General features: G+C 70.1%; 34 protein-coding genes and 7 pseudogenes (1 of these 41 running past the window's edge). 17 read left to right on the top strand and 24 right to left on the bottom strand.

Annotation, left to right across the window (positions count from 1 at the left end):
* Nucleotides 1-219, top strand: a pseudogene (locus ACIBN2_RS43805) (hypothetical protein); the annotation flags it as partial.
* Nucleotides 220-252: 33 nt separating this feature from the next.
* Here ACIBN2_RS43805 and ACIBN2_RS43810 read toward each other — a convergent pair.
* Complete coding sequence (locus tag ACIBN2_RS43810) at nucleotides 253-507, bottom strand: hypothetical protein (RefSeq protein ID WP_399143378.1); 255 nt, start codon at nucleotides 505-507, stop codon at nucleotides 253-255.
* A gap of 196 nt (nucleotides 508-703) precedes the next feature.
* Between ACIBN2_RS43810 and ACIBN2_RS43815 the strand changes: the two are divergent.
* From ACIBN2_RS43815 to ACIBN2_RS43825, 3 genes and pseudogenes are all read left to right on the top strand, one after another.
* Nucleotides 704-1,823: pseudogene (locus ACIBN2_RS43815) on the top strand (IS630 family transposase).
* Nucleotides 1,824-1,872: 49 nt separating this feature from the next.
* A pseudogene (locus tag ACIBN2_RS43820) lies at nucleotides 1,873-2,097 on the top strand (S1 RNA-binding domain-containing protein); the annotation flags it as partial.
* Between the two features lie 32 nt (nucleotides 2,098-2,129).
* Nucleotides 2,130-2,441 (top strand): S1 RNA-binding domain-containing protein, encoded by a 312-nt coding sequence (locus ACIBN2_RS43825; RefSeq protein ID WP_399143433.1) that lies wholly within the window; start codon nucleotides 2,130-2,132, stop codon nucleotides 2,439-2,441.
* A gap of 216 nt (nucleotides 2,442-2,657) precedes the next feature.
* On the opposite strand, the gene ACIBN2_RS43830 is transcribed toward ACIBN2_RS43825, so the two are convergent.
* Nucleotides 2,658-3,545: an IS3 family transposase gene (locus ACIBN2_RS43830; protein ID WP_399143379.1), complete on the bottom strand. Its 888-nt coding sequence runs from the start codon at nucleotides 3,543-3,545 to the stop codon at nucleotides 2,658-2,660.
* Between the two features lie 112 nt (nucleotides 3,546-3,657).
* Nucleotides 3,658-3,840 carry a transposase gene (locus tag ACIBN2_RS43835; RefSeq protein WP_399143380.1) on the bottom strand — a complete coding sequence of 61 codons (183 nt, stop codon included), beginning with the start codon at nucleotides 3,838-3,840 and terminating at the stop codon, nucleotides 3,658-3,660.
* Between the two features lie 41 nt (nucleotides 3,841-3,881).
* On the opposite strand from ACIBN2_RS43835, the gene ACIBN2_RS43840 reads away from it, so the two are divergent.
* Complete coding sequence (locus ACIBN2_RS43840) at nucleotides 3,882-4,217, top strand: helix-turn-helix domain-containing protein (protein WP_399143381.1); 336 nt, start codon at nucleotides 3,882-3,884, stop codon at nucleotides 4,215-4,217.
* A gap of 216 nt (nucleotides 4,218-4,433) precedes the next feature.
* Here ACIBN2_RS43840 and ACIBN2_RS43845 read toward each other — a convergent pair whose 3' ends face one another.
* Nucleotides 4,434-7,238, bottom strand: a complete 2,805-nt coding sequence (locus ACIBN2_RS43845) for a SpoIIE family protein phosphatase (protein ID WP_399143382.1) — start codon at nucleotides 7,236-7,238, stop codon at nucleotides 4,434-4,436.
* A 347-nt stretch (nucleotides 7,239-7,585) separates the two neighbouring features.
* On the opposite strand from ACIBN2_RS43845, the gene ACIBN2_RS43850 reads away from it, so the two are divergent.
* Both ACIBN2_RS43850 and ACIBN2_RS43855 read left to right on the top strand, forming a co-directional pair.
* Nucleotides 7,586-8,629: a PP2C family protein-serine/threonine phosphatase gene (locus ACIBN2_RS43850; protein WP_399143383.1), complete on the top strand. Its 1,044-nt coding sequence runs from the start codon at nucleotides 7,586-7,588 to the stop codon at nucleotides 8,627-8,629.
* 43 nt (nucleotides 8,630-8,672) lie between these two features.
* Complete coding sequence (locus ACIBN2_RS43855) at nucleotides 8,673-9,623, top strand: NADPH:quinone reductase (protein ID WP_399143384.1); 951 nt, start codon at nucleotides 8,673-8,675, stop codon at nucleotides 9,621-9,623.
* Nucleotides 9,624-9,708: 85 nt separating this feature from the next.
* Here ACIBN2_RS43855 and ACIBN2_RS43860 read toward each other — a convergent pair.
* Nucleotides 9,709-10,119, bottom strand: a pseudogene (locus tag ACIBN2_RS43860) (transposase); the annotation flags it as partial.
* 86 nt (nucleotides 10,120-10,205) lie between these two features.
* On the bottom strand, nucleotides 10,206-10,421 hold the full coding sequence (locus ACIBN2_RS43865; RefSeq protein WP_399143434.1) for a DUF6233 domain-containing protein: 216 nt from the start codon (nucleotides 10,419-10,421) through the stop codon (nucleotides 10,206-10,208).
* A gap of 283 nt (nucleotides 10,422-10,704) precedes the next feature.
* On the opposite strand from ACIBN2_RS43865, the gene ACIBN2_RS43870 reads away from it, so the two are divergent.
* From ACIBN2_RS43870 to ACIBN2_RS43890, 5 genes and pseudogenes are all read left to right on the top strand, one after another.
* Entirely contained in the window at nucleotides 10,705-12,429 is a 1,725-nt protein-coding gene (locus tag ACIBN2_RS43870) for a fatty acyl-AMP ligase (protein ID WP_399143385.1), read from the top strand.
* A 157-nt stretch (nucleotides 12,430-12,586) separates the two neighbouring features.
* The gene (locus tag ACIBN2_RS43875) at nucleotides 12,587-26,299 is read left to right on the top strand and encodes an SDR family NAD(P)-dependent oxidoreductase (RefSeq protein ID WP_399143386.1); all 13,713 of its coding nucleotides are present in this window, start codon (nucleotides 12,587-12,589) and stop codon (nucleotides 26,297-26,299) included.
* A 33-nt stretch (nucleotides 26,300-26,332) separates the two neighbouring features.
* Complete coding sequence (locus tag ACIBN2_RS43880) at nucleotides 26,333-28,723, top strand: thioester reductase domain-containing protein (RefSeq protein ID WP_399143387.1); 2,391 nt, start codon at nucleotides 26,333-26,335, stop codon at nucleotides 28,721-28,723.
* Nucleotides 28,724-28,779: 56 nt separating this feature from the next.
* Nucleotides 28,780-29,859: an alpha/beta hydrolase gene (locus ACIBN2_RS43885; RefSeq protein ID WP_399143388.1), complete on the top strand. Its 1,080-nt coding sequence runs from the start codon at nucleotides 28,780-28,782 to the stop codon at nucleotides 29,857-29,859.
* A gap of 62 nt (nucleotides 29,860-29,921) precedes the next feature.
* A pseudogene (locus tag ACIBN2_RS43890) lies at nucleotides 29,922-30,149 on the top strand (alpha/beta fold hydrolase); the annotation flags it as partial.
* A 23-nt stretch (nucleotides 30,150-30,172) separates the two neighbouring features.
* On the opposite strand, the gene ACIBN2_RS43895 reads toward ACIBN2_RS43890, so the two are convergent.
* The 15 genes from ACIBN2_RS43895 to ACIBN2_RS43965 all read right to left on the bottom strand — a co-directional run bounded on the left by ACIBN2_RS43895 (nucleotide 30,173) and on the right by ACIBN2_RS43965 (nucleotide 45,886).
* Nucleotides 30,173-30,676: a hypothetical protein gene (locus tag ACIBN2_RS43895; RefSeq protein WP_399143389.1), complete on the bottom strand. Its 504-nt coding sequence runs from the start codon at nucleotides 30,674-30,676 to the stop codon at nucleotides 30,173-30,175.
* The gene (locus tag ACIBN2_RS43900; RefSeq protein WP_399143390.1) at nucleotides 30,677-32,443 is read right to left on the bottom strand and encodes a sialidase family protein; all 1,767 of its coding nucleotides are present in this window, start codon (nucleotides 32,441-32,443) and stop codon (nucleotides 30,677-30,679) included.
* Nucleotides 32,444-32,729: 286 nt separating this feature from the next.
* A complete protein-coding gene (locus tag ACIBN2_RS43905) occupies nucleotides 32,730-33,488 on the bottom strand; it encodes a hypothetical protein (protein ID WP_399143391.1) in 759 nt (252 codons plus the stop codon).
* Between the two features lie 34 nt (nucleotides 33,489-33,522).
* Nucleotides 33,523-33,996, bottom strand: a complete 474-nt coding sequence (locus ACIBN2_RS43910) for a hypothetical protein (protein WP_399143392.1) — start codon at nucleotides 33,994-33,996, stop codon at nucleotides 33,523-33,525.
* A gap of 11 nt (nucleotides 33,997-34,007) precedes the next feature.
* On the bottom strand, nucleotides 34,008-35,282 hold the full coding sequence (locus tag ACIBN2_RS43915) for an MCE family protein (protein WP_399143393.1): 1,275 nt from the start codon (nucleotides 35,280-35,282) through the stop codon (nucleotides 34,008-34,010).
* Nucleotides 35,279-36,568: an MCE family protein gene (locus ACIBN2_RS43920; RefSeq protein WP_399143394.1), complete on the bottom strand. Its 1,290-nt coding sequence runs from the start codon at nucleotides 36,566-36,568 to the stop codon at nucleotides 35,279-35,281. Before ACIBN2_RS43920 ends, ACIBN2_RS43915 begins: the two co-directional genes overlap by 4 nt.
* Nucleotides 36,565-37,674, bottom strand: coding sequence for an MCE family protein (locus ACIBN2_RS43925; RefSeq protein WP_399143395.1), 1,110 nt, complete (start codon nucleotides 37,672-37,674; stop codon nucleotides 36,565-36,567). The genes ACIBN2_RS43920 and ACIBN2_RS43925 overlap by 4 nt, the downstream gene beginning before the upstream one ends.
* Complete coding sequence (locus tag ACIBN2_RS43930) at nucleotides 37,671-38,870, bottom strand: MCE family protein (RefSeq protein ID WP_399143396.1); 1,200 nt, start codon at nucleotides 38,868-38,870, stop codon at nucleotides 37,671-37,673. Before ACIBN2_RS43930 ends, ACIBN2_RS43925 begins: the two co-directional genes overlap by 4 nt.
* Nucleotides 38,867-39,907: an MCE family protein gene (locus ACIBN2_RS43935; protein WP_399143397.1), complete on the bottom strand. Its 1,041-nt coding sequence runs from the start codon at nucleotides 39,905-39,907 to the stop codon at nucleotides 38,867-38,869. The genes ACIBN2_RS43930 and ACIBN2_RS43935 overlap by 4 nt, the downstream gene beginning before the upstream one ends.
* A complete protein-coding gene (locus ACIBN2_RS43940; RefSeq protein ID WP_399143435.1) occupies nucleotides 39,904-41,160 on the bottom strand; it encodes an MCE family protein in 1,257 nt (418 codons plus the stop codon). Before ACIBN2_RS43940 ends, ACIBN2_RS43935 begins: the two co-directional genes overlap by 4 nt.
* Before the next feature lie 11 nt (nucleotides 41,161-41,171).
* Complete coding sequence (locus ACIBN2_RS43945) at nucleotides 41,172-41,996, bottom strand: MlaE family ABC transporter permease (RefSeq protein ID WP_399143398.1); 825 nt, start codon at nucleotides 41,994-41,996, stop codon at nucleotides 41,172-41,174.
* Nucleotides 41,997-41,999: 3 nt separating this feature from the next.
* Complete coding sequence (locus tag ACIBN2_RS43950) at nucleotides 42,000-42,770, bottom strand: MlaE family ABC transporter permease (protein ID WP_399143399.1); 771 nt, start codon at nucleotides 42,768-42,770, stop codon at nucleotides 42,000-42,002.
* Entirely contained in the window at nucleotides 42,767-43,696 is a 930-nt protein-coding gene (locus tag ACIBN2_RS43955; protein WP_399143400.1) for an ABC transporter ATP-binding protein, read from the bottom strand. The genes ACIBN2_RS43950 and ACIBN2_RS43955 overlap by 4 nt, the downstream gene beginning before the upstream one ends.
* Nucleotides 43,697-43,805: 109 nt before the next feature.
* Nucleotides 43,806-44,891 carry a sigma-70 family RNA polymerase sigma factor gene (locus ACIBN2_RS43960; protein WP_399143401.1) on the bottom strand — a complete coding sequence of 362 codons (1,086 nt, stop codon included), beginning with the start codon at nucleotides 44,889-44,891 and terminating at the stop codon, nucleotides 43,806-43,808.
* Between the two features lie 101 nt (nucleotides 44,892-44,992).
* On the bottom strand, nucleotides 44,993-45,886 hold the full coding sequence (locus ACIBN2_RS43965; protein WP_399143402.1) for a lytic murein transglycosylase: 894 nt from the start codon (nucleotides 45,884-45,886) through the stop codon (nucleotides 44,993-44,995).
* Nucleotides 45,887-46,891: 1,005 nt separating this feature from the next.
* Here ACIBN2_RS43965 and ACIBN2_RS43970 point away from each other — a divergent pair.
* Nucleotides 46,892-48,086, top strand: a pseudogene (locus ACIBN2_RS43970) (IS3 family transposase); the annotation flags it as partial.
* Between the two features lie 625 nt (nucleotides 48,087-48,711).
* On the opposite strand, the gene ACIBN2_RS43975 reads toward ACIBN2_RS43970, so the two are convergent.
* Nucleotides 48,712-49,104: a hypothetical protein gene (locus tag ACIBN2_RS43975; RefSeq protein ID WP_399143403.1), complete on the bottom strand. Its 393-nt coding sequence runs from the start codon at nucleotides 49,102-49,104 to the stop codon at nucleotides 48,712-48,714.
* 3,043 nt (nucleotides 49,105-52,147) lie between these two features.
* Nucleotides 52,148-52,915 carry a transposase gene (locus tag ACIBN2_RS43980; RefSeq protein ID WP_399143404.1) on the bottom strand — a complete coding sequence of 256 codons (768 nt, stop codon included), beginning with the start codon at nucleotides 52,913-52,915 and terminating at the stop codon, nucleotides 52,148-52,150.
* A gap of 81 nt (nucleotides 52,916-52,996) precedes the next feature.
* Here ACIBN2_RS43980 and ACIBN2_RS43985 point away from each other — a divergent pair, with 81 nt between their 5' ends.
* From ACIBN2_RS43985 to ACIBN2_RS43995, 3 genes and pseudogenes are all read left to right on the top strand, one after another.
* Complete coding sequence (locus ACIBN2_RS43985) at nucleotides 52,997-53,371, top strand: hypothetical protein (RefSeq protein WP_399143436.1); 375 nt, start codon at nucleotides 52,997-52,999, stop codon at nucleotides 53,369-53,371.
* Between the two features lie 108 nt (nucleotides 53,372-53,479).
* Nucleotides 53,480-54,339 (top strand): annotated as a pseudogene (locus ACIBN2_RS43990) (IS5 family transposase).
* Nucleotides 54,340-54,405: 66 nt separating this feature from the next.
* Entirely contained in the window at nucleotides 54,406-55,218 is an 813-nt protein-coding gene (locus ACIBN2_RS43995; RefSeq protein ID WP_399143405.1) for a serine hydrolase, read from the top strand.
* 149 nt (nucleotides 55,219-55,367) lie between these two features.
* Here the strand turns inward: ACIBN2_RS43995 and ACIBN2_RS44000 are convergent, their stop codons facing one another.
* The gene (locus ACIBN2_RS44000; RefSeq protein WP_399143406.1) at nucleotides 55,368-56,612 is read right to left on the bottom strand and encodes an IS256 family transposase; all 1,245 of its coding nucleotides are present in this window, start codon (nucleotides 56,610-56,612) and stop codon (nucleotides 55,368-55,370) included.
* Between the two features lie 750 nt (nucleotides 56,613-57,362).
* On the opposite strand from ACIBN2_RS44000, the gene ACIBN2_RS44005 reads away from it, so the two are divergent.
* Nucleotides 57,363-57,671 carry the 5' portion of a tetratricopeptide repeat protein gene (locus ACIBN2_RS44005; RefSeq protein WP_399143407.1) on the top strand. It continues 546 nt past the right edge of the window, so the window shows 309 of its 855 coding nt (coding positions 1-309); the start codon lies at nucleotides 57,363-57,365; its stop codon lies beyond the right edge, outside the window.

The raw sequence follows: 57,671 nt of genomic DNA on the forward strand, positions 1-57,671 counted from the left end.
CAGCAGCAGACTCACGGTTTCCACCTCATCACCGCACTGGAAACGGTGCACATTCCTCCGTACGAGGTGGCGCACGATCACTTGTACGCCGACAAGGGCTATGCATCCCAGTGGGGACGTCCCTTCCCCCGTGCCGAGCTTGAAGCGCTACGGGCCGCTCTCCACACCATCCGGGACGGGCACCGTCCTCACCCGATGGACGGTACCCCGCGGGCTTGACTCGGTCATTAAGACGCCGCCGACCTTCGGGAGCTATCGCACCCGGAATAGTGGGATTTTGCCGGGAGGGCAGACAATCACTGAGTCGGGCCCACGAAGTACAAGCGCCCGCTCATTGTTCTCTTCCAAGTAGGCCCTCAGCTTCTCCGCCAGCTCTTTACGGATCTCGTCTTCACTGGTCCCCTCTGCGGGTTCCAGTGTGATCCATTCCTCCTGCCATACCGTGATGGCAGTTACTTGAATGGTTTGGCCGTCGGCCATCAAGGCCGTCACGCGAAGCTGTGTCATGGCGTCCACCATGAGGTCCGGCAAGGGATGAACGCCAGTAACCGGCCCAAATGGACTAAGCCTCAGCCCGCCGCCCCCCTCGTCGCGCGTGGAGCGCATGCTGCCCCGTCTAGTGCTCTGACCGCATAGGTCCGCCGGGGTGGTGGTCGCGGCGGTTGGATGTGGGGTGACATCCGATCCGACTGCTGGAGGTGCGGTGGCCGAGCCTGTCCGTGTGCGCAGACTGACCGACCAGGAGGGGAAGATGCTGCAGCAGATCGTGCGCCGCGGCAGCACGAGCTCGGTGCGCTACCGGCGCGCGATGATGCTGCTGGCTTCGGCCGGCGGGAACCGGGTGCCGGTGATCGCCCAGCTGGTCCAGGCCGACGAGGACACCGTCCGGGATGTGATCCACCGCTTCAACGAGATCGGCCTGGCCTGTCTGGACCCTCAGTGGGCGGGAGGCCGTCCCCGCCTGCTCAGCCGTGACGACGAGGATTTCGTCGTAATGACGGCCACCACCCGCCCGACCAAGCTGGGCCAGCCGTTCACACGCTGGTCCCTGCGCAAGCTCGTCGCCTACCTGCGCAAGGTCCATGGCCGGGTGATCCGCATCAGCCGCGAGGCGTTACGCGGCCTGCTCGCCCGCCGCGGTGTCACCTTCCAGCGCACCAAGACATGGAAGGAATCCCCCGACCCTGACCGCGAGGCGAAGCTGGACCGGATCGAGGAAGTCCTGGACTACTTCCCGGACAGGGTTCGCGTTCGACGAGTTCGGCCCGCTCGGGATCAGGCCCGCCCCAGGCTCGTGCTGGGCGGCACGCAAACATCCCGACCGGCTGCCTGCCACCTACCACCGCACCCACCGGGTGCGGTACTTCCACGGCTGCTACTCGGTCGGCGACGACCGCCTGTGGGGCGTCAACCACCGAAAGAAGGGTGCCGCGAACACACTGGCCGCGCTGAAGTCGATCCGCGCCGCCCGGCCCGACGGCGCACCGATCTACGTCATCCTGGACAACCTGTCCGCCCACAAGGGCACGGACATCCGCCGCTGGGCGAAGAAGAACAAGGTCGAGTGGTGCTTCACCCCGACCTACGCCTCGTGGGCGAACCCCATCGAGGCCCACTTCGGACCGCTGAGGCAGTTCACCATCGCCAACTCGAACTATCCCAACCACACCGTGCGGACCCGGGCCCTGCACGCCTACCTACGCTGGCGCAATGACAACGCCCGTCATCGCGACGTCCTGGCCGCCGAACGCAAGGAACGCGCGCGCATCCGCAGCGATAAAGGCATCCGCTGGGGCGGACGTCCCCTCAAGACTGCAGCGTGACCGCCCTTCCCGCCGACTGCGCAGCTCCTTGTGAAAGGCTGGGAGCATGATGGGCGGACCGTCCGAGAACCCAGAACTCTGGGCGTTCCTGGAATCACTGCACTGCGGCGACATCCTTTCCGGCACCGTCACAGCGATTGAACGGTCCGGCGTGTTCGTGGCGCTGGACGATGGCCCTGACCACCCGGTCTTCCCCGGAGTCGGGTTCATCACGATCCCCGAACTGTCCTGGCGGCGCATCGAAGCAGCCTTCGACGTTGTGCAGGTCGGACAGCGCGTCTCAGCCGAGTTCCTTCAGTTCGACACATGGAACCTGGAGGCCAGACTGTCCTTGCGGGCGACACAGCCGGACCCCTTCCAAACATTCGCCGACCGCACTGCGGTGGGGCAGAAACTGCACGGACGGGTCACAAACTGGTCCCGTTCGGCGTCTTCGTCCAGGTCGCCGACGGGATCGAGGGACTGGTCCACCTGCGAGAGCTCACGTCGACGCCCGTGGAAACTCCGTCAGATGTCGTCCAGGCCGGCGACGAGGTCACGGTCGTCGTCACTGAGATCGACCGGGAGCGACGCAGGCTGGTTCTCTCTCGACGACAAAGCTCATCCGACCACCGGTGACTCCTTCACGCTCCCGCGACGGTTCCTCGCACGAGCGTTCCTGAGCGTCTGAGCGCCCGCTCGGCGCAAGGAAGCACCGCTCCAACCCGGTGAACCTAGGCGGTCACAGCACTAGCCAGAGGCCTAAGATCAGGCCACCAGCACGAAGGGGGCGGGCGATGAACAGCCGAGCATGGACGTGGGTGACGTTTCCCCGTGATCTTGGACACTCGTCGGTTATGCCGCAAGGGCGTGTTGATGCCGCTGCCTGGTCTCGACCGGGGTGAGGTAGCCGAAGGTCTTGTGCTTGCGCAGGCGGCGGCGGTTGTAGAAGGTCTCGATGAAGGTGAAGACCTCGGCGCGGGCGGTCGCCCGGTCGGGCCAGATGCGGGTGCCGATCTCTTCCTTGAGCAGGGCCCAGAAACTCTCCGCGGCTGCGTTGTCGAAGCATGATCCGGTGCGTCCGCAGCTGTTCCGCAGTCCCAACTCCCTTATTCGGTCGCAGAATTGGGTCGAGGTGTATTCGCTGCCGCGGTCACTGTGGATCACGCAGCCGGGCTCCAGGTTCCCTCGGCCGTAGGCCATGTCGAGGGCGTCCACGACGAGTTCTGCGCGGTGGTGATCAGCCATGGCATAACCGACGACCTCGCGGGTGGCCAGGTCCAGCCAGCAGGCGAGGTAGAGCCAGCCCTCGGCAGTGGGCAGGTAGGTGATGTCGCCGACCAGCTTGATCCCGGGCCGCTCGGCGTCAAAGTCGCGGCCGATCAGGTCAGGGGCCGGCTTCGCCTTCTTGTCGGGCCGGGTCAATGAGCGGCGCTTGCGCCGGGTGACGCCTCGGATGTCGCGCTCGCGCATCACGCGGGCGATGCGCTTGCGGTTCACCCGCCGCCCCAGACGCCGCAGTTCGGCGTGGATGCGCGGGACACCGTGGGTGCGGCGGGAGGCGACGTGCAGCACCGTGATCTCGTGCGCGAGCACGTCGTCGGCGGCCTGCCGGGCATGGCGGGCGGCCTCGCCCTCGCGCCACGCGTAGTAGGAGGAGCGGGCGACGTGCAGCACCCGGCACAACAGAACGATCGGGCAGTTCGCCTTCTCCGCATAGATGAACCGGCACAACTCGCTCACCGGTCGTTCTCCTTCACGAAGAAGGCGGTCGCTTTTTTCAGGATCGCGCTCGTCTGCTGCTGCTCCCGGTTCTCCCGCCGCAGCCGCTTGAACTCCTCGCGCTCGGCACTGCTCAATTCGCCGGGGTGCTCTCGCCCCGCTCCGCCTTCGCTTTGCGGTACCAGCCGCGCAGGGACTCGGAGCTGATGCCGAGTTCCCGGGCGACCGCCGTGACCGTCTTGCCCGAGGAGTCGACGAGCACGATCGCGTCCCGCTTGAACTCTTCGGTGCACCGCTTTGTGTACTTGCTTCCCACCTGGTGCCACTTCCCCTGGAACCTCAGATCCCAGTCTCCAGGTGTCCACGATCAAGGGGAAGGTTCACGACGGCGCTGCCCCGCGTGTCTCCGCACGTACCCTTCAGCGCCGCTTTGTCGCGGCGACGGGCCTCACCCGGGGTGCTATACGGCAGATCCATCGCGCCCGTGAGGCGGCGGTACTGATCCAGGAGGGTCTGTCGGCCCAGGAGGTCGTGCACCGGCTGGGGTACTTCGACCAGCCGCACATGGCGCGGTCCTTGACCCGGTACATCGGCCGGACCGCCACCGGGCTGTGCTCTTCGTACGAGGCGGAGCCCCCTGTCGCTTCTGTACAAGACCTCGGCCTCGATGCCCGCTTAGCTTTCCTCGGGTAGCCGACGGGGTCGGCTCGTAGCGGCCACAGGACCGTCCCGGGCGCGATGGCGGCCGACCCCGAACTCATCACGGAGGAATCATGCGCAAGGTCGTTTCGGGTCTGTTCGTCTCGCTCGAGATCTGCCAGCGGATGTGCACTCGATCCGCCCAGGAGGCACCGGCCGTCGTCAATCGGGAAGCGTCCCGTGGCACCGACACCGACACGGGCACCGGCCTCACATCAGGGGATCCCCGAACTGTTCGAGGAGAACGTCGACCGGCGTGTCGTCCGCGGGATCGGATGCGCCGTCGTGCAGGATTTGCTCCGCCCAGATGACCTTGCCGTGAGACGTGTACCGCGTCCCCCACCGCTGGGCGAACTGCGCCACGAGGAACAACCCCCGCCCGCCCTCGTCCGTGGTCGCCGCCCGCCGCAGTCGCGGAGAGGTGCTGGAGCCATCCGACACCTCACAGATCAGACTGCGTCCGTGCAGCAGGCGTACCTTCACGGGTGGCGCTCCGTACCGGATCGCGTTCGTGACCAGCTCGCTGAGGATCAGCTCCGTGGTGAACGCGGTCTCCTGCAGCCCCCACCCGCTCAGAATCGTCCTGCACTCGGCCCGCACCGAGGGCACTACGGCCGTGTCCGAGGGGACATTCCATTCGGCCACCGACGAGGACGGAACTTGCCGGGTCCGCGCCGCCAGCAGTGCGATGTCGTCCGAGAGCCGGTCCGGCTTCAATGCCTCGATCACCGCACGGCAGGTCTCCTCCGGAGTGCGCTGCCCGGCCCCTGCTCCGCCCAGCGCCCGGCGCAGTCCGTCGAGGCCGGCGTCGATGTCGTGGGCGGAGTTCTTGACCAGCCCGTCGGTGTACAGAATGAGCTGGGAGCCCTCCGCCAGGTGCACGTCGGCGGTTTCGAAGGGGTAGCTTCCGAGGCCGAACGGGGGCGAGGCCGGTACCTCCGGGCAGAGGACCGTCCCGTCCGGGTTCACCACCACGGGTCCGGGATGCCCCGCACGGGCCATCGTGCAGATCCCCGCCACCGGGTCGTAGATCGCATACAGGCAGGTCGCTCCGGTAAGCCCCGCCCCCTCTTGGTCGTCGGGGGCGGCGCCGGAGTCATCCTCGTCATCCAAGCGGACGACCAGATCGTCCAGCTTCCCGAGGACCTCGTCGACGGGGAGGTCCAGTGTGGCGAAGTTGTGCACAGCGATGCGCAGCCGCCCCATCGTCGCCGAGGCGTGCAGTCCGTGGCCGACGACATCGCCCATTACCAGCGCCACCCGTCCGCCCGGCAGCGGAATGACGTCGAACCAGTCCCCGCCCACTCCCGCCTCCGACGGCAGGTATCGCCAGGCCACTTCCAGGGCGTCCTGCTCCGGCTGGCCCCGGGGCAGCAAACTGCGCTGCAGTGTCACCGTCATCGCGTGCTCGCGGGTATACCTCCGGGCGTTGTCGATGGCCACCGCCGCCCGCGCGCCCAGCTCTTCCGCGAAGGCCACGTCCTCCGGCCCGAACGCGGGCGAGCCCTCCGTCCGGTAGAAGTGCGCGAGGCCCAGGGGCACACCCCGTGCCCGCAGCGGCATGGTCACCAGGGAGTGCAACCCGAGCTCCAGCGCCCTTCGAGTGCGTTCCGGATCCTGTTCCTGCCAGCCGTGGGCCTGCCGCAGGTCCGCCTCCAGGACACCGCGGCTCTGTTCCAGGGCCAGCATCTGCGGAGTCTCCGGCGAGAACGTGATCACTTCACCCAGCCGGTACACCGGCAGCATCCGCTGATCTCCGCTGATCGCGGACCGCAGCAGGTGGCGCCAGCCTTCCGTGGTCGGCTCAGAGCCGCGCACCACCGAGTCCAGCAGGTCCACCGCGACGACGTCGGCGAACCGGGGCACCGCCACGTCGGCCAGCTCCTGGGCGGTGCGCTCCACATCCAGCGTCGTCCCGATCCGCATTCCCGCCTCGTACAGCAGCTTCAGCTGCCCCAGCGCCACCTCGGCCCGCCCCGAGACCACCGCCAGCTCCGTGGTGTCCCGCAACGTCACCACGCTGCCCGCGTGGTCGGCCTCCGGGAACGTGGGCCGCTTGTTCACCGCCAGCAACCGGTCGTTGGCGAGGTACACCTCGTCGGTGACCTTCTGCGGGGACGCGAGCACGCGCTCCATCTGCTCGGGAAGCCCCAGCTCCCGCACGTGCCGCCCCTCCATGTCCGCCGGCAGGCCCAGCAGCCGCTTGGCCTCCTCGTTGACCAGCAGCAGCCGTCGGTCCTCGCCGATGATCAGAACTCCCTCCCGCACCGCGTGCAGCACCGCCTGGTGGTGCTCGTACAAACGCGCCAGCTCCGTCGGGGCCAGCCCATGGGTCTGCCGCAGCAGTCGCCGGGACACCGCAGTCGTCCCCGCCGCGGCCAGCACCAGCAGGAACGCGCCGACGCCCAGGACGATCGGCAGCTGCGGCATCCACAGCCGCGCCACGTTCTTGACGGTGATCCCCGCGGAGACCAGGCCGACGATCCGGCCGCGCGCATCGGTCACCGGGACGACCGCCTGGATGGCCGTCCCCTTGCCCGCCGGCAGAGGGGGACCGCCCGCCTGTTCGACGACGGTACGGCCTTCGAGCGCCGGCTCGATGGTGCCGACGAACTTCTTCCCGATCTCGGCGGGGTAGGGATACGTGTACCGGATTCCGTCCGTGCTCATGACGACGATGAAGTCCATGCCCGCCCGCTTGCGCGCCTCCTCGGCTCGCGGTTGCAGCACGGCGGTCGGGTCCGGGCTGCGCAGCGCCAGGCTCACACCGGGGGCGCTGGCGAACGACTGGGCTGCCACCACCGACTCCCGACGCCCCTGCCGCACTGCGTCGCGCGCCGCCTGCAGCATGATGCCCGCCACCGCGGCCACCACCAGCAGCACCACGATCACGCTCTGGACGAGGAACACCTGCCCCGCCGCGCTGCGCGGGATCAGTACGGACAGGCGCCGAGTCCGCCGGCCATCGGCGGGCGGAGGACGTGAGGTCCGCAATCGGCTGAGATATCCCTGCATATACCCTTGATAACACCGCATCGTGGACCTGGATGACTCAAGACGCCTGTCCGGAGAGGGTGAACCCACGGCGTGACGAGCAGACCGATGGGCCGTGATGGGGGGCAGCTCTCGCGGCGCACCGAGTGAGGGGTCCCAGCGAGGGCGCGCCGGGCCCGGCGCGCCCTCGTCGGCCGGATGGCGCCGCATCCTGCCGCGTGTCTGATCATCAGCACTGAGCCGCGTCTGCCATCCGAGCCCGATGTCTGGTTCCTATCGTTATGATGCACTTTGTGATCGGGACTGGGCGGCGGTGGCGTCGGCATCCTCTCCGCGGCGGCCGGTGGGAAGCGGCCACGCTGTCACCCGTGATCCTCACCGCCCTCATCGCTGCTTTGGCGTTCTCCACCCCAAGGCAGATCGCCTTCAGCCGCCTCCTTCCCACCGCTCCCGCCCTTGCCGCAGCCATGTGGCCCGTGCTTCCCACGCTCCTGCTCGGACTGTTCTGCCTCCTGGTCATGATCGGTCTCGGCTTCGTCTACACCGACCTGGGAACGCCCTACACGTCGGCAGCCATCGTCGCGGTCACCCTGGCGGCCGCCTACGCCAGCCATGTCCGGCTGCAGCGCGAGGAGATGCTGTTCCACGTCCGACTTGTCGCCGAGGCCGCCCAGGAGGTGCTGCTGCGTCCCCTGCCGCGCCGCATGAAGAACATAGAGATCGAGGCCCTGTACCTGGCGGCCCAGGAGGAGGCCCGGATCGGTGGCGACTTCTACGAGGCGGCCGACACGCCGTACGGGGTCCGGCTGCTCATCGGCGACGTGCGCGGCAAGGGCCTGTCCGCGGTCGGAGCGGCCTCCGCGCTGATCAGCTGCTTCAGAGAGGCCGCGTACGACGAGCCCGATCTCAGCGGCATCGTGCATCGCCTGGAGGTCACCATCACTCGTCACAGTGCCGCGTTCCCCCTCCTGGACCGGCCGGAGCACTTCGCCACCGCCCTCATCACCGAGATCCCCCAGGACGCCGGCCAAGTCAGACTCCTCAGCTGCGGGCACCCCCCAGCCCTGCTCATCCACCAGGGCAAAACCCGGCTGCTTGAAGCCACCACCCCCTCGCCGCCTCTCAATCTGACGACGCTCATCGGCGAGCACCACCGCGTGGACACCTTCGACTTCACCCCCGGCGACCAGCTGCTCCTCTACACCGACGGGGTGACGGAGGCCCGGAACCGCACCGGCACGTTCTTCCCCCTGCCGGACTGGACGCAGCAGCAGGGCCAGATGCCGCCCCGCGAACTGCTCGACCGGCTTCACGCGGCCCTGCTCCACTACAGCGGCGGAGAGCTCGACGACGACGTCGCCGCCCTTGTCGTGCGCTGCCCGGACACCTGGGCCAGGGAGTACCGCCTGTAAGCGTGGCCGAGGCGGTGGACCAGCCTGCGGGGGCGAGCACTTCTTGGAGGTCACCCCGCACCTCGAGGGCGCCGGCACGATCGACGTCGTCGGTGAGAGTGTCGACCAGAGCCGGGTCGGTCAGCGGGTCTGGCTGTTCATGGCCGCCGCCGGACGGCCCACCGGCACCGCCGCCGAGTTCACCGTCGTGCCTGCCGGGCAGGCCGTGCCGCTGCCCGATGAGGCTGGCTTCGACGTCGGCGCCGCACTCGGCGTCCCCGCGTCGACCGCGCCGCACCGCGCGCTCACCGTCGCCGAGGACGGGCCCCGTCGGCTGCGGCCCGGGGCATTCGACGGAAAGGTGGTGCTCGCCGCGGGCGGGGCCGGAGAGGTCGGGCACGCGGTGATTCAGCTCGCCCGATGGGCCGGCGCCACCGTGATCAGCACGATCAGCAGCCCGGAGAAAGGCCGGCTGGCCATCGCCGCCGGAGCCAACCACGTGATCAACTACCGCGAGGGCGACCCGACCGCCGACATCCGCAAGATCGCCCCGGACGGCGTCGACATCGTCGCAGAGGTGGCGCTGGGCACGAACCTCTCACTGGACCTGGCCGTGCTGCGAACCAGCGGCACGATCTCGACCTACGCCAACGACGGTGGCAAGCCAGTCGAACTGAACGTGCTGCAGAACATGGTGCTGAACACACGCCTCCAGTTGGTTGTGCTCTACACGGCCGGTCCGGAGGCCCGAGCCGCGGCCGTTGAGGACGTCTCCGCCGCGCTCCGTAGCGGCGCGCTGCCGGTCGGTGCGGAGTACGGCCTGCCGCTGGTCCGGTTTCCGCTCAACCGGACCGCAGACGCGCCCCGCGCGGGTCTCGGTCTGCGCAGGAGCCGAAATGCTCGCGTGCTGCAAGAGATCACCGCGTGGTGGGCTCGTATCACAAATGCCAACGAACATGCGGAAGTTGAGGTTCGATGGGCGGCGCCGGAGGTGCAGATCTACGTTTGGACCTGACCGGCCGGTGACTCAAAAGGCATACCTCCGACTCCAGGGACAGCCGGACCATCGTGCGGATCCTGGCCGCCTTAGCAACGGATTAGTCCGTGATCGTGGTGATGGTCTGCTTGGACACCTCCGCCCCGTGCACCTCGGCCAGATGAGCCGATATCTCCCGGTGCGTGAGGCCCTTCGCGGACAGGGAAAGCACCATCTCGTCCACGCCGGTCAGCCGGCGCTGCCGCTTGCGGACGATCTGCGGCTCGAAGGTGCCGGCGGTGTCGCGGGGCACCTTCACCTGGACCGGGCCGACGTCGGTCAGCACCGTCTTGGCCCGGGTGCCGTTACGGCTGTTGCCGCTGTTCCCGCCGGCCATGTCGTGCTTGTCGTAGCCGACGTGCTCGGTGATCTCGCCCTCCAGGGCGGACTCCAGCACCCGCTTGGTCAGCTGCTGCAGCAGCCCGCCCTGCCCGGTCAGCTGCAGCCCCTCCGACCGGGCACGCTCCACCGGCATCGCGACGAGCTGCTCGTCGGACACGGGCACACTGACCAGGCTGGGCACTCTCGGCAGGCTCCACGGTCTCCAACTCCACGGCGGTATCAGTCACTTGGCGTCTCTTCCATGATCGTCGGATTCGCCGTTAGATTTACACTCCCGGTCTCGGGTCGGCGGTGGGTGCAGGCGCGCAGCCCGTCGGCGAGCAGCCGGCGGGCCTCGTCGCGGCCGGTGGTGCGGCGCCGCTTGCCCGCCATGTAGCAGTCACCGGCGTGCACCTGGACGGGCGGCCGTCCGGTGCCGATGCCGAGTTCGACGATCCAGTCCGGCGGCCGCGGCCGGTTGCGCCGGCCGTTTGGACACGCAGCGTTTACATGCCTCCAGCCCGGTGACCCACGGGACTTGTTATGGTGCTACTCGTTGGTAGCAATCAAGTGGGGGGCGGGGATTCTGTGGCGGCATCGCCACAGCTTTCCGGCGGGGAGACGAGAAGGGTGACCTGGCAAGGGGGCCGGGTCGACCCAGGGCTTCCGCGTGTACGTATCACGCGGACATCGAACTCCAGTTCCCTCGCCCGCTGATCCGAACGGGTGAGACTGTCACATGGTTCGTACTCTGGTCGATTTATTGACCGCGCACGCTTCGCAACAGCCCGACCGCACCGCGTACCGGTACCTCGTCACGGGTGACTGTGACGGTGAGATCCAGGACATCTCCTACGGGCAACTGGCCCGCCGCTCCCATGCCATCGCCGCCTGGCTCCAGGAGCGCGGTCTGGCCGGCTCCCGCGCCATGCTGTTGTATCCGCCCGGCCTCGAATTCGTCCCTGCGTTCCTGGGCTGCCTCGCCGCCGGTGTCATCGCCGTGCCGGGGGTGCCCCCGCGGGGGCGGTCGCAGAACCACCGGGCCCTGATCCGGATGAAGCGGCTGATCGCCGACGCGAACACCAAGGTGATCCTCGGCGGACGTGAAGTCATGGGCGCCCTGGGCGAGTTGGCGCAACACCTGCCCGAGATGGACGGGATCACCTGCGTCACCACCGAGGACATCCCCGACGATGCGGCCGGCTCCTGGCGCGAACCCGGCCTCACCGCCGACTCGGTCGCCTTCCTGCAGTACACCTCCGGCTCCACCTCCGCCCCGCGCGGGGTGATGGTGACGCACGGCAATCTGGTGGACAACGAACGGGTCGTCACGGAGCGGATGGGGCACACCCCGGACACGATCGCGGAGTACGGCCACGAGATGTACGTCAGCTGGCTGCCCGTGTACCACGACATGGGCCTCATCGGCCCGGTCCTCAACACGGTCCACCTCGGTGTGACCGCCACCCTCTTCTCGCCGCTGCACTTCCTGCAGCAGCCCCAGCGCTGGCTCAGCGCGGTCACCTGCTACCGCCCGCACACCAGTGGCGGCCCCAACTTCGCGTACGAGCTGTGTCTGAAGCACGCCACTCCCGGGCTCCTCGGGGAGCTCGACCTGAGCAGCTGGAGGGTCGCCTTCAACGGCGCCGAACCGGTTCGGGCCGCCACCCTGCGACGGTTCAGCGAGACCTTCGGCGCGGCCGGCTTCCGCCGCGAGGCCCTCTACCCGTGCTACGGCCTCGCCGAGGCCACCCTGATGGTCACCGGCGGCTCGGTGGACGCCGCGCCGACGCTGCTCGACGCCGGGGGGAGTGGCCCGCACGCGGGCGCTGCGGACGCGGCGGCGGTCGGCTGCGGTCGTCCCGGCCCCGGCCTGAGCGTGGTGATCGCCGACCCCGAGGGGCAGGAGGAGTTGCCCGAGGGCGAGGTCGGCGAGATCTGGGTCGGCGGCGCGAGCGTCGCCAAGGGGTACTGGCGCAACGCCCTCGCCACCCGCGAGACCTTCCGGGCCACGCTGACCGGCCGTGAGGGCCGCTTTCTGCGCACCGGCGACCTCGGGTTCCTGCGGAACGGCGAACTGTTCGTCACCGGCCGTCTCAAGGACCTGATCGTCATCGACGGCCGCAACCACTACCCGCAGGACCTGGAGTTGGCGGCGGAGCTGTCGCATCCGGCGCTGCGGCCAGGTTGCACGGCCGCGTTCTCCGTGGACGGCGCCGCGGAGGGCGAGCAGCCCGTCGTCGTCGCAGAGGTGGCCCCGGAAACGGCGGGCGAGGCGGAGAAGATCGCCGACCAGGTCCGCAGCGCGATCGCCGAGGCCCACGGCCTGTCGGCGCGCGACGTCGTGCTGGTCCACCCCGGCACCATTCCGAAGACGTCCAGCGGAAAGATCCAGCGCCGGGCCACCCGGGCCGCATACCTCGACGGCACCTTGTCCGTGCTCGGCGTGCCCGTACAGAGGTGACGTCGCCCGTCACCGGTGGGGCGCCCGCACCGGTGACGGCCCGCCCGAGGTACCCGCTGCACGGGACCCGCATCCGTCCGACGCGGCGGGCCGTACCGGTCCCGTTCCGCGCGTACGGAAATCGCCTGAACCACCGTTCCTGAGGACACCCTGACCAATGCCTGCGAACGAGTTCCCGAAGCAGTCCGCCGAGACGTCCGTCAACACATCCGAGGAACTGCGCGCCTGGCTGGTGTCGGCCGTCGCCGAGGCCGCCGGGCTCGACCCGCCGGCCGTCGACCCCGACCGGCCGATCGCCGAACTCGGCCTGGGGTCACGCCAATTGGTGACCATGGCCGCGGAGCTTGCCGCGCGGACCGGCCGGCCGGTGGAGCCGTCCCTTGTCTTCAACCACCCCACGATCACCGAGCTCGCCGACGCGATCCTCGGCGAACGACCCAAGGCGGACGACGACGTGGCGCCGGGCGACGCCCCCGTGCGGGCGACGGGCGGTGACATCGCGATCGTCTCAATGGCCTGCCGCTTCCCCGGTGGCGCCGACGACCCCGAGGCGCTGTGGCGGCTGCTGGCCGCGGGCGAGGACGTCATCTCCGAGGTACCGAAGGGCCGTTGGGGATCCCAGGGGCTTTTCGACCCCGACCCGGAGGCTGTCGGCAAGGCGTACAGCCTGCGGGGCGGCTTCCTCGACGAAATCGACCACTTCGACGCCCCCTTCTTCGGCATCTCGTCGCGAGAGGCCGCGGCCATGGACCCGCAGCAGCGGCTGCTGCTGCAGACGAGCTGGGAGGCGATCGAACGGGCCGGGATCGTCCCCAAGGCGCTGCACGGCAGCTCCACGGGCGTCTACATCGGCCTGTACGACAGCGGATACCTCGCTTCGGCCTCGCTTGCCCAGCTCGACGGGCACATCGGCACGGGCTCGGCGCCCAGCGTGGCCTCCGGGCGCATCGCCTACACCCTCGGTCTGCAGGGCCCGGCGGTCACCGTCGACACAGCCTGCTCGTCGTCCCTCGTCGCCCTGCACCTCGCGGCCCGGGCGCTGGCGGGCGGCGAGTGCGACCTCGCGCTGGCGGGCGGCGCGACGCTGCTGGTGACCCCGCGCGGGCACGTCGAGTTCAGCAGGCTGCGCGGGCTGTCGCCGTCCGGACGGTGCAGCCCGTTCTCGGCCGGCGCGGACGGCGTGGTGTGGGCCGAAGGCTGCGGTGTGGTCCTGCTGAAGCGGCTCGCGGACGCCCGCCAGGACGGCGACCGGGTCCTCGCCGTCATCAAGGGCTCGGCAATCAACCAGGACGGACGCAGCCAGGGACTGAGCGCCCCGAACGGACCTGCCCAGGAACGGGTGTTGCGCGCGGCCCTGGACGCCGCCGGTATCGAGCCGGACGACCTGGACTACGTGGAGGCACACGGCACGGGTACCCCGCTCGGCGATCCCATCGAGGGCCGGGCACTGGCCGCCGTGTTCGGACCGGGCCGCCCGGCCGCCCGGCCGCTGGGCGTCGGCTCCCTGAAGTCCAACATCGGTCACACGCAGGCCGCGGCGGGCATCGGCGGCGTCATCAAGACGGTGCTGGCCCTCGGGCACGAGCAGATACCGGCGTCCCTGCACGCCGAGGCGCTCACCGAGCACATCGACTGGGCGGGCAGCGGCCTGCGCGTGCCGGGCGGCGCCCAGGCGTGGCCGCGCAGCGGCGACCGGCTGCGCCGAGCGGGAGTGAGCGCGTTCGGGATCAGCGGCACCAATGCGCACGTGGTGCTGGAGGAGGCACCACAGGATGTCGTACGGCCAGGAGCGGAAGGGGAGCCGTCGGGTACCGCGACTCTCTTCCCGCTCTCAGCCGGTACTCTTCCCGCCCTTGAGAGGCAGGCCCGGCGCCTGCATGAATTCCTGGCCGGACAGCCGCAGTTACCGGTGCGGGCGGTGGCCGCGACGCTGGCCCACCACCGTACCCACTTCGAGCACCGGGCCGTCGTCCGGGCAGGCAACCGCGACGACCTGCTGACGGCCCTGGACGGACTGGCCGGGGGACGGCCGGAGACGGACCTGACCGTCGGTCCCCAGCAGACGGCCCCGGCAGGCAAGTTGGCGTTCGTCTTTCCGGGCCAAGGCGCCCAGTGGGCCGGCATGGCCCGCGACCTGCTTGCGCACGACCCGGTGTTCGCCGACGAACTCGACCGCTGCGACGGCGCCCTGCGCCCGTTCACCGAGTGGTCGGTGGCGGCCGTCCTGCGCGGCGACGCGGGCGCGCCGTCCCTGGACCGCGTGGATGTCGTCCAGCCGGTGCTCTTCGCCGTGATGGTGTCCCTGGCCGCAGTATGGCGGGCCCGTGGCGTACGGCCCGACGGCGTGATCGGGCACAGCCAGGGCGAGGTCGCCGCGGCCTGCGTCGCCGGGACTCTGAGTCTCAACGACGCGGCGGCGGTCGTCGCCCTGCGCAGCCAGGCCCTGACCGGGCTGTCCGGCACCGGCACCATGGCCGTCGTGGCCCTTCCGCACACCGACGTCGAGGCCCGCCTCGAAGGTCTGGACGGACGGGTTTCGGTCGCCGCCGTGAACAGCGGCCGTTCGACGGTGATCGCCGGTGCCGTGGAGCCGCTGGCGGCGCTCCTTGCCGACCTCGACCGGGAGCAGGTGTTCGTCCGTCGCCTCGACGTCGACTACGCCTCCCACAGCACTCAGGTCGAGCAGGTCCACGGACTGATCGTGGACGAACTCGACGGCGTCACCACCTGTCCGACGTCGGTCGCCTGGTATTCGACGGTGACCGGTGAGCCGGTCACCGAGGAACAGGAGGCCGACTACTGGTACACCAACCTTCGCGAACCCGTCCGCTTCGCACCCACCGTCGAGCGCATGGCGGCCGACGGCTACCGCTACTTCGTCGAACTCAGCCCCCACCCGTCCCTGCTCACCGCGCTGCACACGATCGGCGAGGACTGCGGCCGCGAACTGGTCGCCGTCGGCTCGCTCCGCCGAGACGAGGACGGGCCCGCGTGTCTGGACCGCGCCGCCGCCGAACTCCACGTCCACGGACGGAAGATCGACTGGCGTCGTCTGGTTGCGGACACGGTGCCCGCGGACCTGCCGACCTACGCATGGGACGCGCAGCGCCACTGGATCGAGCCCGAGTCCGCCGCCGGCGCCCCCGGCCTGTTCGACCGCTCCGCGCACCCGTTGCTCGGGATTCAGCTGCAGTCGGCGGACGAAACCCGCTGGACCTTCCGCAACGAGTGGTCCCCGTCGACCACCGACTGGCTGCCCGATCACACCGTCTTCGGCAGGACCGTGGTGTCGGGTACGACCCTGATGGAGCTGTGTCGCGCCGCCCTCGCCGTGGCCCGCCCGGACGAACCGGCCGACGTCACAGACCTGCTCCTGCTCACGCCCCTCGTGCTCTCCGTCTCCGGCACGGTCGAAGTGTCCGTCGAGGTCGTCACGGCCGGCCCCGTTCCGGAGATCACTGTGCACAGCCGCCCGCGGGGCCAGGGGGCCACGGGCTGGACCCTGCACGCAACCGCCTCCGCTGACGAGGCGGCGCCGGTGACGGCGGGGCAGCCTCCGGACCGGCCGGAGACGGCCGAACCCGGGTGGAGCCCGGAGACGTACGAGCGGCTGACCGGGCTCGGCCTCGGCTACGGACCCGCTTTCCAGGGCGTACGGGAGGCGGTGGTGACCGGCGGCGGCGAGCTGCTGGCCCGGCTGTCGCTCCCGGACGCTGCCCGTGACCTGAGTGACCCCTACCCGGTCCACCCGGCGCTGCTGGACGCCGCGCTCCACGTGGCCGCCGCGTTCGACGCCTCCGACGGCCGGGTGCTGCTGCCGGTCGCGGTGGGCCGCTGCGCCCTGCATCACGGTGGCGCGAACGAGCTCATCGCGTCCGTACGGCGGACCGGCGGCTCCGGCACGGACCTCACGCTGGATGTGACCCTGTGGGACACCGACAGTATCCCGGCCGGCAGGCTGGAGGGCGTGCGGCTGCGGGCCGCGAATCCGGCGGACCTCATCAGCGGCTCGGAGAACGGCCGGCACCTGTACGAGCCGACGTGGACGGCGGTGACCGAAGAGCCCTCTGAAGGACCGGACAGCGAGTGGGCCGTCGTCGGCGACCCGTCCGACCCGCAGGCCGCTGCGGCGCTCAGCGGACTCGAGGCGGCCGGGATCCGGCTCCGCGAGACCGGCGGTGACGTCCTGGTGCGGTTCTGGCCTCTCCCGGCCGAAGACGGCGAAATCGCCCTTGCAGCACACGAGTTGGCGGCAACAGCCCTGGCCGAACTGCAAGCCCTCATCACGCACGACGTAGCGCCCACGCGGACCGTATGGGTGACCCGCGGTGCGGTCGCCGCCGGTGACGTGGACACGGTGTCCGGACTGGCACAGTCGGTCCTGTGGGGCCTGGCCCGCAGCGCCCGCATCGAGCGCCCGGACCTCGGACTGACCCTGCTCGACCTCGACGGCTGCGACGATCCCGCGGACGCCCTGCGGGCCGCAGTGGCGCACCGCGGTGAGCCCGAACTCGCTCTACGTTCGGGCACGCTGCTCGCCCCTCGGCTGGTTCGCGCCCGCGCCGCCGGCCCGGCCGTACCCGGCTCGGTGCCCACGGACGGCACGGTATTGATCACTGGAGGCCTGGGTGCCGTCGGTCGCCACATCGCCCGCCTCCTGGCCGAACGCGGCGTCCCCCGCCTGCTGCTGGCGTCACGACAGGGCACCGCCGATCCGCGCACCGCCGAGGTCATCGAGGAACTCGCCGCGCTCGGAGCCGAGGTCGAGGTGGCGGCGTGCGACGTCGCGGACGCGACGGCCGTGGCCGACGTGCTCGGCAGTGTCGGTGACGAGCTGCCGCTGAGGGGCATCGTGCACTGCGCCGGCGTCCTGGACGACGGGGTGGTCGCCGAGCTGACGCACGAACGCCTCGCTCGGGTGCTGCGCCCCAAGGTCGACGGCGCCGCCCATCTGCACCGGGTCACCGCCGACATGCCGCTCGAGATGTTCGTGCTGGTCTCCTCGGCTGCCGGTGTCGCAGGCAACGCGGGCCAGGCCAACTACGCGGCCGCCAACGTCTTTCTCGACCAACTGGCCCACCACCGGCGGGCCTTGGGCCTGCCTGCCGTGGCGGTCTCGTTCGGCGCGTGGGCGGGCGAGGGCCTTGCCGCCGAACACGCCGACCTCGCGGGGATGTCCCGTCTCGGCCACCGTGCCCTCACCCCCGACCAGGGCCGCGACCTGGTGGAACTCTCCCTGCGCCGGAGTACCCCGCACCTGGTCGCCTGGGCCCTGGACCTCACTCGCCTGCGCGAGACCATGGCCGCCGCGGGTGGCCCCGCGGCTGCGTTGTGGCGCTCGCTGCTGCCCGCGCCGCGCACCGGCCGGGACGGCAGCGACGCCCTGGCGGACCGCCTGGCCCGGCTGCCGGAAGCCGAACGCGCCGAACGTGTCTTGGCGCTGGTTCGCGAAGAGGCGTCCCGCACCCTCGGTCTGCGCTCGGCGGAGTCCGTCCGCCCCGACCAGCCACTGCGCGAGCTCGGCATGGACTCCGTGACCGCGGTCGAACTCCGCAACCGCCTCGCCGCCGGCCTCGGCGCCCGGCTCCCCGCGACCCTGCTGTTCGACCACCCCACCCCGGCTCGTCTCGCCGAGTACTTGCTGACCAACGTCCTTGCGGCGAGTGGACGTACGACCCGCCGCAGCGATCTGCGCCCCACCCGCAGCACGACCGCGCCGACCGACGAGCCGGTGGCCGTCGTCGCCATGGCCTGCCGACTGCCGGGCGGAGTGAGCGACCCGGAGGAACTGTGGCGGCTGGTCGCGGAGGGCCGCGACGCGGTCGGCCCGTTCCCGGCCGGACGCTGGGACGTGGAGTCGCTGTACGACCCCGACCCGGACGCCCCGGGCAAGTCGTACGCCCGGGAAGGCGGCTTCCTGGACGACATCGCCTCCTTCGACGCGGGCTTCTTCGGCATCACCCCGAAGGAGGCGGCGGCCATGGACCCGCAGCAGCGGCTGCTCCTGGAGACGGCGTGGGAGGCACTCGAGCGCGCCGGGATCGTGCCCGCCCGACTTGCGGGCAGCACCACCGGCGTGTACGTCGGCATGTTCGGCAGCGACTACCTGTCGGGCTCCCGGCTCGACCAGCTCGACGGCTACGTCGGCACGGGCTCGGCGCTCAGCGTGGCCTCCGGCCGGCTCAGCTATGCGCTCGGGCTGCACGGTCCGGCGTTGACGGTGGACACGGCGTGCTCGTCGTCGCTGGTGGCGGTGCACCTGGCGACGCAGGCGCTCCGGTCGGGCGAGTGCGACCTGGCACTCGCCGGAGGTGTGACGCTCATGGTGACGCCGGGGACCTTCGTGGAATTCAGCCGACTGCGGGGCCTGTCCGCGACCGGACGCTGCCGTTCCTTCTCCGACGACGCCGACGGCGCCATATGGGCCGAGGGCGTCGGCATGATCGTACTGAAGCGGCTGAGTGACGCCCAGCGCGACGGTGACCAGGTGCTGGCCGTGGTGCGCGGCACGGCCGTCAACCAGGACGGCCGCAGTCAGGGGTTGTCCGCGCCCAACGGTCCGGCTCAGGAGCAGGTGATCCGCCGAGCCCTGGAGCTGTCCCGGCTTCAGCCCGCCGACATCGACTACGTCGAAGCGCACGGGACGGGCACGACGCTGGGCGACCCGATCGAGGCGAACGCCCTGTCGCAGGTCTTCGGCGACTCGCGCCCCCACGACCGCCCGCTGTACCTCGGCTCGCTCAAGTCCAACCTCGGGCACACGCAGGCCGCTTCGGGCGTGGCCGGGCTGATCAAGGTGGTCCAGTCGCTGCGCCACCAGACCCTTCCGGCCACCCTGCACGCGGGCACGCCCAGCCGGCACGTCGACTGGGACGGCAGCGGGCTGCAGCTGCTGCAGCAGGCGGCGGCCTGGCCGTCGGCGGGGGAGCGGGCCCGGCGTGCCGGGGTCAGCGCCTTCGGGATCAGCGGAACCAACGCGCATGTGATCCTCGAAGAGGCTCCGCCGGTCGAGGCCGAGCAGGTGAGCGAAGTCCCGCCCGGAAAACGGTTGTTCGTGGTGTCCGGGCGGAGCGAGGCTGCATTGCGAGGCCAGGCCGCGCGGCTGGCCAGGCACCTGACCGAGGACGTCGCGCTGCCGGATGTCGCTCACACCCTGGCGCGGCACCGCAGCCACTTGGAGTGGCGGGCGGCGATCGCGGCGGACGACCGGGACGAACTGAGGGCGCGTCTCGACGCGTTGGGAGCCGGACGTGCGCCGCTCGCACCGCCCCGCGAGGAGCAGTCGGGCAAGGTGGCCTTCGTCTTCGCCGGACACGGCGGCCAATGGCCGGGCATGGGCGTGGAGTTGATGGCCGGGTCGGAGGCGTTCCGCAAGGAACTGACCCGGATCGACGAGACGGTGCAGCGGCATGTGGGTTGGTCGGTGCTCAATGTCCTGCGGGCCCCCGAGGAATTCTCCCCGCTCGACCGGACCGAGTACCTGCAGCCGGTGCTCTTTGCGGTCAACGCGGCGCTGGCAGCCGCCTGGCGGCGGCTCGGGGTCGCCCCGGACGCCGTGATCGGGCACAGCCTGGGCGAGATCGCCGCCGCCTACAGCGCGGGCGCCCTCACCCTCGACGACGCGGTGACCGTGGTGACCGGGCGCGCCCACGCCGTCGTACCGCTGGTCGGACAGGGCGGCATGGTGTCCGTGGAGCTGGCCCGCACGGAAGTCGAGGAGCTGCTCGCGCCGTACGAGGGCCGGCTCTTCGTCGCCGCCGTCAACAGCGGCACCTCCACGGCGGTCGCAGGCGACGCCGATGCGCTGGCCGAGCTGCGCCGGGCCCTCGACGAGCAGCAGATCCCCGTACGACGGCTGTCGACGCCGTTCGCCTCGCACACTCCGCTGATGGAACCCGTGCGCGAGGAAATGCTCGACCGGTTCTCCGGCATCCGGGCCGGACAGGCGTCGACCCCTCTGTACTCGACGGTGCTGGCCGAACCCGTCCCCGGTGACCGGCTGGACGCCGGCTACTGGTACGCCAACCTCAGGCAGCCCGTCCGTTTCGCGGACACGGTCCGACGGATGCTGGACGACGGCTACCGCTACTTCGTCGAGCTCAGCCCGCACCCCTCGCTGCTCTCCTCCATCGAGGCGGTGGCTGCGGAGGCCGGGATCGACGCGGTCGGCGTCGGCTCGCTGCGTCGGGAGCAGGGCGGACACGACGTGCTGCTGCGCAGGGTGGGCGAGTTGTACGCCGCCGGGCACACGCCCGACTGGCCGGTACTGTTCCCGCACGGCCGCCGCGTCGACCTGCCCACATACGCCTTCGCCCGCGAGCGGCACTGGCTCGCGCCCGCCCCGGCCACAGCGGCAGGCTCCTCGCCGATCCTCGGTACGCACATCGAGTCCAGTGACGAGCCCGACCGGCACACCTTCCAGAGTGAGATCGACCTGGGGGACATCCGCTTCGCCTATCTGACCGACCACCAAGTCGGCGGCGAGGTCTGGCTGCCCGGCGCCGCCTTCCTGGACATGGCACTGGAGGCCGCGTCCGCCGTGACGGACGGCCGGGAAGTACGCCTGGCCGACGTCAAGTTCCTCCAGCCGCTGCGCCTGGGCGAAGACCGGCCCGTACGGCTGCAACTCGTCCTGCGGCCCGCCGAAGGCGGCTCCCGGGACTTCACCATCGCATCGGCGGCTGCGGGTGAGCGCGGCACGCGGTGGGAGCAGCACGTCATCGGACGCGTTGCGCCGGTCCGCGACGAGCCGACCGCCGACGTTGCGCTTTCCGGCGTGCGCGAGCAGTGCCTCGAAGCAGTCGACCTGCCGGCCGTCTACGCCGGGTTGACCGCCCTCGGCATCGACTACGGCCCCGCCTTCCGAGGGCTCGAGGAGGGCCACCGCACGCACGACCAGTCCCTCGGCCGACTGGCCGCCAGGCCCGCAGCGGGTCACCTCCTGCACCCAGCGGCTCTCGACGCCGCTTTCCACACGGCCGCCCTGCCCGGCGACGCACCCGGGGACCGCGCGTTCGTGCCCGCGGGGGTCGGACGCCTGCGGTTCACCGGGCTGCGCGGCACGCCCGCGTGGGTGACCTGCCGGCTGCGCTCCACGGCCCAGGACACCGCCGTCCTGGACCTCAGGATCTGGGACGAGGACGAGCAACTCCTCCTTGAGGCGGAGGAGTTCGAGCTGGCGGCGCTCTCGCCGCTGAACGGGGCGCTCTTCGAGACCCGCTGGCAACCGCGGCCGGTGGCGCAGGAGCCGCCCACCGAGGGCAGTTGGCTGATCCTGGCCGACGAGAGCGGGGCGGCCGCGGAACTCGGCAAGCGGCTCGGTTCCTCCGTGCCGCATGTCATCGCCCGCAGGGGGACCGCGTTCGGCGTCGAGGGGCCCGGCCGGTACGTGCTCGACCCGGCCGATCCGCAGCACCTGGCCCGGCTCCTGGACGAGGCGTTCCCGGGCGGAGCGCCCGAGCGGGTGATTCAGCTGTCCGCGCTGGATGCTCCACCCGTCGGCGATGTCGGTACGGCCAAGGAGGCGGCACGACTGTGCTGCCTGAGCACTCTGCACCTGGTGCGCACCCTCGCCGACCGTCCGCACGGCCGGCCACCGCGCCTGTTCGTGGTCGTGCGGGGCAGCCAGGCTGCCGGTGACAGCACCCAGGTGACCAACCCGCAGCAGGCACTCGCCTGGGGCTTCGGGCTCGCGGTGGCGCAGGAGCACCCGGAGCTGTCGACCACGCTGATCGACCTGCCGCCCACCGGCGGTGTCGGCGACCTTTGGACACAGCTGAGGCACGCGGACGACGAACGGCTCGTCGCCCTGCGCGGGGCGGGCCGACTGGTGCCGCGCCTGGCGCGCACCCACCCGGACGACGGCGGCCACGGCCAGACCAGCGCGGACGGCGTGCACCTGATCACCGGCGGTCTCGGCGGCCTCGGCCGGGTCGTCGCCGAGCGACTGGTCCGCCGCGGGGCCCGCCGTCTGGCGCTGATGAGCCGGGGCACACCCGACGCGGAGACCGCGACCTGGATCAAGGGCCTTGAAGAGCGAGGCGTCACCGTGCACTTGGCGCGCGCCGACGTCGCCGACCGGGACGGCCTGGCAGCGGCTCTGGACGCCGTACGACGGACAGCGGGCCCCATCGCGGCGGTTGTGCACGCGGCCGGTGTACTCGACGACGCCACCGTGGCGAACCTGACCGACGAACGCGTCCTGCGCGTGCTCGCCCCCAAGGTCCTGGGCACCGCCCTGCTCACCGAACTGGCCCCGGAAGCGGGAACATTGGTGTTGTTCGCCTCGGCGGCCGGACTCCTCGGCTCGGCCGGTCAGAGCCCGTACTCGGCGGCGAACGCCTTCCTCGACGCCTGGGCGCACCACCTCTCCCACAGCGACCGCCGGGCGCTGAGCCTGGACTGGGGTGCCTGGGCCGGCGTCGGCATGGTGTCCGAGTCGGGCACCCGAGCCGCCGAGACCAGCCGCTCCGGCCTGATCGCCTTCTCACCGCAGAAGGGCGGCGAGCTGTTCCAGCGCGTGCTGGCCACCTCCCGCCGCCAGCTCGCGCCCCTGGCCCTGGACTGGGAGATGCTGACGCTCGTTCCTGACGTGGCACGCACCCGCCCGATCCTGGGCGACCTGGTGACCACCCCGACGGGCACGGCCGTCCCGGACGACCTCGTCAAGAAAGTGTTCGCGGCTACCAACGACCGGGACCGCGCCACCGTGCTGGAGGCGTACGTACGGGCCAGGGCCGGCGAGGTCTGCGGGGGAACGGTGGACGTGTCCGCGACCACCGCCCTGAAGGAACTCGGCCTGGACTCCCTGATGCTGGTGCGGCTGCGCAACGCCTTCGCCCGCGAACTGGGCGTCGAGCTCCCGGCCGCCGCCGTGTTCGCGGCGTCCGACATCCGCGGCCTCGCCCGGGCCCTGGGCGAGGCCCTGCCGGAGCGGGAGACCATGGCGCAGGAGCAGCCCGACCACCTCGGCCAGGACGTGCCGGAGACCGAACTGCGGCCCGCGACCCGCGATGTCGTACGCCTGCTGCGCAGCGCCCAGCCGGGCATGCCGGACGCGGCGCACGGCATCGGCCTGGCCGTACGCCTCACCGCACCGACGACCCGCGAGACGCTCACCGCCATCCTCGACCGGCTCGTCGCCCGGCACGCTGCCCTGCGCACCGCGATCGTCACCGGCAGCGAAGGCGGGTGGCAACTGCGCGTGGACCGCGAGGCGGCCGAGCCGCTCCTGCGCTGGACGAGCGCCGAGGGCGAAGTCGACGCCGCCGACCGGCTGCGCCGACTGCTGGAGCCTGCCTTCGATCTGGCCGGCGCGCCATTGTGGCGGTTCGAGCTCGTGGACGGCGGTGCGCGGGGACAGATCCTCGTCTTCGGCGCCCACCACGCCGTGAGCGACCTGCAGTCGCTGCTGCTCGTGGCCGGGGAGATCGACGCGGAACTGTCCGGCACCCCGCTCGGGGATGCCGTCACCAACCGCGACATCGCCCTGCTCGTCGAAGCCCAGCAGAGCGGTGAGGGGGCGGGTGCCGAGTGGCGCGAGGCCTTCAACGGCAGCGAGCGGCTCGACCTGACACTCGCCCGGCCGCGCCCCGCGACACGGTCCTACCGGGCCGGAAGCGTGACGGTGACCATTCCCGACGGCCTGATGGAGCGGGTGTCGGCAGCCGCGAGCAGCCTGGCGATCACTCCCGCCGCCTTCTGCCTCGGCACGCTGACGGTGCTGCTTGCCAGGAAGCGGGAGCGGGAGCGGTTCGTGCTCGCCGTGCCCGTTGACACCCGCGTCCACGCCGACGCCTACGACGCGGTGGGCTTCTTCGGCGTACCGGTACCGTTCCCGGCCGAGGCCCGGGCGGACGAGGCGGTCGGCGAGGTGCTGCGCCGCACGGACGGCCGCCTGCAGCAGGTACTGGCCAAGGGCGCCATGTTCTCGGACGTCCTGGCCACGCTGGCCAGGCAGGGGCTGCACCGGCAGAACGCGCCACTGGTCGAGGTCTACTTCAACTATGTGCGCTCCTCGCGCCGCCTCACCCGCATGGAGGTGCTGCCCGCAGGCACCGGCTACTCCGATCTCGACCTGATGATCACCATGACCCCGGACGCGGCGCGCATCCGGCTCGACCACAACCTGGACATCCTGGATGCAGCGGCCACGGCCGAACTGGGGAAGGAGTTCCTGCGGCTGCTTGGTGAGACGGCCGAGGACCCGACGGCACTGGTACGGGCCGCCAAGGCTCCTGCGGCCAAGGCCCCTGCTACCGAGGTTGCTGCCACGCCCGCGCCGCGCCGGTCCCTGGCCATCGCCGCGACCTTCGCCCTCGGCAATCTGCCGCTGATGTGTGAGACGGCGGTCAACGACGGGGCCACGGACGGCGGTCTGACGATCGCCGAAGCGCCGTACCACCAAGTGCTCGCAAGCCTCCAGGACCCTTCCGGCGTCTTCGCCGACCCCACGACCGCCGTGGGCGTCGTGCTGCTGCGGGCAGCGGATCTCGAACGCTTCGGGCCCGTCGACGACGCAGTGCTCACCGAGCTGCGCACCGCCTACCCGGCTGCACTGAAGGCGCTGTCCCAACGCACCCGCACGCCACTCGTCGTCGGCTTCCTCCCCACCGCACGGGGCGAGGACCGCCTGACGCAGTGGGAGCTCGGGATTGCCGCCGACCTGGCCGAGCTGGCGGGCATCGCGGTTATCGGCGCCGACGACTGGACCCGGCACCACGCCGTCGAGGAACACTTCGACGAGCGGACCGAGCGGCTGGCCCATCTGCCTTTCACCCCGCCCTTCCAGGCGGCCGTGGCCCTACGTCTGGCGGAGGTCGTACGGGCGGTGCTGCGCCCCGTGCCGAAGGTGATCGCGGTGGACGGCGACGAGACCCTGTGGGGCGGGGTGGCCGGCGAGACGGGCCCCGAGGCGGTCGACCTGACCGGTCCTCGTGCCCGCCTCGCGCGCAGGCTGCTGCAGTGGCGGGAGGCGGGCGCTGTGCTGGCGCTGGTCAGCAACAACGACGAGGCCACGGTCCGCGCCGTCCTGGACCGCCCCGGCAGCCTGTTGAAGCCGGAGCACTTCACCGTGCTCTCCGCCGGCTGGGGCCCGAAGCCGGGCCGCCTGGCCGAGGCGGCGCGCACGCTCAACCTCGGCCTGAACAGCTTCCTGTTCCTGGACGACAACCCGGCCGAGATCGCCAAGATGCGGTCGGTGCTGCCGCAGGTGCTGTCGGTGACCTGCCCGCAGTCGACGGAACTGGACGAGTTCCTGGACCGGTTGTGGCCGCTCGTCCCGGCCGCGGCGACCGCCGAGGACGCGCTGCGCGCCCGGTTCTACGAGCAGGAACAGGAGCGGGAGGCCGTCCGCGAACAGGCCGGTTTCGAGGAGTTCCTCGCCCGGCTTGAGCTCGAGGTCGGCATCCGAGCCCTGTCCGACGCCGACGTCCAGCGGGCCGAACAACTTGTGCGCCGCACCAACCAGTTCACCCTGCGCGCCCGGTCGGCCGACGGCGGCGATGTCGCCCGGTGGCGGGAGCGGGGCGAGGTGTGGACGGCCGCGGCGCGCGACCGCTTCGGTGACTACGGCCAGATCGGCCTGCTCGCGCTGCGCGCCGAGGGCGACCAACTCGACGTACCCGCCTGGCTGATGAGCTGCCGGGCGCTCGGCCGGGGCGTCGAGGAGCGCCTGTTGCAGTGGCTGGCCGACCGCGCCGAGGAACTGGGCTGCACAAAGGTCCGCCTGACGGCGGAGCGCACCCCGCGCAACGTACCCGCCCGGCGGCTGCTTGCCGCGCTCGGCGGCGGTGACCAGGAGGACGAGCGCCTGGAGGCCGTGACCACGCCGGACCAGCTGCGGGCATTCCGCTCCTGGGAGCAGCAGTGAGGGAAGGGACCGTGCACATCATGAAGGGCTCTCATGCGTGAGTTGAACGAGGACGCGGCGGCGTACACCGGACAGCGGACGGCCGCCGAGTCGATCGAGCGGGGCGGCGGTGGGCTCGGCGTGAGCGACCTGCTGGCCAGGGTGACGGCGGCGGCCACCGCTGCCGGGAACGGTGCCGCGGCCACCCCCACCCGGGACGTGGACGGCGTGGCGGCGACCATCGCCGCCGCGGCGGGCCGCTATCTGCCCGGCGGGAACCTGCCGCCCGACACCGACTTCTTCGACGCCGGAGGAACCTCCGTCCACGCCGTGGAACTCGTCGCGGAGCTGGAAGACAAGCTGGGCATCGAGTTCGACCTGGACGAGGTGTTCGCCGACGCCCGGCCGAGCAGCCTTGCCCGACGCTGGATGTCGGCAACGGGCGATTCAGGGACCCCGGCGAGCACCTCGTCGACCCGGAGCACCGACCCGCGCTCCGCGGCGGGCACCCTTCCGGCCCTCGCCCCGGGCACCCTCCCCGTCCCGTCACCTCCCACCCAACCGGCTGTGAGGGCGCGCCACCCGGCCGGCACTGGCGACGACGCCTGCCCCCGGGCCCGCCGCGAGGACCTCGACCAGATCCTGGCCGACCTCGCGCTCGCAGACCGCCTGCCGTTCACCGACGTGCCCGAGCCGCTGCCGCCGCGCCGGATCCTGCTGACCGGCGCCACCGGCTTCCTCGGCAGCCACATGCTGCTCGACCTGCTGCGGCACAGCGACGCCCACGTGTACTGCCTGGTCCGTGCAGTGGATGAGGAGGCGGCGGTCGCCCGGCTCGGCGCGGCGCTGACGAGCTACTCGCTTCCCTGGTCGTCGGAGGTCCGCCGACGGGTGACCGTGCTCCGCGGCGACATCCGGCAGCCGCGCCTCGGCCTGTCCGACGAGCTGTGGCACACTCTGGCCCGCGAACTGGACAGCATCGTCGGCGTGGCGGCGGCCGTGGACTTTCTGCGCGGCTACCAGTCGCTGCGCGCGAGCAACGTCCTGGGCACGCTGACCCTGGCCGAACTCGCGGTCACCGGCCGGCCCAAGCCGCTCCACCACATCTCCTCGATCGCGGTCTTCAACGAGGTCGGCATCACCTCCATGGGCGAGGACGATCCGCTCGCCCACGTCGACCGCCTCATCTCGGGGTACGACCAGTCCAAGTGGGCCGCCGAGGTCGCCCTGCGCCGGGCCCGCGACCACGGCCTGGTGGTCACGGCACTACGGCCCGGCGGCATCGGCGGCCACAGCAAGACCGGCGCCTACAACCCGCAGGATCTCAGCAGCGGCCTGATCTCGGCCTTCGCCCGCTTCCGCACTGTGCCCGCCTTCCGGTACCTGAACGCGGCCCCCGTCGACTGGGTCAGCCGCGCCGCGGTCGCCGCGATCTGCGAACCCGACGCCTGGGGCTACGACTACAACCTCACCGGTGTGCCCAACACCCTCGACGACGTCGTACGCGACATGGCGCTCGGCGGCATGCACGTCCGCGTCGAGGACTGGGACGAATGGCGCGCGGACGCACTGGCCCGCCTGGAATCCGACCCGGTTCCCGAACTCGCCTTCCTGACCAGGGTGTTGCAGAGCCCCACAGCGCAGAAGCTGTGCGAGGCGACCCTGAAGGGTCCGGCGGCAGGCGGCGAACGCACCACCGCGCTGGTCGAGGCGCTCGGGCTGCCGCCCGCGGTCCGCTACGACGCACAGGCCCAGCTCAAGACGTTCGAGCGGCTCGCCCAGGACGGCCTCGCCCGCTTGCCGCACAAGGACGACCAGCCCTACCTGTGGTTCGCGGAGACGACCGAGGGCGGCGTGGGCCCGGTCGGCGCCCCCGCCGACACCCCTTGCTCCATGGCGCTGACCCTCTCCATCGCGAGCATGTACCAGTTGGTGAAGGAACGCCGGGTGGACGTCACCGGCGAGGTGGTGTGCCCGGCGGTGCACCCCGAACCGCTGGCCGTCGAGCGCGGCGACGTCTGGATCCGCCCCGAGGAGGGAATCCCGCAGGAGCACGGCCTCAAGCACCAACTCCTGTACTACCGGATGCGGTTGCGTGATGCCGACGGCGGCCACTGGTGGCTGGAGGGACGCAAGTACGCGCGCGCCCGGCGCGACCTGTGGCGGCAGACCCGCGCGCTGACCGTCCACATCGGCCGCGAGGGCGAGTCGGCGAGTCTTGCGGGCGAGGTCGTCGTGCCCGCCGACTCCTACGTCCGCGACCAGATCGACGGCATCAAGGTCGACCCGCGCCTGACCAGCCAGGAGAAGCGGGCCGCGAAGCTGACCTGGCTCGCCTGGTTCGGCCTGGAGATGGGCCGCGGTCTGCTCGGCCCCTTCGCCCGCGCCGCCGCGGACCTGCTCGACCTGCGCCGCACCCCGACCCTCACGGAGCAGCACCGATGATCTTCAGGACGACGAACTCCCGCCCCGCCCGGCCGGCGCTCCGCAGGGTCCGGACAATGCCGACCCCCCGCCGCCTCCACCACCGCCTCGATCCGGCAGCCGTCGAGGAGATCTTCTTCCGGGCGAGCGACGGCGCGCGGCTCGGCCTGACCCGCATCGACACCGGCGAGTCGGACCGGCCCGCCGTGCTGCTCCTGCACGGACACACCGCGTCCGCCGACATGTTCCTGCTGCCGGAGACACGCAACCTCGTCGACGTGCTCCTCGACGACGGCTACGAGCCATGGCTGCTGGACTGGCGGGGCAGTTGCCGGCTGCCGTACAACGAGACCGGGCAGACGTACACGTACGACGACGTGGCCCTGTACGACATCCCCGAGGCCGTCTCGTACATCCGCGAACGCATCGGCGACCGCGCGCTGTTCGCGGTCGCCCACTGCATCGGCTCCCTCACCCTCTCCCTGAGCATGGCGGCGGGGCTGGTGCCCGGCCTCGCGGGCGTGGTGTCCCAGGGTGTCTTCCTGACCCCGAAGCTCGCGGGCCGGACATCGCTGCGTATGTCGGTGGCGGGGGAGTTGCTGAAGACCCGGATCGACCACATACCGGTCGACTTCCGCAAGGTGGGCCTGTGGTCGAAGTACACCCCGCTGTTCGCGCTGGCCTCCCGGAAGGCGAACTGCCCGGACCCCACCTGCCAGATCCTGCACAACTCGGCCTGGGGCACGGGTGCCTCGCTCTTCGTGCACGAGAACCTGTCCGGGGCCACCCACGACCGGCTCGCCGAACTCCTCGGCCCCGCGCCGCTGTGGATCCTGCCCCACCTGCGCCGTATCGAGCTGGCCCGCAGCGTGGTCCGCTGGCATGACACCGACCACCGCTACCGGGCCTTGCCCCCCAACGCCCTCGATGCGGCGGGGGGCATCGACACCCCCGTCCTGCTGCTTTCGGGCAGCGAGAACGGGCTGTGGCTGGACTCCCAGAAGCTCTGCCACGAGATCCTCGCCCACCGGCAGCCCCACCTCGACGTGTCCTACACCGAGATCCCCGGCTACGGGCACCTGGACACATTCCTCGGCCGGGGCGCCGCCCTGGACGTGTTCGGGCACATCCTCGACTTCCTCGGCAAACGGCGGTGACGGTCGCCGCGGGGCCGACTACGGCACTCGCCGGTAACCGGACCGCATTCGAGGAGGCACCCATGCCGCAGCTCGAAGTCGACGGCGCGGAACTGACGTACGACGAGGGCCCCCGCGATGGCGACGGCGTGCCCCTGGTGTTCGTCCACGGCTGGACGGCGGACCGGCACCGCTGGGACCACCAGGTGGCGCACTTCGCCCGTGAGCGCCGGGTGATACGGCTGGACCTGCGCGGGCACGGGGAAAGCGGCGGGCAGGGGGCGCGGACGATCGAGGAGCTGGCCCGGGACGGTTCTGGATCGCCCGGGCCGGGTCAGGAGACGGCAGACGTCAGGTAGGTCAGGTACACCCCTCCCTCGCAGGCGGACATCGTCCGCAGGGTCCAGCGGCCCCGGACGGTCGTTGAGGAGAAGTTCGACTCGGCGTCGCCCTCCTCCACTTCGCCCTTCTCAGGGATGTAGCCGGCTTTGGGGAGCTCCTTGTGCAGGAACGCCAGGGTGGTGTCGAAGCCGCCCCGTACGACGGTGGCGACGACGAGCCGTCCGCCGGTGCGGTGCTCCACCGAGGTCACGACCGCCCTGTCAGGCAGCGGCAGGCTCTCCGGGAAGTCCTTGGGGAGCGGCAATGAGGCGGCAGTGGGACAGCCGCCGGGCGCGTCCCCGTCCCCGTCCCCGGCTGGCGGATCGGTTGCCTGCTCCGCCGCGTACGGCGTCGCCGCCGGGCGCTCGGCGTGCTTGCTCGCCGCCGAACATCCGGTGACCGCGGCCAGGGCGAGGACGGCTCCTGCCGGTACGGCAGCCCAGGGCGATGGCTTCATCTAGCGCCGTCCTCCGGGCTTCTTGTGCTTGCCGCTGACCACGGCGTCGTACGCGCCGTAGAGCGTGTTGCCGGAGGACTGGCGGGCGATGGAGGCGAGCGCGTCGTAGTTCTGCGCACCTCCGGTCGCGCAGGTGCCGGTGCAGCCGTCGGCGTAGGCGGCGAGCACGCGGCCCTGGGCGTCGGTGGTGGCGTCGATGAAGTCCAGGAGGTTGCGGTCCTTGCCGCAGGTGGTGCCGCCCGTACAGATCGACCCCCTCTGGACCGGGTCGGTGGGGGTGGCGTCGGCGGTGACCCAGGACTGGCCGCCGTCGTAGGTGGTGGCCACGTACAGGTGCCACACGCCCTGGAAGGCCGGGTCCTGGTAGTTGCCGCCTGTGGTGGTGCCGAGGAAGACGAAGGCGGCACGGTTGTCGTCGCCGGCGGTCACGGCCGGGAAGACGACGTTCTTGATGCCGAGGGACGCGCCGACGTTCTGGTCGTACCGCCACGTCTTGCCCTTGTCGTGGCTGACGGCGATGCGCGGCGTGCCGTCACTGTTCTGGTAGCCCATGTAGACGGTCCCGCCGGCTCCGACGCCCACGCTCGGGTCCGAGTCGCCGGGGGTGCTGGACGGGTTCTTGCGGACGGTCCACGTCAGTCCGTCGTCCTCGGAGACGGCCACAGCCTGATGGCTGCCGCAGCCCTTGTTGGGCACGTACACCGTGCCGTCCGGGGCGACCTTCACATGCCCGTGCAGGCCGCCGCAGTCCAGCAGCGAGTACATCGGGACGGCGGGCCCGTACGTCAGTCCGCCGTCCCGGCTGACCGCGCAGGAGGCGTCGGCGATGTCCTGGGAGCAGTAGTAGACGGCGTTCGGGTACGAGGTGAGGGCGCCCGGTCCGCCCGGGGCGAAGGGGCCGCCGCCGATGGTCTGGTGGTCCACACCGGAGTTGACGCCCGAGCCGCCCGTCGGCGTCCACGTCTCGCCGTCGTCGTCGGTGTAGCAGGTCAGGGCGGTCTTGCCGGCGAGCTGCGACTCGAACGTGCGGTGGGTGACCGGGTCGGTGAAGAGGATCGGATCGAGGCTGGTGGTGCTGCCCTGGGGGCAGCCGTTGGCCGCGCTCGCGCTCTTGTCCTGCCATGTGGCGGTACCGGCACCGTCGTAGGTGACCTTGAGCGTCGACGTGTACGCCTGGAACATCGCGGCGTCACTCGCGCGGTCGACGCCGATCGAGGGTTCTCCGGCGTTGTGCGCGTCCGCGATGGCGTCGGGTGCCCAGGAGTTGTCGTACGCCGGTGGTGTGGCCGTGCTCGGGGGCGGATCGGCCGGAGCGGTGATCAGGCTCGCGGTGCCGGTGAAGCTGTCGCCGAGCGGCGCGTACGGCACCACGCGCACGGTGTACGAAGCCGACACCGCCGGCAGCAGCACGCTTTCGGGGTCGCTGGAAGAGGCCGAGGCGGAAACCTCTCGGCCGTTCGCGTCGAGGACGTACAGGTCGAAGTCGGCGGCGGAGTCTGGCCATTTGACGTCGATGCGCAGGCTGTGGCCGGCGTCGTAGCCCGCGGGCACCGACACGGTCAGGGCGTAGTCGTCGCAGGGTTGCGCAGTCCCGCAGCTCACCGTCCCGGCAGTGCCGGAGACGTTCGGGACGGCGAAGGGACCGGCCTTCCACGTGGTCGTGGGCGCGGTGTCGCTGACCGTTCCGGAGGGCGGGGTGGCGGCGTCGGCAGCCGCACTCGGCAGGGTCCCGGCGAGGAGCGCCAGCAATCCGGCGGCGAGACGCACCCGTGATCGCGGGTGGGGGTGAAGACGGAATGCGGAGAGGAGAGCCACAGATACCTCGTGGGTTCGCGAGTCGGACGAGAGGGTGATGGTGTGTGGCGGGTACGGGTGATGCCTTCGTCTGCTCTACGGGGAGGCAGGCGGCGTCCGTCGCGAGGAACCGAACTCTCGTCGAAAAGGGCCGGGCGGTGTGCGCGGTGCACCGGACCGGACGGGCCTTCGCGCCGCACCCGTTCCCCATGCGGAAGTGCCCCCGCGTGACTGCGCGAGGGCACTTGCACAGGCCTGGTCAGAGGGCGTCGACGCCGCTCACCTTCCAGCCGTCGGAGGTGCGGGCGAGCGTGATGCGCACCCGGTTCAGGTCCAGTCGGGGCTGCGGGACCTGAGTGCTCTCGGTGACCTGGTTGACGAAGAGCAGGACGACGGCCCGGTCCGGCGCGGCCGACACGACGGACGCCGCCGGGGCGCCGCCGTCGGCGGGTGTGGCCACGGTCGCCTTCACCACGCCGTGGTACTTGGTCGCGGTCGGCGCGACCACCGACTTCGTGGTCCTGCCGTACTGGTCGCGGAAGTGCCCCGTCAGCAGGGCACGGGCTCGGGAGAAGTCCCGGTCCAGGTGCCGGTAGTCGTACGACAGCACGACCGGCGCCGCCTTCCGCGCGGCCGCGACCGCCTCGTCGCGGGCCTGCTCCGTCTGCCGCCCCTGCCGGTACTGCCACCCGAGTACGGCGGCCGTGGTCAGGGCCGTGACGAGGACGAGTCCCAGCACCGCGGTGAGCACACTCCTCCCGGCCCTGCGTGCGGGCGCGCCGTACTCCGGCTCGTCCTGCAACGATTCGGATGGCTGCGGCTCCGGCGGGTCCTGCCAGCCCTTCGCCGGGGGCTCGACGAGCAGGGTGCGCCCGGCGGGAGTCTGCTCTTCCCGGCGGTCACCGTGCTCGGGGCGTGCAGGCCGCCCGGCGCGCTTGGCTGCCGCGCGGGCGGCCGCGGTCATGGTGCGGCGGGCCGGTGAGCCGGTGCCGCGGGTGCGGGAGGGCGGGTTCGCCACGGTGTCTCTCCTCATCGATGGCCTCACGGGTGGGTCAGCCCACGAACGCGACGCCGGAGGTCAGCCAGCGGCCGGCCACGCGCGCGAGGTCGAGCTGGAGCCGGTAGGTGCGCGCCTGGCCCTCGGGCGTGGCGGTGTTGGTCACCTTGCTGTCGGCCACGACCAGGACCCGGGCCGAGTGCGCGTCGGACCGCACGATGCCCGCTTCCAGGACCTGTCCCTCGGACACGGATTTGTTCTGCGCGACCAGTTTCGTCAGTTGTGCGGTCTGCGCGGCGAACTCCTTCTTGAACTCGCCGGTGGCGCCCTTGAGCACGGTGGCGCTGTCCCGGTCGTAGTGCCGGTAGTCGAGCGAGGTGAAGTTCAGCGCCGACTGGCGGGCCGCCGCCAGGATGTCTTGGCGGCGGTGTTCCGCCGCGCGCTGGTCGGACAGCTTCAGGCCCAGCCAGACACACGGCACGGTCGTCAGCACGGTCGCGGCGACGAGCCCCGCCGACAGCAGCCTCATGCGTGCGCCTGTCACGCCATCGGTCCCACGAGCAGCCATTGCCACGACTCCTTTCCGAACACGGTCTGTTCTCCGCCCGTCGAGCCGATCTCGACGGGCGTTCCGTCCGGGCCGGTCACGGTGCCGGTCTCCGGGTCGTACGGGGCCACGAACGCGGTCTGGTCGGCGCCGTAGCCACCGGTCGTCGCGCGGGGCGCGTTCTGCGCCCCGCGCACCGAGGTCTTGCTGCCGCGCGCCACGGTGCAGCGCGCGCCGGTGTTCGGCGGGCGCGTGCGGGTGTCGGAGGGGTCGCGCCGGTGGGTGTTGTAGCCCTGGGTGCACGCGGGAGGATCGTCGGAGTTCACGGTCAGCCCGAAGTGGGTGGTGCCGTCGCCGGGGATGACCGTGTAACTGCCCGCGACGGTGAGCGGGAGCGTGACGAGGGCCTGTTCGACGCCGGGCAGCCGGGCCACGGTGATCTGGCCGCCGCTGACGAGGTTGCCCAGCAGGACCGGCACGTGCGGCCGTGTGGACCTCAGCAGGGAGTCGACCTGCTGCGCGGCGGGCGCAGTGGTGCCGATCAGTCGGCGCAGGTCGCCGTCGCTCGACTTCAACTGCCGGGTGAGCGTGGCGAGGTCGCGGGAGAACGACTTGATGGCCGAGCCCTGGTCGGCCTGTGTCCTGAGCACCTTCCGCGAGTCCTCGATCAGCGAGGTCGTCTGGGGCAGGGATGCGGATGCCGACTCCACCAGCGCGTTGCCGGAGTCCACCAGCCGGCTCAGGTTCGGTCCGGTGCCGGCGAACGCCTTGCCCAGCTCGTCGACGGTGATCCGCAGGTCGTCCTTGCCGACCGAGTTGGCCAGCCGGTCGAGGCTGAGGACCAGGTCGGTGACCGGCAGCGGGGTCCGGGTGCGGCTGCGCGGGATCGGGCTGCCGTCCATGAGATAGGGCCCGCCCGAGCGCCGCGGCTGGAGGTCGACGTACTGCTCGCCCACCGCCGAGCGGTCGGCGACCACTGCGAGCGTGTCGGCCGGGATCCTCGGGGCGCCGTCCTCGATCTTCATCGTCACCGAGACCCCGGACCCGGTCAGCCGCAGTTCGCCCACGCGGCCCACCGGCACTCCTCGGTAGGTGACCTCGGCGCCGGGGAAGACGCCCCCGGACTCGGCGAAGTCGGCGCGCACGGTGTACCCGCGGTGCAGGACGTCGTCCACCAGGCCCGTGTACCGGGCGCCGACGTACGACACCCCGAGGGCGGTGACGGTCGCGAAGGCGAGCAGTTGGGCCCTGACCGTACGTGTGATCACGGCAGTATCCCCTTCAGCATCAGCTCGGCGAGGCCGAGGTCGACCCCCGGCGGGAGGCGGCGCGAGCCGCTCCCGGTGCCGTAGGCGGCGGGGCACACCGGCGGGCACAGCAGGGTGCTGCCGCCGGACGGCTTCGAGGGCACGGAAGGCGCGGGCGGCACGGAGGGTGTGGGGGGCACGGACGGGGTGTCCGGCAGGGACGGGATGGACGGGAGAGGGGTGGGAGTGGGGATGGGAAGATGCGGTGTTCCGGGAGCCGGGGACTTCCCGCCCTTGCCCGGTCTGCCGGTGACGTTGCCGTAGAGGTCCGCCAGGTCGAGGTCGGCGGTGATCTTCAGGTTGACGTAGTCGCCCTTGACGGCGGCCGTCGCGTTGCGCGGGAACGGGTAAGTGGTGAGGATCTCAAGAGAGTTGGGCAGGTCGTCGCCCGCCTTGTTCAGCTCCTGCAGGACGGGTTGGAGCTTCTTCAGGTTGGCGACGGTGTCGTCGTGGGAGGCGTTCACCACCCTGGTGCCGGTCTTGCCGAGCCTGGACAGGGCGGTGAGCATCTTCGTCAGGTCCTTGCGCTGGTCGGCGAGGGTCTTCAGGGCGGGCGGCATGGTGTCGACGGCCAGGGCGATCGTCTTCTTCTCCTTCTTCAGCCGCTTTGCGAGCCGGTCGACGCCCTTCAGCGCGCGCACGATCTCCGCCCGCTGGTGGTCGAGGCCGCCGAGGAACGTGTCGAGCTGCTTCAGCAGCGACCTGACCCGGTCCTCGCGGCCGCTGAGGGCCTTGTTCAACTCGACGGTGATCGTCTTCAGCTGGGCCACCCCGCCGCCGTTGAGCAGCGCGGACAGTGCCGACAGCACCTCCTCGACCTCCGCGTTGCGGCCGCTGCGGGACAGCGGGATGCGGTCGCCGTCGCGCAGCCGCCCGAGAGGCCGCGTGCCGGCCGGCGCGGACAGGGCGACGTACTTCTCACCGAGCATGCTGGTCTGCCGCAGATCGGCGACCGCGTTGGCGGGCAGCTTCACCGAGTCGGCGATCCTGAGCCGCACGCGGGCGTGCCAGCCGTCCAGTTCCACCTTCTCGACCGCGCCGACAGTGACGTCGTCGACCTTGACCGCCGACTGGGGCACCAGGTCCAGGACGTCCCGGAAGTCGACGCTGACGTGGTAGGCGTGACCGTCCGAGGCTGCGCCGCCGGGGAGCGGGATGTCGTACCAGCCGTTGAACTCGCAGCCGGTCAGCAGCAGCGAGCCGACCGCCGTCCAGGCGGCCACCCGCCCTTTTCGCCACACGCTCATGCCGGTGCCCCCAGGATTCCGCCGAGGGTCTTGTCGACCGTGCCCGTCGACGCGGGGGCCGAGGGAACCCTGGGCAGGGAGTCGAAGAGCCTCTTCAGTTCGGCACAGTTGTCGTGGGTGTCGCCGGTCGTCTTCAGGATCGAGCAGAGAAGGGATGACGGGTCCTGCGGGGCTTGGGGGTTGTTGCGGGTGTCGAGGGTGCCGGCGGCGGGGTTGTAGGCGTTCTGCAAGTTCGACAGGCCCGTGGGGGCGACGGTCAGCAGCTCCTTCAGGGCGTCCCGTTGGGTGACGAGGACCTTGGTGACCTTGGCCAGGCCCTTCACGTCCGAGGTCAGGGTCTTCTTGTTGGCCTTCACGAAGCCGGACACGTCGCCGAGCGCGGCGGCCAGGTACTTCAGCGCGGCCGCGAGGTCCTTGCGCTCCCCGGCGAGCTGCCCGGCCACATCGGCGAGGTCGGTGTTGAACGACCGCACGCTGGTGTCGTCCGCCGAAAGAGCGGCCGTGAACACCTGAAGGTTGCGCACGGTCCCGAACAGGTCGCCGCGCCCGTCGGACAGCGTGGTGACCGCCTGGGACAGATCCTCCACCGTCTGGTTGAGGTTCTTGCCCTGCCCCTGGAGGTTGTCCGCGCTCACCCCGAGCAGCCGGGACAGCGAGCCCTTCTTGTTTGCGCCGTTGGGGCCGAGTGCCTCGGCGGTGGTGTGCAGGCTGTCGAAGATCCGGTCCAGTTCGACGGGGACGGCCGTACGGGACTCGGGGATGACGTCTCCCTCCCGCAGCACCGCGCCCTTGCGGTACACCGGCAGCAGCTGCACGTAACGGTCGCTGACCACCGAGGAGTTGACGATGGCGGCCTGTGCGTCGGCGGGGACCTTGCGGCCCCGGTCGTATTCCAGCTCCACCCGTACCCGGCCGCCCTCCGGTGTGATCTTCCTGACCTCGCCGATGCGGACGCCGAGGACGCGGACGTCGGAGCCGGGGTAGATGCCGACGGTGCGCGGGAAGTACGCCGTGACGTGGACGGGGCCGGGACCCGGCCACAGGACGACGGCGAGGCCGACGACGATCGCGAGCGCGCTGAACAGGGCCAAGAGCCTGCGGGTCATCGGGTGCCTCCCGTCCGTGGCGTGACCGGGGCGGCGACCATGTTCTGGATGTAGGAGTCGAACCAGCGGCCGTTGCCGAGGGTGTTGGTGAAGAGCCGTACGTAGGGGGCGAGTAGCCGGACGCTGCGGTCGAGGCTCGCCTGGTTGCGTTCGAGCATCGTCACGAAGGTGTTGAGGTTCTTCAGCGCGGGCCCGATCTCCTTGCCGTTGTCCTCGACCAGGCCGGACAGCTCGATGCCCAGCAGCGCGGAGCTCTTGAGCAGCGTGTGGATCGCCGCGCGCCGCTTGCCGATCTCCTTGAACAGGGCGTCACCGTCCTTCACCAGCGCGGAGAAGTCCTTCGTGTGACCGGCCAGCACCTTGGTGACTCCGTTGGCATGGTGGAGGAGCCCGCGCAGCGCCTTGTCGCGGGCGGCGACGGTCCGGGAGATGCGCGACAGTCCCTTGATCGACGCCCGCACTTCCTCGGGGGAGTCCCGGAAGGTGACGGAGATCGTGTCCAGTGCTTTCGCGAGCCGGTCCGTGTCGACCTTCTCGGTGGTGGTCGTCAGGTCGCTGAAGGCCTGGACGACGTCGTACGCCGACACGGTCCGCCGGAGCGGGATCTCGCTGCCCGGCCTCAGCTGGCCGGGGCCCTTCGGGTACAGGGCCACGTACTTCGCGCCGAGGATCGTCTTGACACGGATCGACGCACCCGTGTCGGTACCGAACGCCGGGTGGCCCTTCACTTTGAAGGTCACCTTGACGTGGTCGCCGTCCAGGTCGACGCCCTCGACCTTGCCGACCTTGACCCCGGCGATCCGCACCTCGTCGCCCGGCTTGAGTCCGCCGGCCTCGGAGAAGGCCGCACTGTAGGTGTCGCCGCCGCCGATCAGCGGCAGACTGTCGGCGTTGAAGGCGGCGACGGTGAGCAGCGCCAGGACGGTGAGGCCGACGGCGCCGACGACAACCGGGTTGCTCCCCCACTGCCTGAAAGGCGTGCGAGATGCCCCCACGCGGACGGGCTTCAGGCGTGGACGCTTGAGCCGGATCCTGGGCAGCCTGGGCGGCAGGACGCGTACTTTCACGAGGGGTTCGGGGCGGGGGGTGCGCTTGGGGATCAGCCTGGGGAGTCTTGGCAGCTTGGGCGGCAGGACGCGCACCTTCACCAGGGGTTCGGGGCGGCGGACATCGCGCCGCCGGATGCGCATGCTCATCCGCCACACCTCGCCCGCGCCACGTGCAGCTCGGGGCTGATCACCCGCTTGGTCTTCGGCAGCACGATCCGGCCGTCGAAGTCGCAGAGGTAGAAGTTGAACCACGAGCCGTACGAGGCGGTCCCCGTCAGCTTCTCGAGCTTGTTCGGCAGCCGCTTCAGGACGCCCTCCACGGTGTTCTCGTTCTTGTTCAGCGTTCCGGTGAGATCGCTGAGCTGGGCGATGTCGTCCTTCAGCGGTGGACGCGCGTCCTTCAGCAACCCCGCCGTGACGTCGGTGAGGTCGCCGATGTTCACCAGCGACTGCCCGATGGGTTTGCGGTCGGCGGACAGTCCCGAGATGACCCGGCGCAGTTGCGTGAGCAGGCCGGAGAAACGGGAGCCGCGCTTGTCGAGCGTCTCCAGGACGGTGTTGAGGTTGTCGATCACGGACCCGATCAGCTTGTCGCGGTCGGCGAGGGTGCTGGTGAGCGACGCCGTGTGCGCGAGCAGGCTGTTCACCGTGCCGCCTTCGCCCTGGAGGGTCTGGACGATCTCGGTGGCGAGCTGGTTGACGTCGCTCGGGCTGAGCGCGGCGAACAGCGGCTTGAAGCCGTTCAGCAGGGCGTTGAGGTCCAGCGCCGGCTGGGTCCGGGACCGCGGGATGGTGCTGCCCGGCCGCAGCCGGGCGGTGGCATCGCCCGTGCCCTCGGTGAGCGCGATGTACCGCTGCCCGACGAGGTTGCGGTAGCGGACGACAGCGTGGGTCCCGGCGAGCAGTGGCCGATCCGCGCCGACGGTGAACGTGACTTCCGCCAGGGTCCGGTCCTTGATCCGGATGCCCTCGACCTCTCCTACGCGCACTCCGGCCACCCGGATGTCGTCGCCGGTCTCCAGCCCGGTGACGTCGGTGAACACCGCGTGATAGGTGTCCTTGGGGGTGAAGGAGACGTTGACGATGGTGGCGGCGAGCAGCGCCGTCGCCGTGATCGTGATCAGAGCGAAGAGGCTGAACTTGACCAGCGGGGCGGCAGTCTGCCGGGCTCCTGACCTGCTCATGCGACGCTCACCGCCGTTCCGCGTGCGAGCGGTCCGAACAGCAGGGTCGCCACGGGCGGCACCCGGTCCGCCGGGACGCCCATGGCGGGGGCCACGAGCGAGCCGACGGCGCGCTGCTCGGCCCGGGTTGCGGACACGCCGGCGCCTTTGGGGAGTGTGCCGTCGGAGCCTTGGGCCGACGTGCCGTCGTGTAGATGGGGCTTCGTCCCGGGCACCGGCGGATGGGGCAGCCCGCGGCAGTTCGGGCCGGACCGCTCGCCGTACACCGGCTCCTCGCCGGGCCGGTACGCTCCCTGCGGCCGGACGGCCTCGAGGGTGATCCGCATCTCGCCGCCCCGGAAGGCGTCCTGCGACGCCTTCTCCTGCTGGACCAGGCCCTGGAGCAGGCACGGGTACTCGGGGGAGTAGCGGGCGAACAGCTCCAGCGTGGGGCGTGAGACCCGGCCCAGGGTGATCAGCCGGTCGCCGTTGTCGGACAGGAAGTCGTTCGCCGTGCCCGCCGTGGAGGCGGTCGCGCGCAGGGCCGACGCCAACTGGACCCTCTTCTCGACGATCGTTCGGCTGGTGGTGACCGTGTTGCGCAGGATCCGCATCAGGTCGGGTGCGGCGTCGCCGTACACCTCGGCGACGTCCGCGAACCGCGTGATGTCCTCCTTGAGGGAGGGCATGTGCGGGTTGAGGTGGCGCAGATAGCCCTCGACGCGGGTGAGGTTGCCGCCGATCCGGTCGCCGCGGCCCTCGAGCGCGGTGGCGAACGCCGAGAGGGTGGCGTTGAGTTCACCCGGCCGGACCGTGCGCAGCAGTGGCAGCAGGTCGTTCATCAGTTGCTGCACCTCGATGCCGACCTTCGTGCGGTCCTGGGTGATGACGTCGCCCGCGCGGATGGGCCGTGCCGGCGTGTGTGCGGCGCCGGCGGGAGCGACCAGGTCGACGTACTTCTCGCCGAACAGCGTCTTGGGCAGCAGACGAGCGTGCACGTCCGAGGGGATGTCCGGCACGTACTGCGGCTTGAGCGCGATGTCGAGGGTCGCCTTTGTGCCGTCGGCGTGCACGGCGCGCACCTCGCCGACCAGCACCCCGCGCAGCTTGACATCGGCGCGTGCATCGAGCTGGTTGCCGAGGGTGCCGGCCTCTAGGGTGATGGGCACCACGGGGGTGAACGCCTGCTGGTAGACGGCCACCGCGAGCGACAGCAGCAGGGCGAGCACGGCGAGGAACGCGATGCCGTACAGCCTGAGTCTCGTTCTGTGCAGGTGCACCGCTCTCACCCCGCTATCCGCACTGTCGTGTTGGCGCCCCAGATCGCGAGGCTCAGGAAGAAGTCCACGACGTTGATGGCGACGATCGAGGTCCGCACCGCCCGGCCCACCGCGACGCCGACTCCGGCCGGGCCGCCGCTCGCGTGGTAGCCGTAGTAGCAGTGCACCAGGATGATCAGCACGGCGAAGACGATCACCTTGCCGAAGGACCAGAAGACGTCGACGGGTGGCAGGTACTGGTGGAAGTAGTGGTCGTAGGTGCCGGTCGACTGTCCGTAGTAGCCGGTGGTGATGGTGCGGGCGGCCAGGTACGAGGACAGCAGCCCGACCACGTACAGCGGGATCACCGCGACGAAACCGGCGATCATCCGCGTCGTCACCAGGAACGGCAGCGACGGGACGCCCATCACCTCCAGCGCGTCGGTCTCCTCGCTGATCCGCATCGCGCCGAGCTGTGCGGTGAAGCCGGCGCCGACCGTCGCGGACAGGGCGAGTCCGGCCACCAGCGGGCCGATCTCCCGGGTGTTGAAGTACGCCGACAGGAATGCCACGAAGTTGGAGGTGCCGAGCTGGTTGAGGGCCGCGTAGCCCTGGAGGCCGACTTCGGTGCCGGTGAAGAAGGACAGGAACGCGATCACGCCGACGGTGCCGCCGACGACGGCGAGCGCGCCGCGCCCGAAGCTCACCTCGGCGAGCAGCCGCAGGATCTCCTTCTTGTAGCGGCGCAGGGTGCGGCCCGTCCAGGCCAGGGAGCGTCCGTAGAAGGACAGGTGGGTGCCCAGCTCTTCGAGTGAGCGCAAGGGGCGGTCGAGGAGTTGCAGCGGTGTCATCGGCTAACCCCTCTGCGGGACGACCTGGAAGTACACGGCGGTCATCACGAAGTTGGTCACGAACAGCAACATGAAGGTGATCACCACGGACTGGTTGACGGCATCGCCCACGCCCTTCGGGCCGCCTCGGGCCGTCAGTCCCTTGTACGAGGCGACGATCGCCGCGATGGCCCCGAACACCAGCGCTTTGATCTCCGCCGCCCACAGGTCGGACAGTTGGGCGAGGGTCGTGAACGACGCCAGGTAGGCGCCGGGCGTGCCGTGCTGGAGGACGACGTTGAAGAAGTAGCCGCCCGCGACACCGACCACCGAGACGAGGCCGTTGAGCAGCACGGCCACGACCATCGACGCCAGCACCCGCGGTACGACGAGGCGGTGGATCGGGTCGATGCCGAGCACCTGCATCGCGTCGATCTCGTCCCGGATCTTGCGCGACCCGAGATCCGCGCAGATCGCCGTGCCACCCGCGCCCGCGATCAGCAGCGCGGTGACGATCGGCGAGGCCTCCCGCAGCACGGCGAGCACGGACGCGGCACCTGAGAAGGACTGCGCGCCCAACTGCCGGGTCAGGCTGCCGATCTGCAGCGCGATGACCGCCCCGAAGGGAATCGACACCAAGGCCGTCGGCAGGATGGTGACACTCGCCACGAACCACGCCTGCTGGATGAACTCCCTGGCCTGGAAGGGTCGTCGGGGGAGACAGCGGACGATGTCCAGGGCCATCTTGAAGAGGTTGCCCGAGTGCCGGAGCGCACCCGTCGGGGAGAGCGTCATGCGCCCGTCACCCCCGTACCGTGCAGCTCCGCCTCGCGTCGTGCGATCGCCTCCCAGCGGGGCGGGCGGGTGATGCCGGGGCCGGGGAGCAGGCGGGGAGTCGGCGCATCGGCCGGGCCGTCGTCGTCGAGCTGGGCCAGCTCCTGCTCGACCTGGGTCGCGTCCTTCTCCTCCGCCATGCCGATCGGTCCCTGCATCCGGCCGTTCAGGAACTGCCGTACGACGGGCTCGTTACTGGCCAGCAGCTTCTCGCGGGGCCCGAACATCACCAGCTCGCGCCGGAACAGCAGCCCGATGTTGTCCGGGACCTGGCGGGCCGAGGCGATGTCGTGAGTGACGATCAGGAAGGTCGCGTCGATCTGTGCGTTGAGGTCGACGATGAGTTGGTTGAGGTAGGCCACGCGGACCGGGTCCAGGCCCGAGTCGGGCTCGTCGAACAGGATGATCTCCGGGTCGAGGACCAGGGCACGGGCGAGCCCGGCCCGCTTGCGCATGCCGCCGGAGATCTCGCCGGGCAGCTTCTCCTCGGCGCCGATCAGCCCGACCATGTCCATCTTTTCCAGGACGATCCGTCTGATCTCGCTCTCGGGCTTGCGGGTGTGCTCGCGCAGCGGGAAGGCGATGTTGTCGTAGAGGTTCATCGAGCCGAACAGCGCGCCGTCCTGGAACAGCACGCCGAACAGCTTCCGCACCTCGTACAGGTCGCGCTCGCGCAGGCGGGTGATGTCTCGGCCCGCGACCTTCACCGAGCCCCGCTCCGGCTTCAGCAGCCCCACGAGCGTCTTGAGGAACACCGACTTGCCCGTCCCCGAGGGGCCGAGCATCACCGACACCTCCCCGGCGGGCAGGGTCAGTGAGACGTCCTGCCAGATGACCTGGTGGCCGAAGGACTTGCTCAGCCCTTCCACACAGATCTCGACACCCATCCGGTTCCATCCTTCGCCCGTGGAGCAGCTCCGACATCTGCTCTACGGGGAGGACGGGGGCGTCCGTCGCGGCGGACCAGGAATTTTTTGCGGACCCGGGGGCGGGACGCTACGGCAGCTTCGGCGACGGCGTGCGCCAAGACGTCCTCGAGGTGGGGACGGAGAGGGGAGCGGCCGGTAGGGCCGAGTCCGTGGGAAGCGTCGAGGCGGCCGGCTTGGCCGGCAGCTCCGGTGCGGCGGTCGGCAGGTCCGGAATGGTGGTTCGCAGGCCCGGCACCTTCGGTACGTTGGGCACCTGCGGAACCCGCGGCGCCGACAGCTTCGGAAGGGCGGAGGCGGGCACGTCCGGTAGGGACGGCGCCTTCGGCACCTCGGACCCCGGCAGCAGGGACGTTTCTCCGGTGGGTGAGGCCGTCCGGCCCCGTGCCCCGGGCGCCGGGGACGAGGGGGTGGGCGTCCAGGAGGCGTGTCCCCGGCCCGTGACCTCGCTGACCAGGCCCGGCGCGTCGCTGGCCACGGCCGGGCGCGGCGCCGGGCCGTTCCCGTCGTTGCCCCCGTCGAGCGCGTACGGCAGCACCAACCCCGCCACCACCAAGGTCGCGGCCGCCGAGGTGACCGCGACCGCCTGGGCGGTGCCGCCCCCGCGCAGCCGCCCGCGCCCGATCAGGAACAGCACCAGCCCGAGCGTCCCGGCCAGCGAGGCGCGCAGCGTCCGCCGGGCTCGGGCGAGCAGCGACTCGACGGTGCGGTAGCTGAGCCCCATCCGCACCGCGACCTGGCTCACGTCCAGGTCCTCGGACTTGAGCCGAAGCGCCTCCGCCTGCCGTGCGGGCAACTCACCGCTGCGCACCGCGAGCCACTTCGCCTCGGCCCGGTCGCACACTGCCTCCTCCACGGGTACCGGGCCCGGCGCGACGAGGGTGGGGCGGCGGCCCACCTCGGCCTCGCGGTTGACCTGCCGGTGCCGGTCGACGCACAGCCGCATCGTCACCGTCGTCAGCCAGGCGCCAAGCCGCTCGTCGTCGAGGTCCGGGCGCTCCGCGGCCCGCAGCATCGCCTCGTGAACGGCGTCCTCGGCGTCCTCCTGGCTCATGGATCGCCGCCGGGCCACCTTGAGCAGCTGCTCGCGATGGCTCCACATGCGGTGCCAGCGCTCATCGGCACCCGCTGTGTCCGCAGGCGTGTTGGTCGCCATGGGGGCCCCTTCGCACTCACCCGCCGCTCATGTGCTTCCGACGGTGGCGACATTACCGCCGAGTAGTAGCAGTTGTGGAGGGGGAGGAGGCCCACTGTGTGTCAGCCGTCGCCGGTGGTCAGCGACCCCGCGCCGGGCAGCACACCGCCGCCGGGCAGGGTGAGGGTTGGTGCGGGGACGGGAACCGGCGGCGACCTGGGCTCCGTCGGGACGCCGGCCTTGGGGGACGGGCCGGGGGAGGGTGAGGCCGTCGCCGTCGAGGGCGTGCCCGAAGGACCAGGGTCCGGCTTCCGGCCGTGCGACGGTGTCAGCGGCGAGGGCTTCGGCTGCGAGGTCTTCGGCCTCTGCGGGCGGGACGGCTTCGGCCGGTCCGGCAAGGCGGCGGACGCGTCCGGCACCACGCGGTGTCCGGTCAGGTAGTACGCGTACCACGCCTTGACGGTGCGCAGATAGGCGTCCGAGTGGTTGTAGCCCAGGATCGCCCGGTCCAGGTCGGCCGGGTCCGACAGGTCCCGGCCGTCCGCACACAGGTAGTGGCCGGCGGCGAGCGTCGCGTCGTAGACGTTGTTCGGGTCCCTCCGCCCGTCGCCGTTGCCGTCGACTCCCCAGCGGGCCCAGGTGGACGGGATGAACTGCATCGGGCCGACCGCGCGGTCGTACACCGCGTCCCCGTCGTACGCGCCGCCGTCGGTGTCCGCCACGACGGCGAAGGCGCCGCCGGTCAGCCGCGGGCCGAGAATGGGCGTCACAGTCGTACCGTCTTCGGTCACGCGGCCACCGCGGGCCTGCCCGGACTCCACCTGGCCGATCGCGGCCAACAGCTGCCAACGCAGCCCGCAGCGTGGCGCGCTGCGCGCCAGCTCCTCCTCGGCACGCCGATACGCCGCGAACACGCTCGTGGGCAGGGCGCCGCCGCCCGCCACTTCCTGCGCCGAGTGCTTCTTCCGCGTCCGCAGCGGGGGAAGATCGGTGCGGTACGGGGTGTCGCCGGACACACTGAGGTCATGCTCGGCGGGTGTCGCCCTCCGTGCGGACTCCGCGGCATCGGCCGAGACCGCCCTCGACGCCTGCGACGCGGTCAGCACGGCCATCGCGGCCGCCGCGATTGCCGTACTCCTGACACCCCTCAGTGCCCCCTTGAATGCATGCGCTGTCACTGTGCAGTCCCCTCCGTGAGCGAATCCGTCGTCTGCTCTACGCGGCCGGAGGGCGGGTCCGTTGCACAGAACCGGGGAGGGCAGGTCCGTCGCACGGAACCGGGGGATCGGGCGGGCGCCGCTTCGGGAGCGGGGTATACATGCGGGTCCGTCAACTGACGTTCAGTGGGCGCCGGTCGGCGTGAGGTCACGGCCTCCCGCGTCTGGGGAGCGGTCTTCGGGTGTGGGTTGGCTGAGCAGCGGTCTCGGCTCCACGGACGCGTCTCTCGGACTGGATCGGTGGCGTGTGGTGGCGCTGGGGGCGGTCGGCGCCACCACAGCAAGCATCCGGCGTGACGAAGCAGCCGGCTGTAGCGCGGCCGGGCTCTCGCCGTGCGGCGGCGCGGTAGCCTCTGTCAGGGCTCTGCGCCGCCTCACGCGGCGTCCGACGAGCGCGTGCCCGAGGACCGTTCACCACCTGATGCGGAGACTCGGGCCCGACCCGAACTCACCGACCCGTCCGACGAGGGCGCGGAAGCTTGAACAGAGCGGCTGCCGGCTGGAGAACCGGGACTCGAGTGGGCCGGGTTGGGCTTGCGGAAGGATGGCCATCGTGCCGAAGGACCGACGGCCGTGGGACCGGCCGAAGCCGAAGGAAGTCCCAGACCTGCCCCAGACCGAAGATGTGATCGGCATGTTCCGGTACTAGGGCGCCGACATCCTCGGCATGACGGACGCCCAGATCCGTGCCTTCTGTCTGGAGAGGGCGAAGTTCTTCCTCTACGAAGCACAGGTCAAAGCCGCGGACACCATCTGAACCGTTCCGGGTTCGGTAGGGACTCGATCGTTTGAGAGGATCGAGTTATGGCACGTCCTTCCCAGTACCCGCTTGAGCTGCGCCGTCGTGCGGTGCGGATGGTCGCCGAGGTGCGGCCGGAGTACGACACCGAGTGGGCCGCGATGAAAGCGGTCGCCCAGAAGCTGGGCATCCGCACGACCGAGACGCTCCGCAAGTGGGTGCGGCAGGACCAGATCGACGCCGGGACCCGGCCGGGCACGACGAGCGAGGAGTCGGCCGAGCTGAAGCGGCTGAAGAAGGAGAACGCCGAGCTGAAGCGGGCCAACGACATCCTCAAGGCCGCGGCGTCTTTCTTCGCGGCCGAGCTCGACCGGCCACACACACGCTCGTAGCGTTCATCGACGAGCGCAAGGACCGCTTCGGCGGCGTCGAGCTGATCTGCCGGGTCCTCACCGACCACGACTGCAAGATCGCCCCGTCCACCTACTACGCCCACCACAAACGCCAGGCCGCACCCGCTGCCCGCACCGTCCGCGACGCCGAACTCAAGACCCTGATTTCAGGAGGTGTACGAGGCCAACTACCGTGTCTACGGCGCCCGGAAGATCTAGCGGCACCTGAACCGCCAGGATGTCGCGGTGGCCCGCTGCACCGTCGAGCGCCTCATGCGTGAACTCGGCATTACCGGAGCGGTCCGCGGCAAAAAGGTGATCACCACCATCCCCGACGCAAGCGCGGAACGGGCCCCGGACCTCGTGGACCGTGACTTCGTCGCCCCCGCCCCGAACCGCTGCTGGGTCGCCGACTTCACCCACGTCACCACGTTCGCCGGCGTCGTCTACGTCGCCTTCGTCGTGGACACCTTCTCCCGCCGGATCGTCGGCAGCCACATCGAAGGAGACGCGGCTCGTCCTGGACGCTCTCGAGATGGCCTTGTGGCAGCGCGACCGAGACCAATATCCGTACCAGAAAGGCCAGTTGGTACATCACTCCGATGCCGGCTCGCAGTACACATCGTTCGCGCTCGCCGAGCACCTCGACCGGGCGGGCATCGCCGCGTCGATCGGATCGGTCGGCGATGCGTACGACAACGCCCTGATGGAGTCCACGATCGGCCTGTTCAAGACCGAGTTGATCAAGCCTCGTCAGCCCTGGAAGACGCTTTCCCAGGTCGAACTCGCCACCGCCGAGTGGGTCGACTGGTACTGCCACCGCCGGCTCCACGGTGAAATAGGGCACATCCCACCCGCCGAATACGAGACCGCGGGGCCCGGGCCGCTATCAGAGGCGGAACGGGCCCCGTCCGCCTCATGCGAGCGGCCCGCCGCTCGGCGGCCAGGGAGATGGTCGACGTGCCGTTCCTCGCCTGGGCGCCCGTCAATTACGCCCGGTTCGGCCGCATGGGTCGGTGTGGTGCTGGGACCAGCCGTGGTGGGGTTCGTGGTCGGATGGCCGGCGAAATGGTCGGGTCTGGGGGACGGGCCTGAAGCACTGGGTGAGGCCGGCCTGGTGGCTGGGGTGTATCAGGTCGTGCCGTCTGTCGGTGCCTGCTGAAAGTTCGGGAGCTGGAGGTTCCGGCGTGGTCGGGATCGTCTGGCTCGGCTTGCTCGGATCGGGCGTGCGGTGCGGTGGTTGGGCTGAGTTCGTCTGCGCAGCGGTGGCAACTGTGCGCGGTCGTCTCCGTGCGCACTACCGCAGCGCAGGTCTGTGTGCCGTGCGCAGAGCTGCGCGCACCCGATCGGCTCCTGGCGGCTGCGCACGTCGTACGCCGATTGCGCAGGCCTTGGCCTCAAGCTCTGGACGCCGCTGTGGGCGGGCCCATGGTCGGGGTCTGGAGGGTCTGTGGTGGGGGTGGTCAAGGCCGTGGTCGGGCTGGCCGCTTTGCTCAGGACAGGGTCTCGAACCGGGCGATGATCTGGCTCCACCCATTCGTTCGCGCACCGCCGGTGGGAGCCGTGTCGTCCAGCCGGATCTCCGTGCCCGGTGGAAGGTCCTGCGGTGCGCGGTCGGTGCCGATGACGAGGGTGAACTCGGGGTTATCGGGGCTGCTGCGGCAGTAGTACGTGCTCCCGTCGCGCCATGCTTCCAGGGCAAAGTCCGCGAGGATCGCCCGCCTGTGGCGGCCGTCGGGAAAGAGCAGGAGGAGTGTGTCGCCCCGCACGGGAACGTCGGTGTCGGCGACGGGGGCGGCCAACGCCTTGATGGGGAGGTCCGGTTCGACCTGGAGACGGAAACCGCTCTGGTGCGAGCCGGCCACGGTCACGACGCGGTAGGGCACGCCGCACTCTCCATCCGGGTGAGGGTGTGTCGTGAACCGGGCGGCGCAGGCGATCGGCGGGGCCGCGTGCCGGGCCGTTCACGGTGAACAGCCCACGCTCGCCCGACTCTTCTCCATGCGTTTTCCGCCGCGGGAACGCCATTTCGTCGGTAGCTCGCAGGGGCCGGGGAAAGTCAAGTCCCCGGCCCTCGTGCGGTCTTCAGGTCTCCCGTGGCTGGCGTCTACTCGTAGCAGCTGGCCGAGCACAGCACGGTGACCGTGCCGGTGCCGCCGGCTGCCGTGGAGGTGGCGTGGTGGGTGATGACGGTGGGGGTCTTGCTGGTCTCCCACGGCATGGGAGCCGCCATGGCCGGCACGCCGAGGGCGCCGAACGCGGTCGCTGCGAGGACGGTGACGGTCGTGACGCGTGTGCGAGCACGGCAGGTGGGGGAGGATCTGCGTCCTGGACGTCGGGCACGAAGCGGAGTACCCGCACCTGGGGGCCAACTCCGAAGGGCATCCCGTGGCATGGGTGGGGACCGCTCTGGACGACTGACCTGCCGGACCGGTCGACACGACGTACGACGACGCGGTGGACTTGCGTCCGGCGCCGTGGCTGACTCCGGCGCGGGGGTCAGCCGAGCGAGTCCTCGGACTTGATCGGCGTATTGGGCGTCGACGATGGCCACAGGTTCTGGCGTCCTAACCTCCCGCGGGCGCTCTCGCCGCCGGTGAGGAAGCACGGTCTGCTGCCGTTCAGTTGCCGAGCCGGCTGAAGATCCCGTCGGAGCGTACGAGGACCAGTTCATCGACGACGTCACATCTCGGATCATGTCGCCACGAGGCATTCGTGACGCGTGCGGGGAGATTGAGGCAGGCGAGCAACGGCGTCCACAACCAGAACTACGGGCTGCCGCTGACCGCACCCATGACGCGGTCGCTGAATCGTGATCGAGACACCTCCGTTGCTGTGCGTATTCGCCGAACTGAGGCGCATCCCTTGCTGATCAAGACCTGAGAGGACGGGTCGGCGATCGTTGGAGCCGTTGTCTTAGGGCTCCCAATCCACGCGCGAAAGCGCTGGTGGGGCAGGCACTACTCGGACGTCAACGTGTAGACGTTCAGGACTATTTCATGCTTCTCGCAGGGGCGCTTCGGCCTGAGCGAACGCCTCGCTGGCGCGTCGTACCGATCACTGCCGCATCCAAGGAGCTGTTGATCGCACCACGGCGGATCTAAGGACAGAGGCGCTGGTTGACGACGTCGACCTGCAGATTCGCCATCTGCCGCTCGACGTGGGATCACTGGGTTTCACCAAGCGGCTGTAACACAGTGTGACCGCCTTTTCGGGTTTCCGATATTTCATCGGTATGGCAATGCGCGCTAGCCTGCCCGCCATCTCCAGTGAGCAACAGCCGCAGTTCGTACGCAAAGGGACGGCACAAAGCCGCAGTTCGTACGCAAAGGGACGGCACAAAAAGCGCCAGCCGACGGCATCAGGTGCAAAAGAGTGGCAACCACCCGTTGTGGCCACTCGACTGGGACTCTGGTCGTTCCCTGTATAACCCTGCGGTAAGCAAGTTGAGTTGGAGCGCTGGCTTGTTGAAGTGGCGACACCCGATACAGCCCTCCCCATCGATGCCCTCTCGGACACCCGGGTCTCGAGAGCTCTCGGGACGGGATTGGCTGATCGACACGAGAGAGGAGGATTGCGATGGTTCGGAGGAATATCCGCCGCCCTGTGGGTGAGCGGCGCCCTTGGTGGCGTCGGGTTCGAGGAGCCTGCGTCGTCACCGGGGCGGTGATGGCGGCCACGTACTGGACACTGCGCGTCGTCGAGGCGGGAATAGAGCTGCACCGGGCCGCCAGCCCCTGGCACTAACACCAGGAGGCTGACGACCACAGATAGGGCGAGGGGTCCCCGCGAAAGGTTTGCGGCCAGGAGCGGGGGCCCTGAGCCATACATCTGCACACACCCATTTACACCATGCCACGCTCGAGTGTGCCCGGAAGCTTCCTCGAGGCACAGACACTCTCGAACTTCTGCAGAAACTCCCCGATACGACCGCGTGCCAATCAACGCGGCACACCGGGGTGCGCCCCCCCGTGGTGATCAGGACCTGGGCGGACGAGGCGGCGATCCTCGGAATCCTGAGGGGGGAGACCTGCCCAGCGCGTCTCTTCTCAAGGGAAGGGATTCGCCATTCACGGCTATGTGGAAGGCGTACCCCTTTCGGGTACCTGCGGCAACGGCACAGCCCGTCGACTCCCTGCTCATGCAGGCAGTGGCAGACCTCCTTGCGGTGATGCCGCAGGTCCGGCAGGCCAACTGGCCTGACGTCGGGTCATTGTTCGCGGCGCGCAGGCCGCAGAGGCAGGCCAAGGGAAGCGATGGCGGCATGTGACGCTCCTCTGACATGCCAACGGGGAGGGGCGGGCATGGCCGAGCGGGGGAACGGACCGGCCGACCCGCGTTTCTGGGCTACGCGCGTAACGAGGACAAGGAGAAACGGTTGCGCGACGCGGGCGTCGGCATCCCGGAAGACGCCCAGCTCCCACTGGCCCAGCGGGTGCCCGCCATGGCCAGGCGCCCCTACAGCGTGCTCCACACGGAACTGCACCGCGACAACCTGATCATGTCGTACGGCGGCGCCTCTGATCAGCGTGGACTGGGAGTTGGTAACCTACGGCGCTCCCCTGCACGATCTCGTGATGCACCTGGTCAGGATGCAGTACCCGGCCCATAAATGGGATGAGTCGTGGGCTCGTGGGCGGACGCCTTTGAAAGAGTCCGTCCGCGGCCGTGAACGGTGCGATCAAGGATCTGCGCCAGTACATCGCCTTCGAACAGGCCAATCCGCATACCCCGATGTGATGCGCGCGGCACAGACCTGGTCATCGGCACACCGGTCCCGAGTGGACTGTTCCAGTGCAGCAGGACTCTGCCTCCGCAGAGTGAGCAGGAACGAACCGCCGGCAGAGCGCTCTGGCCCGAGGCGGGGGACAACTAAAGGTTGTCCCGTAAGTGATCTTGCAGGTGCTGCGGACGGCGCGGTCGGCTCAGTTATCCGGTGAGGACGAGGTTGTACAGGCGGGCAATGCCGAGCATGGCGTGGTGGACGCCGTCGCCTTTCAGACGGCAGTCGCGGAGGATCTTCCAGCCCTTCATTCGGGCGAAGGTGTGCTCGACGCGCGCCCGAACTCGCTTGTGGGAGCGGTTGTGTTCCTCCTTCCAAGCCGGGAGTCGATTGCCCTTGCTGCGGCGGTGCGGGATGACGAGTCCGGTGCCCTGATAGCCCCCGTCGGCAATGGTCATGGTGTGGCCGACGGCGTCCTTGGCACCAGACTCCTCCCAGCCACGGGAGTCGTGACGGTTGCCGGGCACGGGCCGGCCGACTACCACGACCACGCGGGTGTCGGCGTCGATGACGACTTGGTGGGCGGTGGAGTACCTATAGTTCTTGGACTGCTCGGCGATGCTGCGGTCACGGGTGGGTACCAGGGTGCCGTCCACGATCAGCACTGCGTCCTTCGCGAACCGCTTGCGTGGCTTGAGCGCGAGCTTCGGGCCGAGGTGGTCAATGACGCGACTGGCCGCGGACTTCGACACACCGAATAGTGGCGCCAGTTGGCGCAACGTCAGGTTGGTCCGCCAGTACGCGGCGACAAGCAGCACACGGTCCGCCAGCGGCAGCCTCCACGGCCGCCCGCGCCGCGGCGCGTCCACACCCTCCCTACGCAGCTGGGTCACCAGCTTGCTCAAGGTGCGCGGGCTCAATCCGGTGAACGGGGCTATCCAGGACGGCTCCGCCGCCGTGATCACGCCAGCCATCTGGAGATCATTTCAGTTGCCGACGCCCTTCCCCACGGCGATCCTGGGCTACGAGCAACCAAGGGGGACAAGGTGGGACTGATGCTCTTCCCCGGCGACGACGATGTGGCGAGCCCGGACATCTCCTGGTCCTACACCGGCTTCAGCATGTTCAGGAAGTGGTTGGCCCAGGTCGAGGGGATCACCCTCACTGAGATGGACGGCTTCGGCGGAGAGCGCCAGTGGCGCAGCGTCTCCACCACGCTGGCGCCACTGCTCAACCATCCAGACGACGATGGCCCCGACCTCGCACCCGCTCAATGCGCGGCCATGTTGCCTCGGCTGGAAGCGATTCTCGACCAACGTCATCCGGACGACAGCACCCCCGTCCTTCGACGGCGCATCGAAGACGTCAGGCAGTTGATCAGCGTCCTTCGGTTCTGCGTGGACAAGGACGTTGAGCTCATCTTCGGCTAACCCCCGGGGGCGCGGAGCGACCCGTCGTTGAGGGGATGGCCCGTGGTTACGGGACAGTCTTTAGGGTCCGTCTTCAAAGATCATCGGGTGGTGGATCATGGTGGGGTGATACGCCGACATGAACTCACCGATCAGGAGTGGGAGTTACTCGCTCCACTGATACCGCGGGCCGCGACGGGCCGGCCGCGAGTGTCGGACCGGTAGGTCATCAACGGGATGGTTTACAAGATCCGCACTGGGATCTCCTGGCGTGACCTGCCGGAACGCTACGGCCCATGGCAGACCGTCTACACCCGCTTCCGCCGTTACGCCCTGGACGGCGTGTTCACGAAAGCTCTTCAGCAGATCCAGGCCTGTGCGGACGCGGCCGGCGACATCGACTGGCTCATCCAGATCGACTCCACCATCGTCCGCGCCCACCAGCACGCCGCCGCCACCGGCCGAAAAGGGGGACCAACAGGCCGGACGAACCGGACGATCACGCCCTCGGCCGATCCCGAGGCGGACTGACGACCAAAATCCATCTCGCCTGCGACGGCAAGGGGCGCCCGCTCGCAGTCCTGATGACACCCGGCCAACGCCACGACAGTATCTGGGCGCGACCTCTTCTGGAGCGCATCCGTGTCCCTCGCACCGGCGCGGGCCGACCCCGCTGCAGGCCTGACCAGGTCATCGCCGACAAGGCCTACAGCTCTCGCGGCTTCCGCGCCTACCTGCGCAAACGCGGCATCGTGCAGACCATCCCAGAGAAGACCGACCAGCAGCGACACCGGCACAACCGCGGGCGTCGCGGCGGGCGGCCACCGATGTTCGATCGGCAGGTCTACCGTCAACGCAACGTCGTCGAACGCTGCTTCAACCGGCTCAAAGGCTTCCGTGGAATCGCCACCCGATACAAGAAGACCGCCACCTCCTACGAAGCAGCGGTCACACTCGCGTCATTCCTGCTCTGGGCAAGATCCGTTTGAAGACGGACCCTAGTACTCCAGTGCGACCTCGTGATCTTGCGCCTGTGTGCTGACACAATCGACGCCATGACGGACGGCATTCGAGAGATTTTCGAACAGGCTGGCTGTGAAGGCGCATTACGTGTCCAGGCGTTGGAAGGCGACGCCGAGTTCGGCCTGCGTGCTGATGAGCCTGTGGTCCCGGCCTCGGTGGTCAAGGTGCAGGTCGCCCTGGAGGCGGAGACTTCGTTCGCCGAAGGCCGGTTGGACCCGTGCGAGCAGGTGACCCTGAGTGCTGCCGACCGCACTCCAGGCCCAGTCGGGATCTCGCTCTTCAACGACGACGCCGTGCTCTCATGGCGAGACATGGTCGTCCTGATGCTCACTATCAGCGACAACCACACCACCGACGCTCTGCTGCGGCGAGTCGGCGTTGACGCGCTCAACGCGACAGCGACGCGGCTCGGGCTGACCGGCACCGTGATCGAGTCCGACCTGCAGACCATGCTCGACTCCATTGGCGAGGACCTCGGCTGTGCCAGTTGGAAGGACTCGCTGGCCTGGGCAGCCAGCGCATCGGCAGAGGAGATGGCGCACGCCGACGAGAGGCTCCTTGCCTCCCGCGCCTTCGACCCGTCGCAGGGGACCCGAACCACGCCTCGTGACATGGTCGACCTACTGCGGCTGATCTGGACGGACCAGGCGGGCCCAGCCGCCGCATGCGAACGTGTGCGCGCCGTGATGGCCAGGCAGTTGACCCGTCACCGGATCGCCAGCGGGTTCCGGCTGCCAGTACGGGTCGCGGCCAAGAGCGGCAGCCTGGTCGGCGTGATCCGCAACGAGATCGGCGTGATCTCCTATCCCGACGGTCGCCGATATGCCGCCGCTGTTTTCACTTGATCCCGGCCTGGCTCGGACGACGCGGCGATCAGCCGCGCCATTGGCGCCGTTACCGCGCAGGCCGTCACTGCGCTACAGGACACGGGTGCCTGAAGTCCCTCTGGCGCCAGCTACAGGCACACGGGGTCATGTCCCGCTGGGTGGTGTAGTCACGGCAGCTGTTTCGATTCCGGTTGCGGGGTGATCTGTGGTTCGGGCGGGGTTGGCTGAGCAGTGAAGAGTTCGGCCATGGAGGCTTCGGAGAGGTAGCGGCGGTCGAAGACCTGCCATTCGTCGTGGAGTTCGGCCAGGACGGCTGCGGCGAGTCGCTCCAGGGCGGCAGGGTTGGGAAAGACCTGGACGACGTCGGCCCGCCGTTTGATCTCCCGGTTCAGCCGCTCCAGCGGGTTGGTCGACCAGATCTTCTTCCAGTGCGCCGACGGGAAGTCCGCGAAGGCTGTGATGTCGACCGCGGCGTCCAGCAGCATCGTCTTGACCTGCGGGAACTGTCGTCCGAGCATGTCGGCGACCACGTTCAGCTGGGTGCGGACAGCCGCGGCGGTGGTCTGCGCGAAGATGGTGCGGATGGTGGCCGCGACCATCTCTCCCGAGCCCTTTTCGATCACCGCGAAGACGTCGCGGACGAAGTGAACGCGGCAGCGCTGCCAGGCCGATCCGAGGAAGACCGTGCGGATCGCGGCGACCAGGCCGCTGTGGCTGTCGGAGATGACCAGCTGGACGTGCTCCAGGCCACGGGCCCGCAACGAGCGCAGGAACTTGGTCCAGAACGGCTTCGACTCGCTGTCCCCGACCATCACACCAAGGATCTCGCGGAGCCCGGTGGCGGAGATCCCGGTCGCGATGACCACCGCTTGCGAGGCGATCCGGTGATTCACGCGGGCCTTGCAGTAGGTGGCGTCCAGGAAGACGTAGGGGAAGACGGTGTGATCCAGCGGCCGTTCCTTGAACGCGGTCAGTTCCTCATCCAGCTCACCGCAGATCCGCGAGACCTCGGACTTGGAGACCCCGGAGTCCGCACCGAGTGCTTTGACCAGGTCATCCACGCTGCGGGTGGACACGCCGTGCACGTATGCCTCCATCACCACGGCGAACAGGGCCCGGTCGATCCGCCGCCGGCGTTCCAGCAGCGACGGGAAGAACGATCCGGTCCGCACCTTCGGGATCTTCAGGTCCAGGTCACCGGCCTGCGTGGTCAGCAGCCGGTCCCGCTGTCCGTTGCGCCAGGTCGTGCGCTTGTCGGTGTGCTCGCGCGGTGCGGCACCGATCACGTCAGTGGCCTCGGCCTCGATGAGCTCCTGCAGGATGCGCTCGCACACCACCCTGATTGCCTCAACTCCATCGGCCCGACGTAGTGACTCCAGCAGCCGCATCAGCTCAGACTGGGATAAGGCCATCGCGTGCTCCTCCGGTTGAACTGCCCGTTCACCAGGGAGACTTGCGCGATGGCCTGCCCTTGTTCAGGGAGCATGTACCGCCAGCGGATGCACGCCCCGAGCAGACACCCGCGCGTTCCGGGACTCGGCCCGACTACACCACTTCAAGAGACGCCATCCGGATGCCGTCTCAGCCAGCTCGGCAAGCACCTCCAGGACCAAGTCTTCGGCAGCACGGTGCAGCGGTTCGTGGGTAGCGGGCATCAGCGGCCTCTCAAGGCAGGGAACGGCCTGGTCCACCAGGGCCCGCCAGCAGGCGAACAGACGAGTATGCCCGAACTCGCTGGTCCCAGGCTGGTCATTTTCCCGACGTGGCACACGTTTGAGGCAGCCATCGGCACTCCCTGACGGTTGTCGTACAGCAGCGGAGTACAGCAACCACCGCGACCGCAGCCTCCGCCAACAGCCGTCAATGGCCGACCGACCAACCCGTTAGCCCCGGGTGACTCCCAGCCGAGAGTTCGAGACGAAGAGGTCGTGCCAGAACCGTGCCAGGTCGTGCGGGGAACCACGGGGAATAACGGGGACCGGGCCGCTGGCCAGTCAGACCCCGTAGCCGCTCCGCCACAGGTCAGCCCAGCAACCACCCGTAGATAACCCGAGCTTCCCAAGCTCAGGTCTCGGGGGAGAGGAAGGTGCCTGCTACCGGTCTGTCACCCTGCACCGTCCTCGTGATCCGTGCTGGCGTGACGTGCGGCAGGATGTCTCGCTATGAGCGATGTTCCTGTCCCTCCCGATAGAGCCGCCGAGTTCATCGAGACAGGTCGGCAAGCCGCTGCCAGGGAAGACTGGAAGGCCGCTGTCACTGCCTGGATCGCTGGTTCCAACGCCGGCAGTCTCGAGTCGGCGAACCTGGTGCTCACGGGGATCGCGCCTCTCAAGGCCCTGGCCGATGCCGGGGACGTCGACGCCCAGGCTCTGCTGGCCGGGGCACTGCTCGACTTCGTGGACGATTCGGCTCTGCCGATGGTGCTGACCTACGCAACAGCTGCGGCAAGGGCCGGGCATCCGGCGGCCCAG

This window comes from Streptomyces sp. NPDC050534 (genome assembly GCF_044457745.1).
GTDB lineage: Bacteria > Actinomycetota > Actinomycetes > Streptomycetales > Streptomycetaceae > Streptomyces.

Bases quoted from the DNA above. Each gene is read 5' to 3' on its own strand.
- ACIBN2_RS43935 (WP_399143397.1), bottom strand. From the start codon at position 39,907: ATGAGCAGGTCAGGAGCCCGGCAGACTGCCGCCCCGCTGGTCAAGTTC.
- ACIBN2_RS43875 (WP_399143386.1), top strand. From the start codon at position 12,587: ATGCCTGCGAACGAGTTCCCGAAGCAGTCCGCCGAGACGTCCGTCAAC.
- ACIBN2_RS43895 (WP_399143389.1), bottom strand. From the start codon at position 30,676: ATGAAGCCATCGCCCTGGGCTGCCGTACCGGCAGGAGCCGTCCTCGCC.
- ACIBN2_RS43985 (WP_399143436.1), top strand. From the start codon at position 52,997: ATGCTCTTCCCCGGCGACGACGATGTGGCGAGCCCGGACATCTCCTGG.
- ACIBN2_RS43995 (WP_399143405.1), top strand. From the start codon at position 54,406: ATGACGGACGGCATTCGAGAGATTTTCGAACAGGCTGGCTGTGAAGGC.
- ACIBN2_RS43880 (WP_399143387.1), top strand. From the start codon at position 26,333: ATGCGTGAGTTGAACGAGGACGCGGCGGCGTACACCGGACAGCGGACG.
- ACIBN2_RS43980 (WP_399143404.1), bottom strand. From the start codon at position 52,915: ATGGCTGGCGTGATCACGGCGGCGGAGCCGTCCTGGATAGCCCCGTTC.
- ACIBN2_RS43825 (WP_399143433.1), top strand. From the start codon at position 2,130: ATGGAACCTGGAGGCCAGACTGTCCTTGCGGGCGACACAGCCGGACCC.
- ACIBN2_RS44000 (WP_399143406.1), bottom strand. From the start codon at position 56,612: ATGGCCTTATCCCAGTCTGAGCTGATGCGGCTGCTGGAGTCACTACGT.
- ACIBN2_RS43945 (WP_399143398.1), bottom strand. From the start codon at position 41,996: ATGACACCGCTGCAACTCCTCGACCGCCCCTTGCGCTCACTCGAAGAG.
- ACIBN2_RS43950 (WP_399143399.1), bottom strand. From the start codon at position 42,770: ATGACGCTCTCCCCGACGGGTGCGCTCCGGCACTCGGGCAACCTCTTC.
- ACIBN2_RS43920 (WP_399143394.1), bottom strand. From the start codon at position 36,568: ATGAGCGTGTGGCGAAAAGGGCGGGTGGCCGCCTGGACGGCGGTCGGC.
- ACIBN2_RS43960 (WP_399143401.1), bottom strand. From the start codon at position 44,891: ATGGCGACCAACACGCCTGCGGACACAGCGGGTGCCGATGAGCGCTGG.
- ACIBN2_RS43910 (WP_399143392.1), bottom strand. From the start codon at position 33,996: ATGAGGCTGCTGTCGGCGGGGCTCGTCGCCGCGACCGTGCTGACGACC.
- ACIBN2_RS43955 (WP_399143400.1), bottom strand. From the start codon at position 43,696: ATGGGTGTCGAGATCTGTGTGGAAGGGCTGAGCAAGTCCTTCGGCCAC.
- ACIBN2_RS43810 (WP_399143378.1), bottom strand. From the start codon at position 507: ATGACACAGCTTCGCGTGACGGCCTTGATGGCCGACGGCCAAACCATT.
- ACIBN2_RS43930 (WP_399143396.1), bottom strand. From the start codon at position 38,870: ATGAGCATGCGCATCCGGCGGCGCGATGTCCGCCGCCCCGAACCCCTG.
- ACIBN2_RS43925 (WP_399143395.1), bottom strand. From the start codon at position 37,674: ATGACCCGCAGGCTCTTGGCCCTGTTCAGCGCGCTCGCGATCGTCGTC.
- ACIBN2_RS43885 (WP_399143388.1), top strand. From the start codon at position 28,780: ATGCCGACCCCCCGCCGCCTCCACCACCGCCTCGATCCGGCAGCCGTC.
- ACIBN2_RS43870 (WP_399143385.1), top strand. From the start codon at position 10,705: ATGGTTCGTACTCTGGTCGATTTATTGACCGCGCACGCTTCGCAACAG.
- ACIBN2_RS43845 (WP_399143382.1), bottom strand. From the start codon at position 7,238: ATGCAGGGATATCTCAGCCGATTGCGGACCTCACGTCCTCCGCCCGCC.